This is a genomic window from Citrobacter sp. Cb080, from assembly GCF_030334745.1.
Taxonomy (GTDB): domain Bacteria; phylum Pseudomonadota; class Gammaproteobacteria; order Enterobacterales; family Enterobacteriaceae; genus Citrobacter; species Citrobacter braakii.
Genome location: NZ_JAOWDG010000082.1, coordinates 114,232 through 171,902, shown reverse-complemented (window position 1 = coordinate 171,902; position 57,671 = coordinate 114,232). Strand labels below are relative to the sequence as shown.

Sequence of the window (57,671 nt, the reverse complement as noted above, 5' to 3'; positions counted from 1 at the left end):
GTCACCCTGCTGGAGAAGGTACCGGAAGGTGTGCTGGCGGCGGTGGAAGTGGCGGCCCCAGGACAGGTGGTGCGAGTGCTGTCGAATCCTTACGGCATCGCGACCTTCTTTACACTGACGCCCGAGGAAACGCAAACTATCGTCCCCATCGCCAGGGCGCTAATTGGCAACCGTTCCGCCGTGGTGCTGAAAACCCCGCAGGGTGATGTGCGCTCAAGGGTGATCCCGGCGGGTAAGATCTTTATCCGCGGCGAAAAGCGTGGCGGTGAAGCCGACGTAGCGCAAGGCGCACAGGCCATTATGCAGGCGATGAGCACCTGTGCGCCCGTGTGCGATATTCGTGGTGAAGCAGGTACGCATGCAGGCGGCATGCTGGAGCGGGTGCGTAAGGTGATGGCCTCGCTGACCGGTCACGACATGAACGCGGTGTATATTCAGGATCTGTTGGCGGTGGATACGTTTATTCCCTGCAAGGTGCAGGGCGGTATTGCCGGGGAGTGTTCAATGGAGAACGCCGTTGGCATTGCGGCGATGGTGAAATCCGATCGCTTACAGATGCAGGCCATCGCCAGTGAGCTGAGCGCCCGGTTAAACATCCCGGTTGAAGTCGGCGGCGTGGAGGCCAACATGGCTGTCGCCGGTGCGTTAACAACGCCCGGATGTGCTGCACCGCTGGCGATCCTCGATTTAGGCGCAGGCTCCACCGATGCCGCCATTATCAATAGCGATGGCGTAGTGAAAGCGGTCCATCTGGCTGGCGCGGGGAATATGGTCAGCCTGTTGATTCAAACCGAGCTGGGCTTAAGCGATCCGTTTCTGGCGGAGGAAATTAAAAAATACCCGCTGGCAAAAGTGGAGAGCCTGTTCAGCATTCGCCACGAGAACGGCGCGGTGGAGTTTTTTCGCGAACCGCTCAGTCCGTCAGTGTTTGCCAAAGTCGTTTATCTGAAAAACGGCGAGCTGATCCCCGTAGATAACCAGACCTCGCTGGAAAAAATTCGGTTGGTGCGCCGACAGGCCAAAGAGAAAGTTTTTGTGACCAACTGCCTGCGCGCTTTACGCCAGGTGTCACCCGGCGGCTCTATTCGTGATATGACTTTTGTGGTGCTGGTGGGCGGCTCCTCGCTGGATTTCGAAATCCCGCAGATGATCACCGACGCGCTGGCGCATTACGGCGTGGTTGCCGGACAGGGCAACATCCGTGGTACCGAAGGGCCGCGTAATGCGGTAGCGACTGGGCTGGTTTTGGCTGGGATAGCGAATTAATCGTGCAGAAAACAGCCGCCGCAAGCGTTTAGCTGCGGGGTAAATCAAATAAAGGTGATGTTCTCTTTGATATCCCGGCGGAGTTGGGTACATAGTATAAATGTGTCTCTCACGTGGTTAATTTTAAGGATAAGAGCATGCCAACAGCAATTGAGAAAGCATTGGATTTTATTGGTGGTATGAACACTTCGGCGTCAGTACCCCATTCAATGGATGAAAGTACCGCTAAGGGAATCTTAAAGTATTTGCATGACTTAGGTGTGCCAGCAAGTCCAGAAGCTGTGATGGCACGGGGTGAGCAGGAGGGATGGAATCCCGAGTTCACGAAAAAAGTGGCCGGATGGGCAGAAAAAGTGGCCTCCGGTAACCGCATCCTTATCAAGAACCCAGAGTATTTTTCAACTTATATGCAGGAGCAGCTCAAAGAGCTAGTTTGAGCTGACTATCGAATCAAACTCTAACGGACGTTTCCATCTCTGGATGGCGACGTCCAGAGGGGGTTGCCTTTCGCATGTTCTCGCCTTATCACGTGAAACACTTTCCGTCCCTGCCTGACTTGTTTTTCTTGTTACTCATTTCACATTTCGGTGCAAACAGGTAGAGCGCTATCAGTCTGGTTCAGTTGATTTGGTCTTAGCGAACAAGCTGGACATTATCGACGTGGCTGAAGTGGATGTTAACCACTTAATTTCATGATAAATATAATAAAAATCAAAAAGGTGAACAGGTGGACACTTTTTTATATACAGTAATTTTTGTGATTTTTGAGTGTGGATTGTGGAGCGTTAAAAGTTACAGGTAATAAAAACGCGCCCAATAACTTCGGCGCGTTTGTGGTGTATTTCCGCTGTAGCAACCTGTCAGGTGGTCATGTTCGAATCACAAGGTAATACGTTGGCAGAGCCTGGACACGTAAACGTCATGTGTTTTCACCCTGTGATTTTTTCCACTTCCTTTGTCTGGCAGCAGCAATAAACCAGATCGCAAACGTAGTGATGGCTATAGCCAGAAAATACAGAATCAGTGAAAATCCGTCATTCCAGTGCGCTTCCTGTATGAATCCGTAGTTTTCCTCATACCACGCCATAAACTCTTCATCAGGGATGAAGTAACAAAGCAGGGTGTAAACCACTGTCAGGGCGAGCAGTTCAGAAAGCCATAAAAAAACATGTGTGGCCGGTTTCATCAGTACACCTGTATTGTGCCGAACGCTTTTAATTGAGCCGTAACCATAACTGATGGTGTGCTTAATAAAGCCTCAAGTAAGATCGCGTAATCTGAATGGCTGGGTAGCGTAATGCAGCCATCACTAATGCCCGATTTACCCGCAGGATGTAAACGGAAGTTACCCCGCTCAACACCGTCTATGAATGAGATATCATCAATTTGGCTATCCTGGCGATAAAGCGCAAACCATAGATCGCGATCTGAGCCGCTCTCTAAGCCGTGCACCATATCCCGCCAGCGGGAGTGAAGTCCGCCTCTTTGGCGCGTCACAATGTAGTAAAGACCGGGCGGCAATGGCCCTTTTTTTACTACTGTAATCGAGGCAGGGTTATTCCTGTGTGGCCCTGCATTTCCTGAGTACGCCGGGAAGAAACCCACGCCCGGGCAACTTAATGTAGATAGCTGCCCGCCATTAAGATGGAAGGTGCACCGGATCATCTTTCATTCCACGCATCAGAAAACTGAATGTTGCCATCACAGTATTTCCAGGTAATCCGCTCATACCGCATGGCTACGTTTTCAAGATGATTATGTTTTTCGGTCGCCGGGTTTTTGATATCGAGCATATGCGGCGCGGAGCTGACGATCTTCACGTTCTCAAGCAACATGTTGAAGTATTCAACTTCTTGCCCGGCGTCGTTAATTCTGTACCATTTAAATTCTGCGCTTTTAAGTGTCTGCCCGGTGGCAATAGCCTTGTAAAGATACGGGCTGGAAGAGTCGAACTCTTTTTGAAAGTTAAGGGGGGCATGTTGCCTGGTGCCGGTGAGTTTTCCGGTTCTGCTGTCTGTCGGAATATGCAGACTATGACCAAAAGATAGAATCTCTATGCTTCCCTCTCTATCCTGGACATCAACTGAACCTTTGATATCCGCGCCGCCGTCGTCTTTTAAAAATAAATATGCAGGAATAGCCATTATATAAACGCCTTTTAGTTAATGAGGTGACTAAATCCTATAACCTAAGCCGCTAGTATGTCTAAAATAATTTTATTGTAAGCTGGTAAATAACATATATGTGAATGTGTTATTTGGATTTATATAAAAAATAAATGAAAGGAAAGTATAATGGAGAATATTGAAATCGAGAAACATAAAAAATTCATAAATGCGATAATTTGGAATTTAAAAAACTGGAAGAATATAAGTGATCTTTAAATTCTGAAGCATTTTTCTTTGTCCATTATCATGGATTTTTATGTGGTTCACTTTCTGGTGAGATGCTGGCCGCCAATCGGGAACAGCTCAATGTAATGATAGAATATTTGAATGGATTGCGCACCGAGATAAACCGATGAAATCATTCAGGGTAATGTAAATTATTTGTTCGATATTGTTTGTTATCTATCGGATATTGATTATCTGCATTTTAGGTTATTTTAATAATTATTAACCTGTTTTATTAATTAACGTGGCACTCAGACGTGAGCCGCCACTGATCGCCCGGTTTCCTTTTCCGCTCCTGCGGTTTTCCTTCTCCCGGCGGCGGGTAATCTTCAATTTTTCGGAAGTGGCCCAACGACGCAGACGTGTGTTTGTTGTCGCAAGTGCTCGAGATGATTTCTATCCCGCAGCGGTACTTTTTGAGTTCGACGGCGTGCGCCGGGATATTGCGCCGGGTACTGAGCAAAATATTTTGCCGACGTTACCCGGAGCAGGTAAGTTAAGACGGCACGGAGAAAAGAAAGACGATGCCAAAGATAAACAAACTGCGAATTCGCAAAAAAAAACTACGCAAAACTGCGCAAAAAAAACTGCGAATTCGGAGTCGGTAAAACGCGAAAAACTGATCGACGCATACCGCCTGGCGGGTGCAAATGCAAAGGGTTTGCGGCGTTTGTGACCGCCAGCCAGCCCCTAAGAATTCCTAAGGTTTTACGAGCCATTAGCTTGCGCCGGGGCAAGCCAGATGTTAAGAAATGTTAAGGTTCAAAGAGCCATTCTCATGCTTAGAAATGCCAGGGTTACACGGGCCATTCGCTGGCAGCGCGACAAACATCAGAAACGCTATTCATCAGATTGCGCAGTGAAAAACTGGGTACGCAAGGTACGCAAAAAGACGTGCCAGCCTTTTTTATATGATGCGGGCGGGCTTATGCGTGGAGTTCGTCCACCAGCTTCACACATCGTCAATGTATGCAAATGTTAACGTTTTGCGAATGGCACTAAGCAAGAAATGCTGTAGATATGGTGGGCGGTCATAAAATAACCATAAATCACCATGGTTACCTTTCTGGAATATCCCCAGCATATCCCCGGAAAAAACAAAAGGGCCGACGATTACTCGCCAGCCCTTGCTGTGTTTGGTGGCCCCTGCTGGACTTGAACCAGCGACCAAGCGATTATGAGTCATAAAATTGGCATGTTTTTAATTGTTCGCTATTGTCTCTGTTTGTGTTTTTAATTGTCTATAATCAATCAGTTATAAAGTTGTTTTTGTTTCTGATTGGTTCTCTCATTTCCCCATTGTACTATCCTTACCTGACCCGTTACCTGACCCGAAATGGGCATCGGGTCAGGTAACGCTTATCCTCAGAAAGGTAAACTCATGGCCGCTAATCTTACCGAGACTGCTATACGTGGATTGAAGACAAAAAGCACTGCGTATTACGTGTGGAGCAACAGCGCTCAACGTGGTACCGGCAGGCTTGGTGTTAAGGTTCAGCCTTCAGGCAGCAAAGTTTTTTATTTCCGTTATTACGTTGAGAAAGGGAAGAAAGAGAAGTTCATCCAGTTGGGTATCTGGCCTGAGATGAAACTGGTGACGGCCAATGAGCTGGCGAAAAAGTATGGTGCCTGGCTTGTTGAAGGAAAAGAGCCCCAGCAAGAGCTTGAGCAACAGCGCTTGGCCGAACAGCACATCATGCAGATCCATCGTTCTCAAGGATCGTTTGAAGAACTGGTGCATGGCTACGTTAACAAGATGAAGCTCGACAACAAGCGGACGTGGGCCGATGTCCTGAAGCGTCTTGAAAAAGAGTGCTATTCAGTTATTCCTCGCGAAACCAAAGCGAAGGATGTCACGCCCTTACAGATCAAAACGATCTTGTCTGGCATTATCCAACGTGATGCGGTGGTCCATGCAAACCGAGTCCGTTCTTACCTGATGGCGGCATTCAACTACGGTCTGAAAGCTGATAATGATCCGATGAATACCAGTGTGGGTATTACGTTCGGCCTTGAGGTTAACCCGGTCTCGGCCATACCGAAGCAGTCTTCGGCAGAAAAGGTGGGGGATACATGGTTAACGTTGGAAGAGCTGCGTGTTGTCATGGAGCAGTTCGCAGAAGCCACTAATGTTGGGCCGCTGATGCAGCATTTAATCCGCTTTTGCGTTTATGTTGGCGGGCAGCGTCCATTTGAAATGATTGCCAGCCAATGGAGTGCAATTGACTGGCAGCAAAAGACATTACTGGTCATAGCCGATGTATCGAAAAACAAGCGTGAGCACCTGATCCCGCTGACTGAATCGGCATTACAGGAATTAGCCTCAGTGAAAGAGCTGACTAAGGAAAGTAACAGTCCCTATATTTTCCCGCTATCAACCAACGGTGAGCGCCCGGTACGTACCGATAGCCTGGCCCGTTCCATCATGTATTTCCGTGCTTTTAATCCTGAGTTTAAAGTTTTCACGGCGCGAGATTTACGCCGGACCTGTAAAACGCTGATGGGGGAGGCGGGGATCAGTAAAGAGATCCGTGACCGTATTCAGAATCACGCTTTAAATGACGTCAGCTCGAAACACTATGACCGCTATGATTATCTGACTGAAAAGCGCAGGGCGCTTGAGATCTGGGAAGATCGGGTTAATAACTATCAACGGCAGCAGGAAAACAACGTTGTTAACTTGTTTGGGCGGAGGTAAGAGCTTGTCAAAATATGAGCTTAATTCAGCGGAAGAACGGTATCAGCCGGGCTCTGGAGACTTAGTGCTGGCTAATAAGCTAGGGATTACAGATGAAGAGGAAATGGAGGCGCTGGAGTCTGGCTTGCTGCTGATGCTGTATGAGCAGTTATTTATTGAGGGCCAGCCGCCTGAGATGCTGGCTTTTGAGCACATCAGCAGGTGGCATCGCCAATGGCTGGGGAATGTGTACGACTGGGCGGGGAGGCTGCGTAATGCCAACCTGACAAAAGACGGCTTCCAGTTTGCCGCTGCCGACAGAATTCCGCTACTTCTTGATGGTTTCGAGAAGCAGTTTCTCGCTCGGTCTGGCGAGCTTAAATCTCTGGCTCGTTCGGAGCTGGTCACTTATCTGGCTGAATGCCATGTGGAATTTATTTTGATCCACCCATTCAGAGAAGGTAACGGGCGTCTGTCGCGGCTACTTTGCGATGTGCTATCGGTTCTGGCAGGGAAGGGCTTACTTGATTACAGCCTGTGGGATGAGCACAAGGCGTTTTACTTCAAGGCAATACAGGCAGGCGTATCAGGGAACTACAGCCCTATGATGCAACTGGTGAACGACATCTTGCCAGATTAACGGGCGAGGCCAACGGCTTTCGCCTGTGCTTGGTTTTGTTTCAGTTGCTGCTCAATTTTTTGCACAGAAACACCAGTTTCTATTGCGGTTGAGCTGGCAACGGAACGGTAGATTTGAGTTTTAGTGATCTGGCTGTGTGCTGATTTTTTTGTCATGGTGATAACCTTGTTTTGTTGCACTGATTCTAGTGTGGATAGGGACAGCCCGCAAGGCTGACATCAATTGGGATTGCACGGTGAAAGCCTGTATCGTTCACAGAGTAGCGCTGTACATCTCTTGATTTGAGATGATGAAAATACTTACTTGTCATTAAATAGCTTTTAGACTCATCGCTTTACCTTGATATAATCCTTTGTAATTTATAAGGTCAATGCATTGGTGGCGATAAATGACAAGTAACTCCGATTTTTTTGATGCTTCTGAGCTTTTTAATATTCCTGAACAATTTGATATCCCCGATACTTTTTGTCGTGCTGACGAGTTCTCGAAAGAATTTAAAGTGAGCCTGAAGGATATTATATCCACATGGCTGGATGATAAAATCAGTCTCTATGTTAACCTTCGTTCAGAATACTGCCGAATAATTCGTTATGCGAATAAAAAAGAACATCGTTATGATACTTTTGATATCAGAGCAGGAGGAGACTTTTATCAACATAAGGATAGCTCTCAGTTTGCAGTAAGAACATTCATACCTTGTGACCAATCTGAAATAAATGAGTATCCGGTTTTTAGCGGCAGTTCTTTTTTTAAATATGTCTACAATGGATATGCCAGTGGTTTTTGGCGGCTGCAACCTACAAGCACCACTCGATTAGCAAGGGAGAATTACAATCTTAAAAATGCAAATGAATTATGGAATGAAACTCCAGGAGAAGTTAGAGTTCTTGGTAGGGATGATAAGGATTATTTGATTTTTGATAAAAATATCTTTGTCTACCATGAATTGTTATACATTGATAACCATGGGTGTCAAGAGTTATTTCGATTTTTTAATAATGAAGAAAATAAAATTCATGAAGTAGAGATCTCTCATATACAGACTTTCATCGCATTAATTTTACTCAAAATAAATTTCGCAAAAGAAAATGACGAAATAAATTGTTTAAAAACAACAAATATATTGAATGCAGTCCGGGATAATCACAAATTATCTATAAAAAACGTTAGTAACAAAACAATATCGAAATGGGTTAAAAGCTCTTTAATCGAAGAAGGTAAGTTATCTTTAGATATTGAGGATGGTCGTCATTCTCAAATAAAAGATAATGTAATATATTTAATAATTAAACTCGGGCATGCAAACCTTACATCGGGAGAGTTAGCAAATCTATTGTTCAAAGAAGGCAGTAATTATCAGCTACAACAGAATATTACTTCCTCGGTGTTAGAGACCTACCTTGATGCTCTTCTTATTAAATACACTTAATTTCAAGTAAATATCTCAATAAGGTTCTCATTAGACATTAGCGTAATGGGAACCTCTCTTCTTTAAATTTTCATCTGAATCGTAGAAACTGGCTCTATCAAAACAAAGGAGGCAGTATGAATACAACATTTACCCCCCCCACCCGCTGAAAAACGACTACAGATCTTGCGTGATTACGGTGAGAAAGGCGACCGCCTAGTACGGGAAAAGGAGCGCCAGTATATCACGTCCATTTCTCGGTCAACAGCCTGGAAACTGGAACGGTCAGGTAAGTTTCCTAAACGCAAGTCAATTGGTCTGAAATCCTGTGGTTGGTTATTAAGCGACCTACTCTGTTGGATCAATGAACGCTAAGAGTCTGAAATTTTTTTATCATTTCTTTTGTTTTTTTATCTAATGGTCGGAAATGCATCTTGCTATTTCCACTATTAATAGCGGAATAGCAACTTAAGCGGAGGTATTTTCGACACGAATTGATCATGAGGTGTTTTATGTCAGGAAACCAAAAATTTCCTATACATCTGTTTCCAGCAAGAATCGGGCATGCAATTTATGAGGCAGAGCAACAAACTCAGGCTCCACTTCCCTTAATTGCAGCAGAGATGCTTGGTGTGATTTCTCTGGTTTGTCAGAACCAGATTGATGTCTGCAGGCTGAATAATCTGCGTAGCCCTGTATCACTGTTTATAGTGACAATTGCGGAGTCAGGGGAAAGGAAAAGTACAGTGAGTAAGCTTTTAATGAAGCCGCTGTATCAACGAGAAGAGCAACTTTTTGAGCAATATAAGCAGGAGTTCATTAACTGGCAAAATAACGTAAAGATCTTCACGGCTGAAGAAAAGGCCTTGATGTCAAAACTGAAATCAGAGATTCGCCGTGGTAAAGACCCATCAGATACACGTGAGTCTTTGAAAATACTGCAAGCCAGTTGTCCTGTAGAACCCGTTAGGCACAAGTGGATATTTAACGATGTGACACCTGCGGCGCTAAAAGAGCATCTCTGTGGGCATAAAAGATCAGTTGGCATGATGTCAGATGAGGCAGGGAGTATTTTTAATGGTTATACATTAAATGAGCTACCACTCATTAATAAAATGTGGGATGGATCAACTTACTCAGTAGAAAGGAAAAATGAACCAGAGAGATTAATAAAAGATGCTCGACTGACACTATCTCTGATGGTTCAGCCTATAGTCATGGATGGGTATATCGAGAAGAAAGGTGAGATAGCAAAAGGGATAGGATTTTTTGCTCGTACCCTGATTAGTCATCCCTACTCAACACAAGGGCAGAGGAAAATAACTAACCCGACTGTTTCAAGTGAGCATTTACCGGTGTTCCACAAACGATTAATGGAGATCGTTGATGAAGGTATGATTAGTCAGGGAGAACGAATTTGTTTGCATTTTTCTTCTGAAGCAGAACTGGCATGGATTGAATTTTATAATCGAATTGAATCAGAAATGGGGATTATCGGCAATCTTTCAGAATTTAAAGATTATGCATCCAAGGTAGCTGAAAATATGGCAAGAATCGCCGCTTTGTTGCACTACTTCAACGAAGATAAAGGAGATATATCCCTTGTTGCCGTGGAAGCTGCCATAGCGATCAGCCTGTGGTATGCAAATGAACACATTAATCTTTTTTCTAAACCTAAGGAATCGATGATGGTAAATACAGATGTTGATGAAATGTACTGGTGGGTGAAAAATTACTGCAGCCAAAATCTTTTGCCATACATCAGGAAAAACACCATACAGCAATATGGTCCCAATCGCTTCAGGGATAACAAAAAAACGACAGAGTTATTAGGTATGCTTTATTCTCAAGGTAGAATAAAGACCTATAAAAAAGGAAAAACTATTTTTATTCAGCCTGTTGATTTATTAGATGTGACTTAATGAGGTTATAAGATGTAGAAAGCAGATAGTCCCCACCACTCAATTATATTATTGCAGAGTTATTTTCAATCAGTCTTTACTGGTTGTGGGGTACTTTTGCCTTAATTTAAATGTAGGAAAGGTATTATATTTATCTCTGTTAAGTAGAACACCAATCGACGGTCACTAATATAGTCCTGTGGTAACACAGGACTATTAAAAAGGAATATTTTATGCATTTATATAATGGCACTCATGGTGAACATATTTTTGATTATAAAATTAAAATTGAGCAGACCTTAAATAATGCCATCAGGCAATATCCTCGAACAATGGCATTGCGGGTAGATCTTCATTACCCACCGATTCTGGATAGAGGTGATACCATCTCCTGCTTTCATAATCAGGAACCAGGCGCGATCTCCCGCTTCCTGAATGCACTGAAAGCAACCCTCAGCGCCAGTGAGGATCGCAGAATGCGTGACGGTACCAGAATACACCCGAATACATTACGTAATATTTGGGTCAGAGAATTTACGCTGCTGGGTAAGTGCCACTTTCATATCTGTCTGTTGTTCAATAAACATGCCTATTACCATTTAGGTGATTTTAAATACGAAGACAGCCTGGGAGTGATGATCATGAAAGCCTGGTACAGCGCTCTGGGTTTGACGTTTGAAGATTGCCCACAACTCGTCCATTTTCCTGACAACTGCAGGTATATGCTGGAGGTCAATGGTCCTGATTATGTTGAGGTTTACTATGATCTTCTTAACCGACTGGATTACATGACAAAACTCGATACCAAAGTCTTTGGTGAGGGTGAAAGGAACTTCGGTTGTAGTAGAGGATAATTTATTTTTACAGTTCAGGCCTTTTATATGGTGAAAGGGCCTGATTTTTTTTATTCAAAAAAAGGAAGTTTTTAATACTTTGAACATCGCGCCGGTATAAATTTTAACCGACCAAGAATTCGAAAGTGTTGAGATTAACCCGTAGCGTCTCAGGGTAGGGCTCATCACTCTCCCCAGTCCTACTGAATATTCTCTTTGTGACCCAGCAGAGTAGGTTGCAGAGTCAGGAATGTTGCTTTAGCGAGCTTGGTATAGATACGAACTATATAGGACGAAAGCCTGACCGAAGAGGCTATTTCGCGACAATCAGCAAGTCGGGATGGTGGTGTTTGATCCTCCAAGTAGGCTTGACATGAGTGATTCGCTGAAATCTTTCCGCATGCCGATACGGATCTTAGTGGTTAATAATTATTCCCTCAGAGCACACATAATCTCATTCTTAAGCGCCAGCATGTCGTATGGCAATATGTCAGCCAGATACGTGCTTAATGGCCAATCCCCTCATCGTATCTTTCCACTGTTTTTTTATTACTGCGACATAGTCTGTCGCATGCATCTGGCAGACTCAGCTCACTGTCTGTTGGTGATAAACCAGTTAAGTATTGAAGGCTATTGCCGATAAATCTGATATGCATAAATGCGTTACGCATTCAGGGTGCTGCTACAGGAGCCGTAATGCCAAAGCGAACAAACAGCGTTGATACCACATTTTTTTCTCTTGAGCTGTTGCGTCGTATACCGCGCAGTCAGCGCATTACCGCCCAAGAGTTGCATCAGCAACTTACGGATGCGGGAATTGATCGCAATGTGCGTACCATTCAGCGCCAGCTTGAACGCCTTAGCCAGCACTTCGATCTAGAGTGTGACGATCGCTGCCGCCCCTATGGCTGGCGATGGCGGGCAGGCTCGCGAGGACTGAGCTTGGCGCAACTATCGCCAGCAGAATCGCTGCTGATGCAGATGGCACAGGCGCAGTTAAAGCATCTGTTACCCGCGCATCTGATGGCTTCATTTTCGCCGTTTTTTAGCCAAGCGGGACACACTCTTAGCCACAGCGAACAGGCGCAGCGAGAGCGGGAATGGTCGCAGAAGGTGCGGGTAGTCGCTGCCAGCCAGCCACTCCTACCGCCAGTGATCCAGGAAGGCGTGTTTGACGCGGTTAGTGAAGCGCTTTACTACAACCGCTGGCTGAATATTGATTACAGCAATGCGCACGGTACTCGCCGTCAGGTCGAGGTGATGCCCCTAGGGCTGGCTCAACAGGGCTCGCGACTGTATCTGGTCTGCCGCTTTAAAGGCTACGATAACGAGCGCAGCCTAGCTCTGAACCGCATTATCTCGGCGGTCTGCAGTACCTTTCACTTTTCCCGCCCCACGGATTTTAACCTCAAACGTTACGACGACGACGGGCGTTTCGGATTCGGCGAAGGGCGACATATCCGAATTCATTTCACGCTTGAAACCGCGCGGGCGCAACTTTTGCTGGAATCGCCACTTTCATCCGACCAACAGGTCAGCGAGCTTGACGACGGGCGGATGCGCTTTAGCGCCACGGTTGTTGACAGTCCGATGCTCGATGGCTTTCTTGCAACTTTTGGTAACACCATCAGTAACATTAAACGCGACATAGACGATGTTAGTACAGAACAGGAAAATAATGATGAGTACAGGTGATAGTCAACTGCTGCCAGTATTAAGCAACGCATCGGATAGCGAATTGGCCCCGCTGGTGGAATACATCACGAAGGCGTTCAGCAGCGGCATTGAGAGTAAAGCAAGTTATAAAACCCATTGCCCGGCACACAGTCAGTATGTCGATCTGATTGCCCACGAGCTGTGCGAGTTTGGCGGAAATACCGTCGTCAATCTGTTTCGCGGCGGTGGCCCTGAGTGGAAAACAGTGGTGATCGATGTGGCGGACAAGCTTGACGCGACGTACGAGAAGGACTGGGGCGTTGACCTTATCGAACTGGCTGTGCTGGCGGCGATTACTCGCAAGGCTTGGTCGGATATGGACCAAGCTCAACGCAAAAATCTGCTTGAAAAAATGGATCTTACTCAGGGTAGTACGATGCTTTTCCCTGAAGCAAAATTAATGACGCAGTTGCAGTCTAGCCGCTTCTCAAGCTTACTCTTGGCATCGTTAATTGCCAACGTCTTTGCCAGCCAACTGCTCGGACGGACGGTGGTGATGTCCGCAGCCTCGTTTGTGGCTGCGCGAGGGGCAGCTTCTTTCTTGGGGCCGATTGGCTGGGTGATTACTGGGCTATGGACCGCCCTAGACCTGGCGGGACCAGCGTTTCGCGTTACGATTCCTGCAGTGGTTCAGGTAGCACTACTTCGCCAACGGATTCATGCTACGGCGGAAGCCGATAAAGTTTGGTGGGAGTATCATCGCTGGCAGGATGAGAAAGATGCTGACAGCTGGGTGGCGAACATGTTTCGTATGGTAGGACTTTCTAATGCAGCCAGTGTAAGGCGTGAGCGCAATACGGCGTTTGAGCAGGGTGTGGTGGCCGGGCAACAGCAGACGACGGAAGAGTATGCAGATAAGGTCCTCAAAAAAATGGATGAAGTTCAGCGTTTTGAAAAACGTTGTGAGGCAATGCTGGCTGTTGCCTTTGCTTGTGCTAAAGAGGAAGGTATCGCGCCGTCTGACGTGCGCAGCGATATCGAAACCTGCTGCCTGGGGATGATGAGCGGGCATCTTTCCTCGATATTACAAGCCACAATTAATCGTCTTATTGTCAACCCGCCTGATATCCACACTGCGCTTGAACAGGCGTTCGAGTTAGGTATTCAGGAAACTGAGGCTGCTGAGCTAATGGCGGTGCTTCGTGAGGCATTTAGCCAGCGTGCAGGTGCGTTTTAAGGGGAGATTATGGACAGAAAAACACTTTTATTGCGTCTGAACCAGCAGCGTCAACGACAGACAAGAGAGCTCATACCATCAACAAAAGAGGTCGTTACAGTATCCGATGTCAGTGTTTGGCAGGCACATCAGCAAGTTCGGCAGTATCAACAGAAGTGGCGCACGGAACAAACCACATTGATGCTGGCTGAGTGCCGACAGCGTCTTCTGCATAGCATTATTGGTCCGTTTGGGCTGGGGAGTATTGTCTCTGCATGGGACAAGGTGGGGGGGAATGTCGATACCATTCATAATGTTCGCTCCGGGGTGTATGCCACGGAAGAGGAGCAAGTGCGTTATGAAAGCCGCGGTAAGTACAACAGTGATCCATATCATAAGCACGACAACTACAAGAAGACCAACGCCGAAAACAGTAAAAAACAGGATTCAGGAAAAGCTGTTGATGCCTATACCGGGCAGACACTGAGCAGAAATACCAAAGCGCAGCAGGATCACCTAGTTTCTGCCAATTCTATCCATAACGATCCTGCGGTCTGGCTGGCGGAGGCTAATGGTGCGGATCTGGCGAACCACAAAACCAACCTGCATCAAACGCACCACTCGATCAATGAGTCGAAACAGCAAAAGAGCGCAGAGGAGTACATCGCCTGGTTGAACAAAAACCGCGCCGATCGCGATTCCCAAATTGCCCGGTTGGAAGAGAAAGCCAAAAATGAGCCTCTGAGCAAAAAAGATCAGAATGCACTGGAGAAGTACAAACAGCAGAACGCCGTCGATCAGGAAAAATTGCGCGAGCTGGATGAAGTGGCACGCAAGCAGTATGAAAGCAGTCTTCGTTGGGGCTACTACGGTAGTGCGAAATTCGGTACATATTTACTGAAAACCAGCGCTGTCGAAGCGGGGAAAATGGGCCTACAGCAGGCGATTGGCTTAGTGTTGACGGATTTTGTCGACGGCCTGTTGTTGGAAGTTCATGACAGCTGGCATAACGGGTTTTGTGATGGGGTGGATCAGGAGCATGTCTGGGAGGCATTAAAAATCCGTGCTGGGCGGGTGGCAAAGAGCTGTCTCGATAACTGGCGCAACGTGCTAACGGCTTTTCGTGACGGGGCCATTAGCGGAATCATTAGTAACTTGATGACAACGCTGATCAACACCTTCTTCACAACTGCCCGCAACCTGGTGAGAATGATCCGCGAAGGCGTTTTTTCGCTGTTCCGCGCAGCCAAAATCGTACTGATGCGACCAGAAGGTACAAGCCGTGCCGAAGCACTAGATGCAGGGCTGAAGATCGCCGTCAGCGGCGCATTCGTCATTGGTGGCGTACTGCTTGAAGAGTACCTCAGCAAAACTCTCGGTGCACTGTTTACTGTTCTGCCCGGTGGGCTGATCACTACCCTAGTGGCTGTGCTGACGGGGTGCGTCACCGGCCTTGGTACCGTATTAACGGTCTATATGCTCGATCGATTAGATCTGTTTGGCGCGCAGCACCAGCAGGAAGACAATGCCGTACTAACGATGTTACAGGACGGTAGGGCGCAGGCCGATGCGCGTTTACAGGCTTTGTTGGGATCGGACCCGGAACCTGTCTAAATACATCAAAGACACCGAGGAGTTATACGCAGAGAATTGGTGTTTTAAACATACACTGCAAAAGAGTTTGATTTGTACCAAATTGAATTTTTTTTCAAAAATATGACGGAATATTATATATGGATTTACATGGTCATTTGCTTTATGTGGATATCACCCAGATCTGCGGCATCGGCTGTGCGTTCTGCATGTATGCAGATAAGCACGTAACGGGTAAGAGTATGGTGCTGTCAACGCAGGCACGTGACAACCTGTCGGCGCTCATTAATGATCCCTCCGTAAAGCGTATTTCCGTGAGTGGCGAAGGTGAACCGCTCAATAACATTCATACCTTTTATGACTTACTGGCGTTGTCCCGAGGGGGCAACAGCTTTGAGTTTATTACCAGTGGTTTTTTTCGCCATGAGAAGATGGAAAAGATCTTTGATGAGATTAATCGTCTTGTCTCCGCCAATGGTGATACCTGTAATATTCGCCTGAGTTCAGATAGCCACCATATTGAAAAAGTAAAATGGCGTGCACATGGATTTAGCCTGGATTATGTTCAGCGCAAAAAACCGTCATCGCTCAGTTTTTCATTTCGCTCAATTGATATCGATCGGGCCTTCACTCGCGAATATCTGGTGAGTGAACTGGCCTCATGGGGAATTAACGCCAGCATAAAGCCAGTCAGCGTACTGGAAGACAAATTATTAATAGGTGCGGACACGTTTAACATCGACTACAAAAATCTGGTTCATCCGGCAAGAGATACGCCGGAGGGTTATCTGGACTTACAGGGATATATTGCCGCGATTGAGTCCAAAGTGGATAAACCTTTTACCTTTGGCAGCCTGAACCGTGCACCCCAGCCCAATGGCATGGACGTGACAATTAAACCCAACGGCGATGTGTTTCTGTACGGTATTGAGACCGAGCGTGTTGCAAATATCCATTCTGATGCGATCGACTGGCATCATCTGGCGAGCCATGTGCGGGAGAATCCCTTGTCGCGCGCGTTATATACCCAGCCGTTAACCGAACTGCTGGCGCGGCTGGAAGACACCCCGCAGCTTCGCGCGATCATCGCGACCGCCAATAATCCTTACTGGCTGGTCAAAGAGATGGGGAAGCATTCCGGGTTGCTTGAACAATGGAAGGCAGCATGATTGATTCGCACTGCCACTCGTTCTACTCGAAACATGCTGTAGGTACCATCGACGAACTTGTTTGTGCCTCGATTGCTGCGGGGGTGACGGTACTCACCATCACTGATCATGCTCCGTTCCCGGTGGATGCGCAGAACCGTTTGCTGGAATCGGAACTGGAGAGCTATTTCACCGATATTGATAAGGCGCAGCAGGCCTATAAAGGAGAGATCACGCTGCTACGCGGTCTGGAACTCGATTATATGCCGGGTACTGAGCGTTATAACCGGCAATTACTTGCCCGCTATCCAATGGATTTTGTCATCGGTTCAATTCACTACGTCACTGTTGCCGATGAGCCGATGGTGAAGGTCTGGGAACTGCCCCGGTTAGCGGCAGACTCCTTTCTGGATAAGTACTTTGCTCAGCTTGAAGCGTTGCTGGAAAGCTGGTTGTTTGATGCGGTTGGGCACGCTGACACGCTACTGCGCGCAATCCCAGAGGATGTGTTTTTGCGTCGCTTTGAACCGTTGATTGCGCCGCTCGTACGCAGCGGTATTGCATATGAACTGAATGCTTCGGGCCTGCGAAAATCCAGCCTTGATCCTACGACGGGTAAAGAAATTGCAGGAAGATGGTCCTATCCTTCCCGAGCTTTGCTGGAGAAATTACTGAGGAACAATGTTCCATTGACCATCGGATCCGATGCGCATGATCCTCGTGATGCCGGAGCGGGGATCGCCGAGTTGGTGGAGGTCCTCAGGCCATTAGGGCTTCAATCCATCAGCTATTATCAGCAGCGTCAACGCATTGATGTTCTGCTGGATGACCTTCAATTTCACACTGTGCCAGCGTCTCGCTAAGGAGCTTCACCATGAATGGACTAAAAACCCCGCATTCACTTGCGTGGAACACGTTGCACAACGAACCGCTCGCAACCCAGTTGGCAATGTTTCGCCAGGCCAGTGCACAGATCAATGCGCAGGATGTTAAATCCGGTTTTCGCGCGTTCGCGACCGATTTGCTGGCACGCGGTTTGATCGACATGTCCGATTACGTCGCTATTTTTGGTGGTAAGGCGCTGCATTATCTGACGCCGAATGCGACTGGATCATTTTGCGATATGCGCACCGGTGCTGACGCTACAACATTGGCGGGCATTTATAGCCGTGCGAAATATGGCGGAGTGAGCGAGATACGCTATCTGGCACGGTGCGTTATCGACTATCTTGCCGCAGAACTGGATGACACCTCTTCTTCATGGTCAGGGTTGTTTTGCCAGGCCAAAGAGGAGGGAGAGAGTGTTGTGATGATGACCACGGGCTGGCGTAATGTGCCTTCCACGGCCAATGTGCTCTACGATATCGTGGTTGAGGAAATTAATCTCACGTTGGCGCATAAAGGATTGCCCACCATTATCAACGTTAAACTGCCCAGGATTGCGCCGCCGTGTGAAAATTACGCTAGCCTTAGTCAGGCCGAGCGCGATCGGGTCAATCTTGTGCAGGATCATGTGATTCCAGCGGAGAATTTTTACCGCTGGAGCGGCGTGCATGTCATTTTCGGAGATGACGTGCTGGTGACTGGGGCAACGGCGGACAAAGTGTTGTATGAATCGCTGTGTAACGGCGCCCGGTCATTTCGTGCCATTTACCCAGTGGCGCTAGATCCCCGGGTGGCATTAACTGATGCGTCGGTGGAGGATCGGTTGAACAGTGTGAGCGTAAAGCAGCATTTGGATGAAAACGTCGCGCAACTGCTCTCTGCTCCGGGCTATCAGCCCATTCTGCGTGCGTTGCGTCTGCTATTTGGCGAAGACAACCGGGGTAGTTTACCGGCTTTCCTGCCAAATGTGCCGGTGCTTACCTGGCTTAATCTTTATAAATCAGCGTTAAATAATGAGTTTTTGGCTCAGCCTGCATGCGCGCCATCACTGGTGATGCTCAGAACATATCTGATGCAAAATGGGCTGTTGTGTGCGAAAGGTAAGGTGCTGGTGAAATGACGTCCGACACTATCCATTACGTCAGTTACTGGGAAAACGCACCGGGTCAGACCATGCCGGCTTATGTTGCCCTAGCACTGGTTTCTATGCGCAGAGCTCTGGGCGATCGTTTTCTTCTGCTTACGCCGCGAACGGTAAGCGAGCACATCGATGCTGACATCATGAATAAAGCTTGGGCTTTTGAACCGCTGAGCTTTACGCTGGCGAACGGCATTGAAGCTATTGTGGCGAAGAGCGATTTCATTCGCATGGCGTTTGTACATCGCTGGGGCGGGGCATGGTTGGATGCGGATACGTTGCTGTTTAGAGATCCGAGTGTTGAGTTATTTCCGACAGGGCTGAGCCATAAATTGCACTGGCATAGCGAGTGTATTTTCGCGTCCCTGCCGGGAAACCCCATACTTGCGCAAGCCTTAGCTATAGGGCTTGAGAGCGAGAATCACGCTTGGGGTAATCCTGGGAGAATCAAAAATATCATTGCCCAGGCTGCCGATGCTGCCATCCCGATTGGCGGGGAGGTCATCGATCCCGGATACCGTCCTCTTTACAACTTTGCTGGTTGCGAGGTGATGCGTCGCACCGATATTGCCGTCGGGGCATTTTTGATTAACGACGTGGCCATTCTCAAACTTTACAACACCTATTTCCGGCGTACCGAAGCCCGGAGAGAAACCGTGGCTGAATTCCTGGCGGGTGGCTCGCTGCTGGCAAAACTGTTTTTGCATATTGAGGCGAATGCGGATTACTGGGTTGATGAAAGTGACAAATTGATAGCTTCCGTTGCCTGAGTACCGCTTTCGCCTAGTACGATAGCCTCAGCGGGTAAGTGGAGTCGACAGTGCGTGGCGCCATTGAGGTTAATACGCGGCGCGATTGCTTCGTGAATGGTCGGCGTCCGGCGGTGTGGCGAGCTGTGGGCAATATACAGCCATGCGGGGATGCGTTCAGTTAAATGGCTGAATTCAAGTTCAATGCGCAGTAGATCGAATATCTCGGTGGTGCGTCCACTGGGAGTCCAGGCCAGCGGTGCGGTACGGTGATCGGGCCGCACGACTGCGACAGGAACGCTGAATTCAAGGTTGATGGTCCCGGCATAACAGCCTGCAACTTCAGGAAATTTTTCACAGATTAAGGGCAGTTGTCGCGCCAGCGTGCCCGTCGCTACCCCTAGCCCTGGGATGATTCTGGCGTTAAGCGACATGCTGTTTTTCGCTTCTGCTGGCAGCGTTAAGAGAGTCTGCAATGCGTTCATTAATGACGTTAGCGAAAAAGCATCCATATTTTTTTTGCCCGTACGACGGAGTGTGTCTGGCTGTTGTTCGCTGTAGATCACTTGTGTAAAAGGTGAGCGAGGCGGCAGCCATGGGTTGTGTTGACCTGCAATCAACGGGTAGATCGCCACCAGCTTCGCTTTCAGGCCAACAGCCATATGCACAATGGCAGTATCCACACTAACAACTGCCTGCGCGCGGCGAATATAGCCTGCAACCTTTTCGGGCGTTAGCCCGTCGTGCAAGACTGCCACATTATCGCGTGCAACTGCGTTTTCCAGATGCTGTGCGCTGTGCAGCGTTGAAGGGCTGCAAAGAATTCCCACGGAATGACCGGGAAACTCGTCGGTGATAGCTTGTAGAGCTGCGGTTGCACGGGAAGGGGATAGCCCCTTGTCTCTTCGGCTGGCATAAGGATTAAAAAGTATTTGGGGGGAAAGTGCTGCAGGCGGGAGCTCGGCAGGCAACGGCACAATGTACTGGGTGTCGATCACTTTCGCGCCCAGATCCTGCAGAATATATTTGTACTGCTCCACGATATTGAGCGTGTTTGCAGCAAAACCCATTTTACGATTCACACAGCGCAGTGAATCATCAAGGGAATAGAGACTCGCCGGGCGGAGTAACCGCATAAAAACGATTTCTGCAGGTTGCAGTCGTCCAACCAGATGAACAACGACATCGACATTACTTAGTTGGTTCACCAATCTGCGTAGTTCACCAAGCCCTGGATGCGGATTCGTAACGATGACTTCATCCACACCGAAGGTGTTGGTATGCATTTCAGCTAACTCGTTAACCGTAAGTACAGTCAATCGTGCATTGAGCTTACGTGATTCGCGAAAAAAGAAAGAAGATACGATGGAGTCGCCCAATTTTGCATCCCAGCGAAGCAGAAGAATATGCAGTTTTTCGCCGGGGGTTTTCGTGGGCAGAGGTTTGTCCGCCAGCAGGCGAAATATCAGCCTGGAAACTGCTTTGCGTAAAATCTTTAAACTTAACAATGTGCTCACCAGTCCTTTGCTCAGAGGGCCGATCCCGGCCACACGGTTTTTTCAGGGTGATGTGGCGTATTCTAATCGTGAATTAACATCACATTGCATCACTATTATCTCCCGGTCGGCTTTTTCCTGTTTTCCTTGGTGTTCATTGCGTCACAGGCACTGCTGCCGGATGTAACCAGCCCCTGAATCACGTTATAGTGGTGGAGGGCATTCAATGTCTCCTGAGCAACGTCAGCATCGCGTATTCATGGCTTGCTATGTTTTTAAAGCCTTGTCCCTCCGGCCCCCACTCCTCATAGCTCATCATGATTGCTTGTTTTAAGCTCTCTGCTCGCTCTGTTTCGACGTAGAATTTTTTCTTGTCTGCCGGCGAATAATTACTAAGTCTCGAGTTGCTGCTTGGTGAGATCAGGCAGAGGTTACCGAAACGATGGACATCATCCCCCATTTGGTTTGCGCCAGAAGGATCGGTTTGAGGAAAGTAGTGTTCAACCGACGTTCGACTCGGTGAAAACTGGAAGCCGTCAAAATGCTTTTTAATCTCGGGATTATTAAGCCCTTTACCATCAAATGATTGGCCAGCATTAAGATCACGCCACAAACGATAATCGAGCAAATTGAACACAAAGTTCTGCACACCGGTACCACGGTGCAGAGCCTCTGCATCGAATTGCTCCTTTTCACCACAAATCTCAGCCAAAAACTCATGGCTGAGTTGCTCAAGCTCTCTGAGGTAAGCCGCTCCGTCAACGTTCAGTTGACCCAAAGCCAGAGTATTCAAAATGGCCAGCGAGCGATTGAGCCATCGCTTGTAAACATAGGCAGGGTGGGAGACATGGAACATCGACAAGATCATCGCTAGTTGTTTATTTACACCAGACAGTTCATCTTGATCGAAAGAGTTGTTGTAGCTAAAGCTCGAATTCCTGTCTCTGGCATAGTACTCAAGTGTCAGCAGGCTCCACTTCTCAGCCTGATCGCGCTTAATGATATAGCGGTCAAACAAGACTCTAAACTTCAGCAAGTTAAAAGCAAACTGGGTGATTTTTTTTCGGTCATTTTTTATGATTTCAAATGCCTGAAGTAGCTTTTTATCGTCCAAAGACACGGCATTATCCACTGTCACTTTTAGCACATGCAGTAGGAAGTTGGAGAAATCGATAATCGAATCAAAACGCTGCTCTTTTGCTTTTTCATCGTTGTCATCAGTGTGATGAAAGCGTCGTCTTTCGATAATATCTCGTATAGTCAGCTTTTCGTCTGTATCACGATCAGTTTCTATCGCGCATTTTATCACCTCAAAACTCGCCGGGAATCCTAGCCACTGCTCACCAAATAATGCTTTGCGAGCCTCTGAGCTAAAGCCCAATTGCACATATCGATTCATGTCAGCGCAGGCATCCCATATGGCAGAAAAGCCGTTTCTTGCGGCAGTTTCACCGTTGTAAACTGACATCAAATTCGCTTTCAACACTTCGTGTTTTTCTAGCTGTTCACCTCGGTTATTCATGATCTCAAAGTAGTGGTTGAGATCAGTCTCTGTTGGCACCGGAACCCGCAAAATAGTGACGCGCTGGAGTAGATATCGGCAAAAGTTGTTGGTGTCTATGTTCTCTTTCTCAAAGTAGCGTTCAATAATAGTAAACGCCGCTCGGATTGAGGGTTCTTCAGGATCATTGCTCTGAGCCTGTTGAAACAGGTTATTTAGCGTTCGGGCTGATTTAGGGCGGCTGTCAAAGTCGAGATTTAGGTGAAGCGGGGATAAATCTTGTTCGCTGCAGTAAGCAACTTTTTTTAAATATGCGAGCAAAATCGACAGTGTTGTGTACCTTTGCTGTCCATCAATCGTTTCATAGACTATTACGCCTTGGTGTGCGCTATTGGCGCCATCTCGGACATATACCACCAAGCTGCCCAGATAGTATTTCGGGTCTTCCTGTTGCTCTGCATTTTTAAGGGCTTCAGCAGCATCGGCAATATCCCGAATAAGCTGTTCAATCTCCTGCGCGCCCCAGGCGTAGTTACGCTGATAAATAGGGATAACATAATGGCTATTAGCGCTGAATAACTGTTCGATGGTCAGCAAGGCTAAATCGTTACTCAGTGGCATGTACATCTCCCTGCATCTGAGCGATTGAATCTTCTACGGGTTTGGCATTTTGAAAACGAATGTTTATACAACGCTTTGGCTGAAAGCGTAGGACTTGTTGTGGGTGGATCGCTTTATCGAGCACTCTCAATAGTCCTCGGGGCTCACGCGCATAACCATCAACACTGTCCATGCCGATTTTTTGATATTGCAAGCGCAAGTAGTAACTCCAACAAAAACAGACTGTTGCGGCTTGAATTAATTCTTTGTCGCCAAACTTATCGTAATAGGCCATCACTGCACACATAAAGAGATTTTTAATATACATATCCCCTTTGCGTGAACTGCCAGCGTAACGGGTATGTTTTTTTAAGAAATTGCCAAGCAGCGCGTTGTCACCTTCAAATAGGGTGTGATGCAGGGATTTGTAGTGCTGGATATACTCAAAAAAGCGCTTTCCGTTAATTATTAACTGATTAACCTGAAACGGATAAGGTTTATTCTGCTTGTCCCACTTCCTGATAGGGTCGTTATTGTAGTGCTCAACCGCAAAATCCAGGGCGAGCAGAGACTGCAGATAGTGGTAATCAGAGGTGGAGAGGTTTACGCCTTTGAACACCTCAAGATTGTGGCGGCTGAACTGCACGCCATAATCGCCATCCAGCCATCGGCGCAGGCGGAACAAATACTCGCCCATAATGAGGTGAAGGTTAGCGGATTCATCATCCGGACTGACTCCTTGCTCCCATAGGCTAACGTGGTGTAGTCGTTCCGCTTGCTCTGTATCATCCATCATTTCGCGCAAATGGTATGCCTTTAGCAAGTCATGGGGCGCGAGGGCCTTACCCCTGGCATTTTGCGAGTCGAAAAACTGAAAGGCTTCGCTCAAATCATCGAGCGTCACTTCGATCAGTTCACACTTGTTACACACGAAGTGAAGTAGTGATTTGCGCTCGTTATCATTTAGTCCCACGAGGCGGTTCTCAATGACTTTGGCATTGTGCTCAAGGTTATTGATGCTAACCCTTGAAGCAAAAGATTGTTCCAACAGGGGCGTTGAAAACTCGCCACTCTGATCGAGCACTGAGCAAAGCAAGGTTAAGGTCAGAAGGCGCTGCTGACCATCAACGATATCGAGCTCACCTTCATAAGCAGGTTTTAACTTATCCCGGTGCAACACCACAGTCCCAAGGCGGTAGCTCTGTTTATTTTGGTGGGTTAACACATCATCAATTAGTTGATTGACGTGTTTTTGTTGCCATTTGTAGGGGCGCTGGTATGACGGAATAGCGAGGCGCTGCTCTAGCAGCATCCCGATTTTTTTTACCTGATAGGATACAGTTCCCATGACTACAATGCCTGCTCAACAATCATAACTGTCAGTTGGGGTTGGTTTTGCTGGCTGTTTTCCAGATGTATTTTTAGTTTATCGCAGAAGGTCATTAACTCATTTCCTTATTGTGATAGATGGAGCCATGTCCGAAGTGCTGCGCTCACAGACAGGTTATCAGTGCCAATATCCTTCAAACCCCCACGCTTAAATCTGCCCACCCACCCCTTTAAATTTCTCAATGAATGCGACGATTTTCTGGAACACTGACTGCTTTTTCGTTTTATATTGCGGGTTTAACGGGCTGAGTTTTGGTAACGTCTCGTTTAGCTCAGTACCATTTTCGGTGGCATACTCTCGTTTCAGGGACGTACGGATATAGCGTTTGGTCGCCTCTTCATTCAGGTTTTCTTCTTTTATCAATGCGTCTGCCTCACGCTGCTGTTCGCGCTGAGCAAAAGCGAAGAACGCATCAATAATCCCGGCCTTATCTGGCAGTTCATCCAGGTTCGTCTGCTGAATAAAATCAATGACCAGCCCTTCTTTGGCTCGGTTGCCCAGGCTTGAGCGGATAAGACGTCTGACTTCTTCGGTCAGCCCGTCTTTGCTCTTGTTCTGTTTGTTATGCTCGAATATCAGACCGAGGATATAATCCAGGTTAATCTCCTGAGACTTCAACAAATCCACCTCAAACACCACATCATCCCAGTCGGTGGTTGAGTTATCCTTATCATTCGCTGCCTTTTCGCGTCGTTGCCAGTCGCGGATGTCATTGTAGGCTGAACGGTAGTCCTGAAGCTTGCGTTCGGCAGGAAGGCGAATGGTCTGTAATTCAGCGAGCTTCTCATCATCGAGATAATGCTCGGCCTTGAAGGCTTCGAGTGCCTCCAGGTTGCTGGTATCGATCTTCTGGAGCGCTTTTAGCGTGGCAAATTCGTCATAGTTTTGCAGAATGTTTTCGGCTCTCAGATACTCACCAAACAGCTTCACGAAGGATTTTCTCTCTTTCTCGCTGTCAATATTCGCCGGGTCTGGGAACCGGTGCTCTAGCTCTGAGACTACAGCCATAAAACCACGTTTCGCTTCACCGGTGACGATGTCGTTAAAGCCTTCCATGTACTCTGTGTAGCTCTTTTCCAGCACCACGTTTTTGGTATTCTTATCACCAAATAGCGTGATAGCGTCAATCGTCGCATGTTCCAGATTACGGAAAGTCACGATATTGCCGAAGGTTTTGGTGGCATCATAAATGCGGTTGGTGCGTGAGAATGCCTGCATCAGGCCGTGATAGCGCAGATTCTTATCCACAAACAGGGTATTCAGAGTTGGGGCATCGAAGCCGGTTAAGAACATGCCCACGACAATTAACAGGTCAATATCCTGATTCTTAACGCGCTGTGCTAAATCACGATAATAATTCTGGAAGCCATTGCTGTCGGTACTGAAATTGGTTTTGAAATGACGGTTATAGTCGTCAATGGCCGCATCAAGAAATTCTTTGGCACTGCTGTTCATGGCACTGACATCGAAACTTTCATCGGTAATGTCACCGACCGCATTCTGTTCTTCATTCGCTGCGAATGAATAGATAGTCGCTACCCTAAGTGGCTTACGGGCGTCAGTATGATTGTCTGGCCCCTGCTGTAATTGCTTAAAAGCCTCGTAATAGGCTTTAGCCGCATCCACACTGCTGACCGCAAACATGGCATTGAACCCTCTCGCCCCAGGGAAAGTTCGATGGGTTTTCTGACGGTAATTAGCAAGAATATAGCGGGTAATTTCCTCAATACGGCGCGGATGTAAAAAAGCCTGATTGTTTTCAGCTGACGTGAGTTTCTTGTCGTCGGTTTCATTTTCAAGCGCCTTAAACTGCGGGCGGACATCGTTATAATCCACCTTGAACTTCAGCACCTTCTCATCACGAATTGCATCGGTAATTACGTAAGAATGCAGTTCGCGGCCAAACACGCTGGCGGTGGTTTCTGCGCCTAATGCGTTTTGTGGGAAAATGGGGGTACCGGTGAAGCCAAACTGATAGAAGCGTTTGAATTTCTTCTTCAGATTCTTTTGGGCCTCACCGAACTGGCTGCGGTGGCACTCATCGAAAATGAAGACGACCTGCTGCTGATAGACCGGTAAGTCAGCTTCCGCTTTCATCAGGTTATTCAGCTTCTGAATGGTGGTGACGATAATTTTGTTATCGTCTTTATCCAGATTCCTTTTAAGGCCTGCAGTATTGTCAGAACCATTGACGCTGTCCGGGGAGAAGCGCTGATACTCCTTCATGGTCTGGAAATCGAGGTCTTTACGGTCGACCACAAAGAAGACTTTATCAATGAAGTCCAGTTCGGTCGCCAGACGTGCGGCTTTAAAGCTGGTCAGGGTTTTACCTGAGCCGGTGGTGTGCCAGATAAAACCGCCACTTTCTGGGGTTGACCAGTTTTTGGCTTTATAGGAGCTGTTAATTTTCCATAAAATCCGTTCGGTGGCGGCAATCTGATATGGGCGCATCACCAGCAGCGTCTGGCTGCTGTCAAACACGCTGTAGTCAAACAATACATTGAGCAAAGTGTGCTTCTGGAAAAAAGTGGCAGTAAAGTCCTTTAGATCTTTAATCAGCGTGTTATCGGACTTCGCCCAGTTCATGGTGAAGTCGAAACTGTTCTTATCCCGCTTTGTGGTATTGGCAAAGTAGCGGGTATCGGTGCCGTTGGAAATGACAAACAGTTGCAGGTATTTAAACAGTGAGTTGTCACCGTTAAAGCTTTCCTTGCTGTAACGGTGTATCTGGTTAAAGGCTTCACGTATAGCTACGCCGCGTTTTTTCAGCTCAATTTGAACCAGTGGCAGACCATTGACCAGGATGGTGATATCGTAGCGATTGGCATGAGTCCCGGCTTGCTCGAACTGTTTGATCACCTGCATTTTATTACGCATGAGATTCTTTTTATCGATCAGGTAGATATTTTCCAGACGCCCATCATCGAACGTGAAGTCGCAGATATAGTCGATATGAATTTTGCGAGTCTTATCGAGGGGGCTGTCACTAGGACTGTCCAGATACTGCTCACTGAAGCGTCGCCACTCGCTTTCGTTGAATAACACACCATTGAGGCTCTGAAGCCGTTCCCGCACATTGGTCAGCATCGCGGTCTGTGATTTAATGGAAAGGAATTCATAGCCCTGATTGCGAAGATCCTGAATCACTTCACGCTCCAGGTCTGCTTCACTCTGATAGCTGTCGCCAGTTTCCTGTGCTTTGGAGTATTTATCGAGGACGATAAAGTTGTTGGATTCAGCAATGGTATTATATTCAGTCATTTATTGCTTCCTGCTTTCTGAAACCATAAGTTTGAGTCAAAAAGTTAACTAGCGCTTCCAATTTCTCCTTGTCTATATCCTCAACGACCGCAGTTTCTTCACCCGCATGAGCCGAATGACTTGATAAGTTGAGTATTCTGTTGACAAAGGAGTCTGGCTTACCATCAGCTGTTTTAGGTAATAACGCAGGCCAATAATTATAACCCAGAAAAGTTGCCATCTTTTCCAGTACATTCCGTATAAAACTAAAATGATATTTTCTAATTTGGTTATTTTTTATTGCACTTTGAATTTCAGATAAAAGATATAGGTGGTAAGAAAACGGTGAGTCGGTTCCTTGCTCTAATATCTGATACAGGCCATCTGCCTGCTTTTCTAGGCGGTATTTCTTAAATGCTTTGTTTGCGTTATAAGTTAGATTGTACGTCCCATCAGCTTGTTTTTCGTAAGCTTTGTTACCTAGTTCATTATACAGGACATTATAAAACAATGGATTGTGTGTTGTAATGATAAATTTAAGATCGGACTTGCTCGACTTTATTAAATCTGCCAAGTTGACGGCTAACTCAATTAGATGACTGTCATCCAAAGAGCTAACAGGGTCATCAATAAATACATACTCCAACTTATCAAATTCATTTGTTATACGGTTGGTGGCATCAGTTTCGTTTAGAGTGGATACTACCTGCTCCAATAAAGTATATATAATGCTCCAAACAAAATTGCTCTCTTCACCTTTAGATATTTTTATCTTTTCGTATTGTCCCTGAACTGAAGTTAGAGTATCTTCCGTTATTTCACTTGGGATTTCAGGTGTTGTAGGATTGCTTTTAGTTACTTGAAAAGTAACCTCGGAATAAGCTGGGATAGTGACAGTAATATCATTGTTATTATGATCCTTGCTGTTACTTTCATATTCCGGATTAAATGTCGGCGTGGCTTTACTACTCGTATAACGCTGAAAATTGGTAATGATATTACCATCTTCTCCCAATTCTTCTAGTAATGTAATTAACCACCCAGTAAATGTATTAGGTTGGATTTTTAGTTTGGGATCAGCGTCAGCATTTAAATCGTTATCCCAATAAAATAAATCTTCGGTAAAAGCACTGTAATAAAGAATTTTACTTCGAGAAGGTTCAGCCTCAGCACCATCCTGATCATCAATGTTTTTAGGGGCAACAAGCTGTTTGAACTCACGTGATAAACGCGTTTTTCCTGTGCCATTAAAAGCATATATTAGTTGCACTTTTTTATTGGCATCAATTAGCTCTTGGGCTATCTCCGTTAGTGTCTGGCTCATCTCAAACTTCTACCTGTACATTTAATTTCGGGAAAGTGAACAGTAAATCGCGATAATATTCATACTGCTTCTGGCGTAGCTCGATTTCGCGTGGAAGGCCTTCGCTGATCGAGTTAGTTAACGTGTCGAATTTACCCAAAATAGAAGCAATCCTGAATTGTTCTTTTTCACTTACAAGTGGAATCGGTATTGCTTTTATAGATTTCAGACTTAGCGTTTTTTGACTCCCACCACCGACATTTCTTTCAATAAAATTTTGCCCAATATTGGAGGACAGTATGTAAAAAAGGTAACTGCTATTTATTCGGGGGTGAATGACTACCGTATTTTGGCCCATGCAGGCTGAATTATCTAAAGGGATAATGCCCACATTCCCATATGAGCCAACTCTTGACATTACTAAGTCATTTTTTTGTGGAGAGTATTTTTTTGTAAATGTTGCAAATACTTCATTATTGACTTTCAATGTCTTACTTAAATCAACATATCCATTCTTTATGTCTGTAACGCGTATCATGCTCAAGCCATTCTCAGCATATTGGGGGGTTTGATGCAGAGAATCATAAATGTCAGATACTTCTTCCAACATCTTCCATTCAATCTCACCCTCGTCAAAACTCAGCAACTGGTCGCGATAGTAGGCATACTGTTTTTTACGTACGGTAAGCTCAGCGGTAAGCTCAGCGGTAAGCTCAGCGGTAAGGGCAGAAAATTTATCCAAAATCCGGACTATTTCAGACTGGATAGCAAGGGATTTTTCTAGGTTATCCGGGCATGGAATTGGGATCTCAGCCCTCCCAAGACCTTTTGCATTAATTGATGAAATTTTGCCGGATGAAACGCCTCTTTTTATTTGCTCTTTAAATAATTTCGTTCTCAGGAAGTAAGATACATACTTTGAATTTAATTCGCTTTTGAATGAAAAGCATGCATCGTGAAAGACCACATCATTTTTCCCAAGCCATGCAGTACCGTTTCCAATATCCTCAATTGTTTCGCCTGCAGCGACAATAATTACGTCTCCATGATTAGCAACACGTAATTTTTCGGCGACCCCTTCGTCTAGGAATGACTTGGTTTCTTCTGCCGATATTCCATAATGTGTGTACATTTCTCCATAGTGGATGCATGGAACACCTTCCGAAATAAGGTCTGATTTGACGAACCTCTTGCCGCGAAGAAACTGGCCAACACCATCTAGCGTCCTCCACTGAACCTCAGCCCCATCTAGCAGCTTTTCAAGATAATTCAGCTCACTCATGCCTGCACCTCACTACCTTCGATTTGAGCCACAATTGAATCAATATCCTTGCGTAACTGGTCGATTTTGCTGACGGTATTTTTCAATTCGGCATTTAGTTCCGTGATATCGACGATTTCACGGGTATCAAAGGCTTCGACATAACTACTGACTGACAGGTTATAGTCATTGGCGGCAACAGACTCAAACGGCACAGATTTCGCCAAATGGTCGGTGTCAGCCTTGCTTTCAAAGGCCTGCATAATCTGTTTGATATGTTTATCGGTGAGGATGTTGTTATTAGTTTCTTTTTTAAACAACCCGCTGGCATCAATAAATTGAACTCTGGTATCTGTTTTGTGTTTTGACAACACCAGAATGTTAACGGCTATAGTGGTGCCGAAGAACAGGTTAGGCGCGAGTGAAATCACCGTCTCAACATAATTGTTATCGACCAAATACTGCCGGATTTTTTGCTCTGCACCGCCACGGTAGAAAATCCCTGGGAAGCAGACAATCGCCGCGCGTCCTTTCGCAGAGAGATAGTTCAATGCATGCAGCACAAAGGCAAAGTCAGCTTTGGATTTCGGAGCCAGCACACCTGCCGGAGCAAAACGTTCATCGTTAATCAGTGTCGGATCATCACTACCAATCCATTTCACTGAATAAGGCGGGTTGGAGACAATCGCATCAAAGGGTTTCTCATCGCTAAAATGCGGCTCAGTCAGTGTATTTCCCAGCTTGATGTTAAATTTGTCGTAGTTGATGTTGTGCAGGAACATGTTCATACGCGCAAGGTTAAAGGTCGTATGGTTAATCTCCTGACCAAAGAAGCCTTCTTCGATGATGTGATTATCGAAATGTTTTTTCGCCTGTAACAGCAGCGAGCCGGAACCTGCCGCCGGGTCGTAGATTTTGTTGACGTGGCTCTGACCATGCATTGCCAGTTGGGCAATCAGTTTTGAAACGTGCTGTGGCGTGAAGAATTCGCCACCTGACTTACCGGCATTAGCAGCATAGTTAGAAATCAGGAATTCATACGCGTCACCGAAAAGATCTATCTGATGGTCGTTAAAGTCACCGAGCTTTAACTCTTCAACGCCTTTTAGCACGGCGGCAAGGCGGGTGTTTTTATCTTTGACGGTGTTACCTAAGCGGTTGCTGGTGGTATCGAAATCGGCAAACAGACCTTTGATGTCTGCTTCAGACGGATAACCGTATGCTGAGCTTTCAATGGCGACGAAGATGCTGTTTAAATCGGCGTTCAACCTGTCGTTGGTATTCGCTTTAGCGGCAACATTGCAGAACAGCTGGCTTGGGTAAATGAAATAGCCTTTGGTTTTGATGGCATCGTCTTTAATGTCATCGGTAATGATACTGTCATCCAGCGCAGCATAGTGGATGCTATCATCACCGGCCTCAATGTAGCTGGAAAAGTTTTCACTGATAAAGCGATAGAAGAGCGCACCAAGGACGTATTGTTTGAAATCCCAACCATCGACCGACCCCCGGACATCATTGGCAATTGCCCAGATTTGACGGTGTAGTTCTGCTCGTTGTTGAAGACTAGTCATTTTTATCCTGTTATTGATTTTTGGTTACGGCTATTGATGCGATTTTATCGCAATTTGTTCTTATCGACTGTATCTATAATCAAGTTAGATAATGCCTTTTTCCGGTAAGCAGCTTCGCAGGCTCCAAAAGGTTCTACCAATTCCTACACCTGAGTGCATTAAAAAAATCTTCGGATATATATCATTTCTCTGAACATACCCGATTAACGGCAGAACCTCACGGTTCTGCCGTTTTTGTTTTATTTTTCATAGGAGTAGTGATGAACAATTCTGAAGGTCTGCAGCCGCTGCAGAACTCACTTTCTGGCTTGCCTCAATGGATGTCTGAACGCATTCTGCACCAGGTAAGCCAGCTAACCAGCTATGAACCGGTGATCGGCATTATGGGCAAAACCGGAGCGGGAAAATCGTCATTATGTAATGCCCTATTTGCCGGTGAGGTATCGCCGGTCAGCAATGTAGCAGCCTGCACCCGTGAACCACTGCATTTTCGTTTTCAGGTTGGAGGACGGTTTATGACGCTGGTGGATTTGCCTGGAGTCGGGGAAAGCGGTGCACGTGATACCGAATATGCTGCTCTTTACCATGAACAACTTCCTCGCCTCGACCTGGTGCTGTGGTTGATTAAGGCTGATGACCGGGCGCTGGCAGTGGATGAGCACTTTTATCACAAGGTGATTGGCGAGGCATACCGGCATAAGGTGCTGTTTGTTATCAGCCAGTCGGACAAGGCTGAGCCCACCAGCAGAGGAGAACGATTATCCACAGAACAGAAACAAAACATCAGCCGTAAAATCTGCCTATTGCATGAGTTGTTCCAGCCCGTGCATCCGGTGTGTGCTGTGTCGGTCCGTCTGCAGTGGGGGCTACGGGTGATGGCTGAGCGGATGATTCGCAGCCTTCCCCGTGAGGCCAGTAGCCCCGTTGCGGTACAACTCTATACGCCGCTTCGTACCGATGCCGTTAATAAAAAAGCCCGCGATGATTTTGGTGAGACGGTAGGTACATTACTGGATACGGTAAGTTCCATGCCGCTAATACCGCCCCCGGTTCGGACCATCATTCAGACTGTACGCGATACGGTAGTATCTGTCGCCCGTGCCGTCTGGAGTTTCTTCTTCTGAATTTTCTTCAACTCTTTGCTATTCCATGAGCCCTGTCGCCTGTGCGACAGAGCTTTCTTTTATTTAATTTTCGTAAGGAGTCTGTTTATGACCCGTCTGGCTTCGCGCTTTGGCGCAGCTAATGTTATCCGTCGTGATCGCCCTTTAACCCGTGAAGAGCTGTTCCGCGCGGTACCGAGTGTTTTCAGCGAAGATAAACACGCTTCACGCAGCGCACGGTATACCTACATTCCCACAATTTCCCTGCTCGACAGCCTACAGCGCGAAGGCTTTCAACCATTCTTTGCCTGTCAGACCCGTGTTCGTGATCCTGAGCGTCGTGAGCACACAAAGCACATGTTGCGCCTGCGCCGTGAGGGCCAGATCACCGGTAAACAGGTGCCGGAAATCATTCTGTTGAATTCCCACGATGGCTCCAGTTCCTACCAGATGCTGCCAGGGTTGTTTCGCCAGGTCTGCCAGAATGGTTTGATTTGCGGCGAGACCTTTGGCGAGGTGCGCGTTCCGCATAAAGGAGACGTAGTGAGTCAGGTGATAGAAGGGGCGTATGAGGTGCTGGGGATTTTTGACCGGGTAGAGGAAAAGCGCGATGCCATGCAGTCGCTGGTGCTGCCACCTCCGGCCCGTCAGGCACTGGCAAAAGCCGCAATCACTTATCGCTTCGGCGAGGACCACCAGCCAGTAACCGAGGCGCAGGTTCTGACTCCCCGTCGTTACGAGGATTACAGTGATGACCTGTGGACCACCTATCAGCGTATCCAGGAAAACCTGATTAAAGGCGGGTTAAGTGGTCGTAGTGCAAAAGGTGGACGAACCCATACCCGTGCGGTACGTGGCATAGATGGCGATGTGAAGCTTAATCGTGCCCTGTGGGTGATGGCGGAAACCCTGCTCGAGCAACTGTAAAGGAGCGAATTGTACTCTTCATAACCTTGGTATTGTTATCGCTGCGTTAATAATGGACACAACCTGTCCGTTACACCTCAATGGGATTGTTTGCAAAACAGACTAATACTTCTGTAGACCGCGTCCGTTCTCGCATAATGCGGATGCAAAAAATAGTTCCCGCAGTGTCCATTCCCTGTCCACCCCCCTCTGTAAAGTAATCACATTAATTTCAGTCAGTTAATCCTTCACGGAGAATGTTCCATGACACAGGCAGAACGTCGCCATGACCGGCTGGCGGTCAGATTGTCACTCATCATCGGTCGCCTGGTGGCGGGCGAAACTCTGAGCGTGACGAAGCTTGCCGCCGAGTTCGGGGTGTCGGTTCGCACTCTGCGGCGGGATTTTCGTGAGCGGCTCATGTACCTGGACCTGGAGTATCGTCAGGGGCTCTGTCGCCTGCGCACTGGAGGTAACGGTGCGCAGGGTGAACTGGATGTGCTGACCTTTGCTCACCGCACCGGTCTCGCTGATGTATTTCCGGGCTTTGACCGCAGACTGGTCAGTGCCCTGCTGGCGTCGGATGATGCACCCTGTCTGGTGTGGCAACTGCCACACGGGGTGAGTCCTTCCGGCTCACTGGTGTTTTACCGACTGGTAACCGCCATTACCTCCCGCCAGCGGGTGACGCTGCTGGCCGAGGGGCAACGCTGTGAGAGCCTGGCCCCGTACCGTCTGATTTCGCAGTCAGGTTGCTGGTATCTGGCCGGTGAGTTTCGGGGGCATATCACGGTCCATCCGCTGACAGATATTCACGCCGTCACAGTGCTGAACACCACTTTTATACCCAGAAAAACCATCAGCCAGTTGACCAGTCAGCCTGCTTTCATCCACGCACTTCCTCACTTTAGTTTCATTCGCGAAGCCCTGTTACTGACCTCTCCTGACAGAAGCTCAGCGGGCAGTGCTGCTTAATCAACCTCCGGCCTGTGCCGGTATTTCAGAGATAAGGAGAATCATGAACTGGCATTACGAGAAAAATGGCATCCGCCACGACGGTATCACCGAAGAGGAAATGACGGAGCGTGTTAAACGCGGCGAACTTACCGCATCCACACTGGTGTGGCAGCCGGGAATGACAGACTGGCAACCCTTATCCACCACCTCGCTGACGGCCGCGCTGGCGCATTGCATCACACCACCGGCACTGCCGGGGCACAGCATTCCGGGTGGTGTCGTCTGGACACTGGCTTTTGCCCCGTCCATTGGCTACGCGCTTGAACTGTGGACGGCGGGACTGAGCGGTATGGGTTTTGAGGAGGCCTATGACGCCGTATCGGGTGGACAGTACTGGTTTATTACATTGCTGCTCAATATCTCTCTGGGCTACCTGGATGAAAGACGTCTGCGTAAGGCCGGGGTGGATACGACAGCCTTCGGCAAGCTGGCGTGGCTGGTGCCGTTCTATCTCTGGCGACGGGCTAAATCACTGGGGCAGAAATCAGCTTATTTCTGGGTCTGGCTGGTGATGCTGTTCCTGACGCTGGTGGCCTAATGTATTCCCATCGGCCTTCAACCGATGGCTTCTCTTTAAAGGAGATTATCATGAAACCAATGTTCAGAACGCTGCTGATAGCAGTCAGTCTGCTGACTTGCGCCACGGTGCAGGGGGGGGGCCTTACAACCGGGTATTACCTGCTGCGGTAAACAATAAAAGCGGCAATATTTTCTGGTGTGATGCACACCGTCAGGTTACCGGGAAATGCGAAGCTATGTTTGCTGATCGCAGTGGTGGAATGGTGACCGTACGTTCCGCACCGCTTAAAGACTGCGAGGGTGGGTTATGGGGCTGGATAAGCATCCGGCGCGATGAAGCGTCAAAAGGTTTCACCATTACTCCAGATCGGAAATTTGGTGTCACCGTAAAAGACCTGTGCCGTCCCGGGACGATTGCCACCTTTATGCCCAATCACAAAAAGCCAGATTACGACGACTTGGTAGTGTTGTACCAAAGCAAAGAGCTGTTCCGTTATAAACGCTTTTAATCATGCCATGACTGGCACAGAAGAAATCTGCGCAGCCATGCGCCACTGATGATTCAGGGAGTAAACCATGTTCAAGATGTTTACTGCAGTATCCGCCGTTGTATTGTCTTTTACCGCCAGTGCAGCGCAGTTACCCGAACAACTGATGGATAAAGGCAATCCGGGCGAGTCGTACTGGTGTCAGGGGAACGATATCAATAGCTCTGTCTGCTCGCTGAGCGGTGTCAGTGACGACCATAAATTTGCTTTGATTCAGGACTGGCCGGGCACTGCCTGTGCTGATAATAATTTTGGTGTTATCGACCTGGTACATGAGACTGGCATTAATGTGCCCTACGATGGCGGTGATTGTCAGGGTGATGTGAAGGCCAGTTTCGTGCGTGGCACGAAGGATAACGGCCTGTATGTGAAGATTGCCAGGGGAAGCAAAACGTTGCTGATGTATAAAGTTAAAACCGGATACTGATACCGTCATCGACACAAAATAAATCCAGCCCCTGTTGCTAACGCAACAGGGGCTTTTGCATTTAAGGCGTGCGTGATGTCTGAGCCAGTTTCGTCGCCAACGATGACTGAGTCAGCAAAAGAAAACACCCTAACTCTCATTAAGGAAGAATATGAAATTCAATCAATACATTTACATGCTACTGGTAGCAGGTTCCGCACTGGTGGCATTAATAGCCCTGATTGCCTCCGGCAGTCGAGGTTTTCTTTTTTTGTCGCTTAGTATCCACCGACATCCTTGGCCAAATTCAGTGTGCCACTACATTCCGAACCACGAGCGCAGTTGTCACTTTCTTTATTCAGGTAAATGTATCCGCTTCTGGTTTTAAAGTCTGCTCAGAGCGAGATGCAGACAGTAGTAGCGTTAAGCACTTTCAACATCATTACGATTTTCAATCCAATATTGCCGATGATTTATCAGATGAGTTGTTAACGGCCAGTTTTGCTTATCTTTAGGTAACCTGAGATATCGGCCATCTAACTCTGCATATTCTGTCCCGAACAACTGTTCTGATATCCTTATTTTCAACTCGGTATCAATCCAGAGCAAACCACGGTCAAATAGAGTATGGATATCTGTTTTCAGTAACAGGCCATGCTGAGCACGGGTATGCCACGCTCCTGCGTAGGGGGTGATATGTGCAGCTTCAAGCAACACTTGGATTGAACAGCCCGTTACTGCGCATTTACCCTCATAAGCTTCAATGAGCTTTCGTCTAAATACTGGTTGCCCTTCTCGAATAATGACCTCACGTAGTGCTTTGAGGCGAAAGTCACCTTCATCGTCAGGCAATTCATTGAATAATTCACCTCTCGCTTCAACTACCATCCGATCGCCTGGCCTTGGGGCGGCAATCTGAATTGGCGTCCTGCCATCATCGCCAATGTCCCATATGCCGTGCAGCTCCTGCACATACTGTTCATACCGTGTATTTCGTAGGTTTCCGCTACGAAATAACAAGTCGTATGGGCTACCCAGGTCAGTCCGGGCGCTTTTTCGGCTACCAAGATATCGATATCGGGAGTTGCTATTAACGGTTAATGCATCCAGTTGAATACGAATCTCGCTCTCTTTCAGGGGGGCGTTGCTGTTACGGATCCACTGAACAATATTTTTAGCAGAAGCGGAATTGAGTTGTGTCACGGCATACCATACGCGGAGATATTGCGGATAATGCATTTCTTCAGGAATTATACCGGGAATATCAACAATATACGTTGAGAAATTATGATGACGCATCCATTCTCCCCACTGGCGGGAATGGGTGCTAATACCTATGCGATGAGGTTCGCGTTTGCCAATTTCATCATTGAATTCCTGTCGCGAGGGTGCTCGACCGAGTTTCTGATAAAGCTCATCACAGCAGTCCCACACAGCTCGTACTAACGGGCCCTGTGGGTATCCATCTTTGCTCTGGTTCAAAGTGTTCTCCGTCAACGAGCATATCATGAGAATAGCAATATCCAATTCTGACACTAAATCCCCCGTATAGCATCAGTTGAACTCACAGCGAGAAACGGAAGTTGGTTTGCCGGAAGATCTCTAAAAGTGAATGGTCCGGTTAAGCGGGCTGTTTACAGCTGAACTGTATAGATTTTTTTTCAATTCGTATTGATTTCGCTAAAAAAACTTTTATATTTCCCCTCACTACTTTTATCCAAGATAATGAGGTTCTCAATAGATCGCGTGATCGATGTATAGATAATCTCAGGAGTATCTTTGTCATCCATAATATAAAACACGGTTTTAGACTCCAGACCTTTAAAACTATGTATCGTGGATAGTTTGATCAATCCACTATTCGGATAAAAATGATTTTTCTTTGTCCTTCTTACCCGCTCAATATCAGATTTAATACCAGTATGTCGCTTAATAAAATCACGTAACTCCTCTTTTGTGAGCAATTTTAAGCTATTGATATCGTAATGCTTCTTTCCTTCCGGTAGGAGTTCAATTAGTTCTTCATATGTTTCAAACATACAGGTGGTATTTTCAAATTCATTCAACTTTTCATTTAATCGACGAACAAGAAAAATATTAGACGACAAAATAACAATGTCATTTGGATTGAAACTATAATTTTTGATGTAACTTTGAATTTTTTCAAAGCATTTGTTTTCCCAGTCGGATGGAAAGAAATGATATTTGATAATATCAAAATTCATTCCTGACTGGATGTTTTGTTGTTCAAATAAGTCTATGTCTGCATGTTTTTCGACCAGATACTTCAATTGATAATCTTTAAAAATTCGATTCAAAGGCGAGTCACTGCTTGTACGATAGGAACGACTTAATTTCTTCCATTCACCAAATCCCTGCGCGATGACGGCTGCTCTTTTGTTATCTCTTTCATAAATATTTTGTGATTCGTCACCAAACAGAATCATTTCACCCTCGTGATTGAGGAAGTTGTCACGAATAATTTTTACCCATTCATTTTCAAAGTCCTGAACTTCATCAATCAAAATTGTCCGATACTTACTAACAGAAAAACCGCTGAATAAATCACGGTTAAATAATTCATTAAATCCATATTTTTCAATTAATTCACTGACATCCTGTTCTGTCTCAATCAATTGAGACATAAAAAACTGATGATAATTTGTCACTGCGAAATGTTGATCGTCTCGATAACCAAGAACATCGCTGATTCGGTCTTTAATGAGGTTTTTTAGTGTTATATTGAAAGTCAGAATCAATACAATATCATCATGCCGATGAAATGCATTTACCGCTCGATTTGCAATGATGGTAGTTTTGCCACAGCCTGCTACACCCTTAATCTTTTCTTTTCCAGACACGCTTATTGCCAACTTACTCTGACGCTTATCTAAGAAGATTTTTTTTCCCTGTTTTAAAGTATGGTCGCTTGGCATCAAGCGTCTTTTAAAATCGTCATACACACGATCGTCGAACAGGACATGTGGCTTAAAGCTTTTAATTTTATTAACGAGTTCTTTTATTCGATCAGCGCCGTAAGCCATGGACTTATCTCTAGTTGACTTTCTTTTTAGCCGCGAGATTTTGTCTGCCTGTTGATTGTATTGCTCTACAGAAATTTCTTTATTCCTGTATTGTGCATCAATATGCCTAGATCGCGCCATCAATTCACTCTGGGCGTGGGAATATAACGAATCTATATTGGCTTTATTACCTTTGTGTAAGTAAACAAACGGCTGGACAATGTTAAAAAAATTGCGGTTTTTTAGATAAGACAGACCTAATACTGGTAAATGTAGATTATATAAATTTGACTTGTACCTGAAAGCTTGTGATTGAGGTGATGAAATCTTCGACACCCCTTTTTCAGAACTAACTTGCCATTTATTAAAAGCATCCACACTATAATTAACTAGGTTATAGTCCTTCACTTCAATAATAAAAATTGCCGTGTGTTTTTTAAGAATGATAAAATCAGGGCGATCCCCATCAATAAATGGATTAAAGAAAATTTCGTAGCTATCATCCAAGCTCTCCGTAAGGTGATTTAACAAGTGAAGCTCACCGGGAGTGGGCGCAACCTTTAAACGGAGTATGTTTTCCAAAGTTGGATGAAGGATAGACACGCTAACACTCTCTTTATAATGAATAACCATCTATAATTTACTACATGATCTAAAAGAAACAAGGATGATATAACAGATTGACCTATTCCCTTTAAATTTACACAGATAACAATGTTGGCTACTTCCGCTCCTGGCACTCAGCAGACGATCATATCCGAGAAGTATCTGAACGAAAAAATCATTTTTCTAAATTATTTCAGATAGATATTATCCACAAGCATCCTCCCGCATCCTCATTGGATTGCGGGATTTTTTATTTTTAACACTGTGAATGAGTGTGAGTCACTGGGTCATTGCTGGTTTTCGTTTCCTCATGCATTCGCAATCATATTGCTATCTTCCTCCTCGAATACGGCCATCACGCCTGTCGTGCCGAATCCAGTGCCATCCTTACCACCTTTAATTAAGGAGATTTGCTGTGGATAAACAAATCACTCTTTTTACACCTGAACTGCCGTTGACCTCACTGCGTACCATTAAGCGAGCCTTGGTTCTGCTTGAACAACACCTGCGTGAACCGGGTGTGGCATTCACCTCTACACAGGCAACTCGCGACTGGCTCAGGCTGAAAATGGGAACTCTTGAGCGTGAAGAATTTGTCGTGCTGTACCTCAATAACCAGAATCAGTTGCTTGCCCACGAAACGCTATTCACTGGCACTATCAGTCACACCGAAGTCCATCCCCGCGAGGTGGTGAAACGCGCCCTGTACTTTAACGCGGCAGCAGTGATATTTGCCCATAACCACCCATCCGGGGAAGTTGCTCCGAGCCAGGCAGACAAAGCCATCACCCAGCGTCTGGTACAGGCGCTGATGCTGGTGGAAATCCGCGTTCCCGACCATCTGATTGTCGGCGGTAGGCAAATAGTAAGCGTTAAGTGAGCGCCGTATTGACGGTTATTTATCGGTAAGAACCACGTTCCATGGCAGCAGTTCGGCCACTTTGTTGCTGGGCCACTCCGGCAGTACGCTCAGGATATGGCGAAGGTAGGCTTCCGGATCGATACCATTCAGCCTGCACGTCCCGATCAGTCCGTACAGCAGGGCTCCGCGCTCACCACCGTGGTCGCTGCCGAAGAAGATAAAATTCTTTTTCCCAAGACAGACGGCACGAAGGGCTCGTTCGGCAGCGTTGTTATCAGGCTCTGCCAGGCCATCTTCACAGTAGTAGCACAGCGCATCCCACTGGTTCAGGACATAAGCGAACGCTTCGCCCAGACGGGACTTTTTCGACAGCGTCTCATTTTTTTCTACCAGCCATTCATGCAGCGATGCCAGCAGTGGTTTGCTTTGCGATTGTCTGGCTGCCAGACGCTCTTCTGTCGTTAGGCCGCGTATTTCTTCTTCTATCGCGTACAGCTCACCGATACGTTTCAGGGCTTCTTCCGCTGTCGCTGTGTGAGTGCTTATATAGACATCATGGATTTTTCGGCGGGCATGGGCCCAACATGCGGCTTCTGTCAGCGGCCCTCCTTCACGTTCCGGACTGAACAACCGATCGTAGCCTGCGAAGGCATCCGCCTGCAGCACACCATGATAGTGGCGAAGGTGTTGCTGAGGATGTTTTCCCTGCCGGTCTGGCGAGAAGGCGAACCATGCCGCTGGCGGATCTGATGAACCTGCGCTTCTGTCGTCACGTACATACGTCCAGATACGCCCGGTTTTCGTCTTCTTTCTGCCCGGTGCAAGCACCAGAACCGGAGTGTCATCCGTATGCAGTTTGTGGCAGTCCATCACGTAGTGGTAAAGGGCCTCATCCAGCGGGGCCATTAACCGGCAACATGCATCCACCCAGTTGGAGAGCAGAGCCCGGCTCAGATCCACGCCCTGACGGGCAAAGATTTCGCACTGGCGATACAGCGGCAGGTGTTCGCAGTATTTGGCCGTTAACACGCGGGCCAGCAGACCCGGCCCGGCGATACCCCGATCGATGGGACGTGATGGCGCAGGTGCTTCAACGATACAGTCACATCGGGTGCAGGCCTTTTTCACCCTGACCGTGCGGATCACTTTCAGGGCGCTGGAGACCAGTTCCAGCTGCTCCACGCTGACTTCGCTGAGGTACGCCATACCGCTGCCGCATTCCGGACAGCTGGTTTCCGCAGGATCCAGCCGATGTATCTCGCGGGGAAGATGTGCTGGTAACGGGCGACGATGGCGGGACTGACGCAACTGGCGAGGTACCTGCGGATCGTCTTCCCGTCCGTTGTAGCGATCGCTTTGCTGCTCCTGCTGTTTCAGCAGGGCTTCGGCTTCTTCAACCTGTCGGCGAAGTTTTTCGGAGCGGGTACCGAACAACATTCGACGCAGTTTTTCTATCTGTGCCCGCAGATGCTCTATCTCGCGCTCTTCGTTCTCTATTTTCTCTTCTGCGCGGGCCAGTGCAGAACGCAGGAACGACTCAGTCTCTGCAACGAGACTGAGCTGACTGTCTTTCTGGCGAAGCGCGTCTTCCAGCGCAGCGATACGGGCGAGATAGTCGTGATTCATAACCGCTTTTATAATGCGGTTATGATTTTTTTACAACATTGTCAGTGAGTTAAGGCGGGATATTTTTGGCTGGCGCCAGTCCAGCTTATCAAGGAGCATGGCAAGTTGTGAGCGGGTGATCGCGATTTTGCCGTCGCGTACAGCAGGCCAGACGAACTGTCCCTCTTCCAGGCGTTTGATAAACAGGCACAGACCATCAGCATCAGCCCAAAGTATTTTCACGGTATCGCCACGGCGTCCCCGGAAGATAAACAGATGGCCGGAGAAGGGATCCTCATCCAGAACGTGGTGTATCTGTTCGCCCAGCCCGTTGAAGGATTTACGCATATCCGTGGCCCCGGCGACCAGCCAGATGCGGGTGCCTGACGGGAGGGATATCATGGTGTCCTCCCGGTCAATTCGCGGATCAGCACAGTCAGCAACTCTGACGACGGGTTCTCCAGCGTCATTTTGCCGTGGCGGAACTCAACATGACAGGAAGTGGCGCTGGCGTGAGCGGAGGAGAACGTACACAGAGTGTCATTCTCTGCTGCGGGCAACGGGTCGTTGATAACGTCGACGGACAACAGAGTCGGAGAAGCCGGAAGAGATTGAGGTACCACCGGCCCCACGATAGTTGCAGGCATTCGACGAGAGATTCGCCCCTCTCTCTGCCAGAGGCGTATCCACTTAAAAATGAGATTATTATCAACGCCATGTTCCCGCGCCAGTTGTGCGACGTTGGCATCTGGTCGTGAAGCCAGTTCGACCATCCGAAGTTTGAAGTCACTGGAATAGACGGTACGCGATTCAGTTCGCCAGTTGGCAGCATTTTCCATAAACAGAGCTCCTTCTAAATTAGACGGAGCTCTAAGCTAGCGATCCCGGGACTGGAATCACAGGCGGCAGTGACTTGACGCTTACAGTCGTTGGAGTCCGAATGATTGATGTTTTAGGTCCAGAGAAGCGCAGACGGCGAAGTGTTCAGGAAAAAATCGCCATTGTTCAGCAGAGTTTTGAGTCCGGAATGACCGTGTCGCTGGTCGCCCGTCAGCATGGCGTTGCTGCCAGTCAGCTGTTCCTGTGGCGTAAGCAGTATCAGGAAGGCAGCCTTACAGCCGTTGCCGCAGGAGAACAGGTTGTGCCCGCGTCGGAGCTGGCATCTGCGATGAAGCAAATTAAAGAGCTGCAACGCCTGTTGGGCAAGAAAACCATGGAAAACGAGCTGCTAAAAGAAGCCGTTGAATATGGCCGACAAAAAAAGTGGATAGCGCACGTGCCCTTGTTGCCGGAGGATGGCGAATAAGCCTTGTCAGTCGTTGCCTCCGGGTCTCACGTGCGCAACTGCATGCCATGGCCCGTCGGTCGAAGGACTGGCAGGATCGTCGGTGCAAGCGCAAGCCTGATGATACTGACGCGCTGGCCCGTATCCATACCGTTATCGGCGATCTGCCCACCTATGGTTATCGTCGGGTATGGGCACTGCTGCGCAGACAATCAGAAACTGACGACATGGCGGTGATCAATGCCAAACGCGTATACCGCATCATGCGTCAGAATGCGCTGCTGCTTGAGCGTAAACCGGAAATACCGCCATCGAAGCGGGCGCATACAGGGAAAGTGGCCGTTGGAGAAAGTAACCAGCGGTGGTGCTCTGACGGCTTCGAGTTCAGCTGTGATAACGGTGAAAAACTGCGGGTCACGTTCGCTCTGGACTGTTGCGATCGCGAGGCACTTTACTGGGCGGCCAGTAACGGTGGATATGACAGTGAAACCGTGCAGGACGTCATGCTGGGTGCCGTGGAGCGTCGTTTCGGTAACAGCCTGCCGACATCCCCAGTTGAGTGGCTGACAGACAACGGTTCAGCCTACCGTTCTTATCAGACGCGTCAGTTCGCCAGAATGGTAGGACTGGAGCCTAAACATACGGCGGTACGTAGCCCGGAAAGCAACGGGATGGCAGAGAGCTTCGTGAAAACGATGAAGCGCGATTACATCAGCATCATGCCGAAACCCGACGGGTTAACAGCGGTAAAGAACCTTGCGGAGGCCTTCGAACATTACAACGAATGGCATCCGCATAGTGCACTGGGGTATCGTTCGCCACGGGAATATCTGCGGCGGCGAACCAGTAATGGGTTAAGTGATAAAAAGTGTATGGAAATATAGGGGCCAATCCACGCCCCAAATCTGGGGTCTTAAACGAGATATCACACCATGCTTCGGAGCCCGACTGGTGCAGGAAGGCAACCGTCTGCATTTTCTGGCAGACCGGGCAGGATTCACCGGCTCATTCAGCGAGATGCTTGCCCTACAACTGGATGAAGCCTTCGCGCATTTTGTCGCACATCTGGAGCTGATGCTGCTCTCCGGCGAGTTGAATCCCCGGTGCGCACACTGTGCCACGTTGTACCGTAACGGGCTGACTTGTGAAGCCGATACGCTGGGCAGTCATGGGTACGTGTATATCGCAATTTATCCATCAAATCAGGTTAAAGACTGATCCTCTGCATCATCTTAGCTTTGTAAGCCATCAAATCTTCCGTTCCTTTCTTTAAGAGACTCAACTCATGCAAATCTCAACTGTACCGGCCACGTTGCCGGTTTCGTCACGCCTGTCACCTGTGCAGGTCTGGCAGCAACTTTTAACGTATCTGCTGGAGCAGCATTACGGCCTGACACTCAACGACACGCCATTCCACGATGATTCAGCTATTCATGAGCACATCGAAGCGGGAATAACGCTTGCTGATGCGGTGAATTTCCTGGTGGAACGCTATGAACTGATACGTACTGACCGCAAAGGATTCACTTGGCAGGAGCAAACGCCGTTCCTGACCGCTACCGATATTCTCAGAGCAAGGCGAGCTACCGGATTAATGAATACTTAAATTCTTCGAGCATCATTCCTGATTTTTACCTCTGCGCTTTCCACCCTTTTTATTCCTCGCATAATGCGCCTGCCAATTCCGGCAGGCGTGTTTGCTTTTACGGACGATTAACGATGCAAACAGAACCCGACGTGTTAACAGATCACAACGAACTTATCCTTTCGACCAATATCGAACGTGTGGTCACTGGCCGCGATACCGCACTGAAACAGATAGAACAACTCATTCAGCAGCTTGATTCGATTTCACGGCTAACCTCAGAAATTGGCGGTGGCACAGCGCAAGACTGGGCGATGAAGGCCGGGCACCGTTACGATAGCTGGATGACCGAAAAGGTAGACAAAGCGCTGCCTGCCGTTACCCGCAATATTGACCGTAGTATCTGGCGAGACTTGATGTTGAAGTCTGGCATGATGGCCTTGATGGATGCTCAGGCCCGTGACCAGTGGCATAAGAACCTGGAGGAGGGGGATCTGCCCGCCATCAGCGAGGCAAATATCCTCAGTACTTTTGAGCAGCTACATCTGAACAAAATGGATGTGTTTGAGCGTGGCATTATCAATGTCTTCAAAGGGTTGTCATGGGATTACAAAACCAATAGTCCCTGCAGCTTTGGTAAAAAGATCATCGTCAACAATCTGGTGACGCATAGCCGCTGGGGATTTAGTTTGAACTGGGGATGGCGGCGGGATCAATTAGCGGACCTGGAACGAATGCTGTTTCTGCTGGATGGTAAACCGATACCCGACAACCGTGGCGATGTTACTACTCGATTGATGGAGCATATTCGGGACAACCCTTCGAAGGATGTTTATGAAGATTATTTCTTCAGTATCAGTTACTTTCAGAAGGGAACAGCGCACATCACTTTTAAGCGGTACGATCTTACAGAAAAGATGAATGATATCGTGGCGAAGCACTATCCAGGGATGCTGGCAGCGAGATGAAGAGGGTAGGGAGGCAATTCCTTACCTGACCCATTACCTGACCCGATTCGTATAAAACGAAAAAGGAGTTAGACGATTTCTCATCTAACTCCTTGTTTTGTCTGGTGGCCCCTGCTGGACTTGAACCAGCGACCAAGCGATTATGAGTCGCCTGCTCTAACCACTGAGCTAAGGGGCCGTGGCGGTGGATTATAAAGTAACTCCGCGTTGCAATCCAGACATAAGCGTACGGATGCTGTTTTTATAAACAATGTATTTTCAGTCCGTTATACTTGTTCCTCTGATGTATTGATGGGAGTAATTATGGTTAAGGACATACTGGCGCCGGGGCTGCGGGTGGTGTTTTGCGGCATCAATCCGGGGTTATCTTCCGCAGGTACAGGATTCCCCTTTGCACATCCCGCTAATCGCTTCTGGAAGGTCATCCATCAGGCGGGATTTACCGATCGCCAGCTCAAACCCGAAGAGGCACAACACCTGCTGGACTTCCGTTGCGGCGTGACTAAATTTGTCGACAGACCGACGGTGCAAGCCAATGAAGTGAAGTTACAGGAGATGCACAACGGCGGTCGTAAGCTCATTGAGAAAATAGAAGAGTATCAGCCCGCCGCACTCGCAATCCTTGGGAAGCAGGCATTTGAGCAGGGCCTCAGCCAGCGAGGGGCGCAGTGGGGAAAACAAACGCTGACTATTGGCGCGACGCAAATATGGGTTTTGCCGAATCCCAGCGGGTTAAGCCGGATTACGTTGGATAAACTGGTGGAGGCGTATCAGGAAGTGAATGACGCCCTGGCCAGGCGGGGACTATAAAGAAAAACGCCACCTTGCGGTGGCGTTTATGCTTATGCGGCGAGATTAATCGTCGAGGAAGCTACGCAGCACTTCAGAGCGGCTCGGGTGGCGCAGTTTACGCAGCGCTTTCGCTTCGATCTGACGGATACGTTCGCGGGTAACGTCGAACTGTTTACCGACTTCTTCCAGCGTGTGGTCGGTGTTCATATCGATACCGAAACGCATACGCAGAACTTTCGCTTCACGGGCGGTCAGGCCAGCCAGAACGTCGTGCGTTGCGGCACGCAGGCTCTCGGTGGTAGCAGAATCCAGCGGCAGCTCGAGGGTGGTATCCTCGATGAAATCACCCAGATGCGAATCTTCATCGTCGCCGATCGGCGTTTCCATGGAGATAGGCTCTTTAGCGATCTTCAGCACTTTACGGATCTTGTCTTCCGGCATCAGCATGCGTTCAGCCAGCTCTTCCGGCGTCGGCTCGCGGCCCATCTCTTGCAGCATCTGACGGGAGATACGGTTGAGCTTGTTGATGGTCTCAATCATATGTACCGGGATACGGATGGTACGTGCCTGATCCGCGATCGAGCGGGTGATCGCCTGACGGATCCACCAGGTTGCATAGGTAGAGAACTTGTAACCACGACGGTATTCAAACTTATCAACCGCTTTCATCAGACCGATGTTACCTTCCTGAATCAAATCCAGGAACTGCAGACCACGGTTGGTGTATTTCTTGGCGATAGAGATAACCAGACGTAAGTTCGCTTCAACCATCTCTTTTTTCGCACGGCGGGCTTTCGCTTCACCGATGGACATGCGACGGTTGATGTCTTTAACCTGCTCGATGGTCAGGCCGGTTTCTTCTTCAATCTGCTGCAGTTTCTGCAGTCCGCGGTGAACATCATCTGCCACGTCGTGCAGTTTTTCAGACCACGGTTTGTTCATCGCGATTGCCGCGTTGAACCAGGTTTCGCTGGTTTCGTTGCCAGTGAACAGGGTGATGAAATTTTTCTTCGGCATTTTGCACTGCTCAACGCAGAGCTTCATGATCAGACGTTCCTGAGTACGCACGCGGTCCATCATGACGCGCATGCTGTTTACCAGGTAGTCGAACTGCTTCGGCACCAGGCGGAACTGTTTGAACACTTCAGACAGCTTCTGAATTTCTTCCTGCGCGGCAGCATGGCTGCGGCCTTTCGCTTTGATGGTGTCGCGAGTGATTTCGTACTGAGTACGCAGTTCACCGAATTTTTCACGCGCTAATTCAGGGTCGATGCTGTTGTCGTCATCGCTGCTGTCGTCGTCATCTTCTTCATCTTCGTCTGCATCGTCATCCATCTCTTCCTGAGAGAGCTCAGAACCGACGTGTGTCGCCGTTGGCGCCATGTCTTCTTCCGCGTTCGGATCGACAAAGCCGGTGATCAGATCGGAAAGACGCGCTTCTTCAGCTTCTACACGATCGTATTGCTCAAGCAGGTAGGTGATGGCTTCCGGGTATTCGGCAACGGAGCATTGAACCTGGTTAATCCCGTCTTCGATGCGTTTAGCGATGTCGATTTCGCCTTCACGGGTTAACAGTTCAACGGTACCCATTTCACGCATGTACATGCGGACCGGGTCAGTTGTACGACCGATTTCGGACTCAACGCTGGACAGAACCTGGGCAGCCGCTTCTTCCGCGTCTTCATCGGTGCTGTTGGAGGTTTCAGCAAGCAGCAGATCATCGGCATCAGGTGCTTCTTCCATCACCTGAATACCCATGTCATTGATCATTTGGATGATGTCTTCGATTTGATCTGAATCGACGATATCTTCCGGCAGATGGTCATTGACCTCGGCATAGGTCAGATAGTCTTGCTCCTTACCACGTTGGACAAGTAGCTTCAGCTGTGACTGCGGGTTTTGCTCCATAAGACGGTATCCACACTTAATTCGTTTGATTGGTGTTGGGCGGTAAAACCGCCAACGGCAAAACGAGGGCATACTTATATTTTGCCGCTGCCTCTCCGTGCGGCTGTCGGGGGCTTCCCGAGCGATATTCGGCAGTTAAGCCGTTAAATACTTTTGTCTTTCTGTTATTTCTTGGCCAGTTCCTGGTTCAGCGTCCAGAGTTCCCGGCGTTCTTCGCTGCTTAAACCGTGTGTGCGCTCACGAGCTATCAACTCTTCCTGGCGCAGCTCAAGCATCGAATCAAACATATGGTTGAGTGAGTCGGTGAAGGTTTTCTCTGCGATATCTTTATCTGCTATATCGTCCCACATCGACAGTTTTTCAAGGGTCGCAGCATCATTTGTGCCACGATAGTGTTCTAAAAGTTGTCCGGTGGTCAGACCTGGCTGAGCCAGACAAGTGTTGACCAGTTCTCTGAATAAGCCAAGTCCAGGCAGCTTATTGCTATCCAGTGCGCCTAACGGCGGAACCAGCGGGGCGAGACCCGGGTTCTGTACCAGCAACCCTATAAGTATACGCATGGTCGTACGTTTTAGCTGTGGAACAGGGCGGGATGCCCCATTTTCTGCCAGTTTTGGCATTAAACGTTCAAGCTGACTGTCATCGAGAATGCCAAGCTTGTTTCCCAACTCCTGTCGCAGATAAATGCGCAACGTTTCGCCTGGTACCTGAGTAATCAGCGGTAATGCCAGCGTGCTGAGCTGTGCGCGTCCGTCCGGGGTACTCAAATCCACCTGCGGCAACAGGCTGTTAAATAAAAACGCGGAGAGTGGCAGCGCCTTCTCCATCCGGGCTTCAAAGGCCTCTTTCCCTTCTTTACGCACCAGCGTATCGGGGTCTTCGCCGTCAGGTAAAAACATAAAGCGTAGCTGGCGTCCGTCTGTCATATAGGGCAGTGCGGTTTCCAGCGCGCGCCATGCTGCGTCGCGTCCGGCACGGTCACCGTCGTAACAGCAAATTACGTTGTTCGTCGCGCGGAACAACAACTGGATGTGATCGGCGGTGGTTGACGTCCCAAGGGATGCCACAGCGTAGTTAATGCCGTATTGCGCCAGCGCCACTACATCCATATAGCCTTCTACCACTAACAGGCGCTGCGGATCGGCGTTATCCTGCTGGGCTTCATAAAGGCCATACAGCTGGCGACCTTTATGGAAAATATCGGTTTCCGGGGAGTTGAGATACTTCGGCAGGGCATCGCCCAGCACGCGTCCACCAAAACCAATGACTCGACCACGTTTGTCGCGGATGGGGAACATCACCCGTTCGCGGAAGCGATCGTAACTGCGTCCCTGATCGTTGGTGACCAACATTCCCGCATCGACCAGCGATTTACGATTCTCAGCATTGCCGCCAAACCGTTTCAGGACGTTGTCCCAGCCGGGGGGCGCAAAACCAATAGCAAAACGGGTGATAACGTCGCTACTTAATCCTCGCTTTTCCAGGTACTGGCGCGCGGGGGTAGCGGCGGGTTGCATCAAAGACTGTTGATAAAAAGTGTTCAGGCCGTCCATCAATTGATAAAGGCTTTGCCGTTGATGGCGCTCTATCTGACTAGGGCCACTGCCTGCTTCATAGGGCACTTCAAGGTTGTGCATTGCGGCCAGTTCTTCGACGGTTTCCACAAACTCGAGCTTGTCGTAGTTCATGAGAAAGTCGACGGCGTTGCCATGTGCGCCACACCCAAAGCAGTGATAAAACTGTTTCTCACCGTTTACGGTGAAAGAGGGGGTTTTTTCGTTATGGAACGGACAGCACGCGTGATAATTTTTGCCCTGCTTCTTCAGCTTTACCCGCGCGTCGATGAGATCGACAATGTCGGTTCTTGCCAGCAGGTCATTTATAAATACGCGTGGAATTCGTCCAGCCATATGCCCCGTTTATTTTTTTATGACTTATATACACAAAATCATTCAAGATGCTTCAAGACGGCAAGGGAGCGAATCCTCAGGAGCGTACATCAGTACGTGACTGGAGGGAACGACTGCAGCCAACGCAGAGGCAGCTTGAATGATGACGCGTATAAACGAAAACAAGCCGCGCATTCCTTCCGGAAGCACGGCCTTACAACTACAACTCTGTCTGAATTGAGAGCCTTGGCTCTCAATGGATTAGTACAGACGAGTACGGCGTGCGTTTTCGCGAGCCAGTTTCTTCGCGTGACGTTTCACAGCAGAAGCTTTAGCGCGCTTACGTTCAGTAGTCGGTTTTTCATAGAACTCACGACGACGAACTTCCGCCAGAACACCTGCTTTTTCGCATGAACGCTTGAAGCGACGCAGTGCTACGTCGAACGGCTCGTTTTCACGTACTTTAATTACCGGCATGTAACTCTCACCTTTATAAATTCGGTTTGCCGCTGGCATCAACGCCAGCTTATTTCAAAATGGTGCGGAATTTTACTGCAATTGCTGCTGCTTTGTAAAGCACCGACGCGATTTTGAAAGGGACTTTTATAAGGATAAGGAGTATACACGAGCGGAACTCCTGGGGCGAACAAAGTTTTACATCAACCCGCATTGGTCCTACACTGCGCGGTAATAGAGCGAGGTAAAACAAGTCATGCGTGTACTGGGTATTGAAACATCCTGCGATGAAACCGGCATCGCCATTTACGACGATGAAAAAGGTCTTTTAGCCAACCAATTGTATAGTCAGGTGAAATTACACGCTGACTACGGCGGCGTAGTGCCAGAACTGGCCTCGCGCGATCACGTACGTAAAACCGTACCGCTGATCCAGGCCGCGCTGAAAGAAGCGGGACTGACGGCAAAAGAGATTGATGCGGTGGCGTATACCGCAGGTCCTGGTCTGGTTGGCGCGCTGCTGGTCGGCGCAACCGTAGGACGTTCGCTGGCGTTCGCCTGGGGCGTACCGGCAATTCCTGTGCACCATATGGAAGGGCATCTGCTGGCGCCGATGCTGGAAGATAATCCCCCTGCTTTCCCGTTCGTTGCGCTGCTGGTTTCCGGCGGTCACACGCAACTGATCAGCGTCACCGGTATTGGGCAGTATGAATTGCTGGGTGAATCGATAGATGATGCCGCCGGTGAAGCGTTCGATAAAACGGCCAAGCTGCTGGGGCTGGATTATCCTGGCGGCCCAATGTTGTCAAAGCTTGCATCGCAAGGCGTTGAAAAACGCTTTGTCTTCCCGCGCCCGATGACCGACCGTCCGGGTCTGGATTTCAGCTTCTCCGGCCTGAAAACCTTCGCCGCGAATACCATTCGTAATAATGAAAATGACGATCAGACGCGTGCAGATATCGCCCGTGCGTTTGAAGATGCTGTGGTTGATACGCTGATGATCAAGTGTAAACGCGCGCTGGATCAAACCGGTTTTAAACGTCTGGTGATGGCGGGGGGCGTGAGCGCTAACCGTACGCTGCGTGCAAAACTGGCCGAGATGATGCAAAAGCGTCGTGGCGAAGTGTTTTACGCGCGTCCGGAATTTTGCACCGATAACGGGGCGATGATCGCCTACGCGGGCATGGTGCGTTTTAAAGCGGGTGCAACGGCGGATCTTGGCGTGACCGTGCGTCCTCGCTGGCCGCTGGCGGAATTACCGGCGGCATAAGCACATAATATTGTAGGCCCGGTAAGCGTAGCGCCACCGGGCAATACTCTACTCCCGCAGCATCCCTTTCTCTTCCAGAAACGCGATAATTTTTTCCAGACCCTCTCCGGATTTTAAATTACTAAACGTCCACGGACGCTCGCCGCGCATGCGTAGGGTATCGCGCTCCATCACCTCCAGCGAGGCGCCCACGTAAGGGGCCAGATCGGTTTTATTGATCACCAGAAAATCAGATTTGGTGATCCCCGGGCCACCCTTACGCGGGATCTTCTCACCTTCGGCAACGTCGATCACATAGATCGTCAGATCCGCTAATTCCGGGCTGAAGGTGGCGCTCAGGTTATCGCCGCCGCTTTCCACAAAAATCAGATCCAGATTGCCGAATTTCTCGCTCAGCGCCTCAACAGCGGCCAGATTCATCGACGCATCTTCACGGATAGCGGTGTGCGGGCAACCGCCGGTTTCCACGCCGACGATCCTGTCTGGCTCCAGTGCGCCTGCTTCGGTGAGAATGCGCTGATCTTCTTTGGTATAGATATCGTTGGTTACCACCGCCAGTTGATAGCTGCTGCGCATGGATTTGCATAACGCTTCCAGCAGCGCCGTTTTGCCGGAGCCAACCGGGCCACCAACGCCCACGCGCAGGGGATGCTTGTTGTTACTCATTTTTTCTCCTCAGGAGCGGAATAATCGGGAATATTGGGTTTCATGCCGGGCAGATGCGATGGCCGCCAACGGCGTTGCGGAGCCGAGGCTGGCGTCAGGACACGCCAGCGCCTGTGCCAGACCTTGCGCATACCGATTGCAGAGCGCAATGATCAAACGCTGGGCCGCCTGCTGCCCAAATGGAACCAGTTTGACGCCAGCCATCACTGCGCTTTCAATCCAGCTGTAGCCGAGGCTTAATGCCAGCTCCGTCAGGGGGATTTTCCAGCGCACGCCCAGCCAGGCCATACCGCAGAGTTGGCTGTCGACAAAGAGCGCGCGCCACTCCCGCGAGCAATCTGCTTCCCAGTCGGTGACCAGCCGCGTAAACGCCGCGCCCCGACTGCGTTCTTCATCCCGTAGTTCGCGGGTTTCCCGACAGGCCAACAGGTAAGCGCTCCAGCGGCGTGCTGCAGCGAGATCGTCCTGCTCGCAGGCGCGATACAGTCTCGCCAGTAGCGGTAGGTCGACGGTAAAGAAGTTCTGCTCCATCTGCTGGATTTGCCAGTTAGAGAAGTCATCGGCGCTTTTCACCCAGCCGATTTCAACCGCCCACTCCAGACCCTGGGACCAGGTAAACGACCCCACCGGGAGAGCGCTGCTGGCGAGCTGCATCAGACGCAGCTGTTGGATGTTATGCATCAGTGCGCATGGGCGTGATGATGCCCGTGTGATTCACTGGCATAAGCGCCTGCTTCCGGTTCAAACGGTAGTTGAGCGAACGTCACCTCCAGGCTGAACTGGCGCAACATGGCGTCCAGCACATGATCGTGATGGTAGCGCAACTCATCCGGCAGAATTTGCAGCGGAACGTGGCGATTGCCGAGGTGATAACAGGCTTTGGCGAGCAGGAAAGGATCGGCGCAGCGCACCACGGAAACCGACTCCGGCGCGGCGATCACTTCGATCACCTCGCTGCCATCTTCGGTGGTCAGCAGATCACCACTGCGTAACAGCAAACCGCGCGGAAGCATTAGCCCGGCTTCGCGACCGTCGTTCAGCGTCACTCTGGCACGGCTTTTTACTCGAATATCAATGGGTAGCGTGACGCTTGCGGTGACGCGGTGGGCGTGGTCAAGGCGTTGGGTCAGGTAGATCATCGTCACTCCTCAAAACAGGAAATAGCGTTGCGCCATCGGCAAAACGTCTGCCGGTTCGCTGGTGATAAGTTCGCCATCAATGCGCACCTCATAAGTCTGAGCATCGACGGTGATATTGGGTTGCAGGCCGTTGTGGATCATGTCGGCCTTTTTCACCGTCCGACAGCCTTTGACGACGGCGATGGCGCTTTGCAAATTGAGCTGCTGCGGGATGTTTTGCGCGTTAGCGGCCTGCGAAATAAAGGTCAGCCGAGTACGATGCCGCGCCGCGCCAAGTGCGCCGAACATCATGCGGTAATGCACCGGCTGCGGGGTGGGGATCGAGGCGTTGATATCGCCCATCGGCGCACACGCGATCATCCCGCCCTTTACGATCGTCGCTGGTTTTACGCCAAAAAAGGCTGGGGACCACAGCACCAGATCGGCCAGTTTGCCAGGCTCAACGGAGCCAACTTCGTGGGCGATGCCGTGGGTTAGCGCCGGGTTGATGGTGTATTTGGCGACGTAGCGTTTAACGCGCTGGTTGTCGTTGTCGCCTGTTTCTTCTGCCAGCGGACCACGCTGAACCTTCATGCGGTGCGCCACCTGCCAGGTGCGCAGGATCACTTCGCCCACGCGCCCCATCGCCTGTGAATCGGACGAGGTCAGGGAAAACGCGCCAATGTCATGCAGCACATCTTCGGCAGCGATCGTTTCCCGGCGAATGCGTGATTCGGCAAAGGCCACGTCTTCGGCGATATCCGGATCGAGGTGGTGGCAAACCATCAGCATGTCGAGATGCTCGTCGATGGTGTTGACGGTATAGGGCAGCGTCGGGTTAGTGGAGGAGGGCAGAATATTTGGATGCGCGCAGGCGGTGATGATATCTGGCGCATGGCCGCCGCCCGCGCCTTCGGTGTGGAAAGTATGAATGGTGCGATCGCCAATCGCCGCCAGCGTATCTTCAACGAAACCGGACTCATTGAGCGTATCGCTGTGCAGCGTCACCTGGATATCCATCTCCTCTGCCACTTCCAGGGAACAGTTGATGGCGGCTGGCGTAGCGCCCCAATCTTCATGGATTTTCAGGCCAATGGCGCCCGCGGTGATTTGCTCGCGCAGGGCGTCAGGGTTTGAGCCGTTGCCTTTGCCGAGCAAACCGATGTTAACCGGCAAGGCGTCTGCCGCCTGCAGCATGCGCGCGATGTACCACGGACCCGGCGTGCAGGTGGTGGCGTTAGTTCCTGCTGCCGGGCCGGTGCCTCCGCCGATCATCGTCGTTACGCCGGAAACCAGCGCCTCCTGTGCCTGCTGTGGGCAGATCCAGTGAATATGCGTATCCACGCCGCCCGCGGTGACGATCTTGCCTTCCCCGGCGATGACTTCAGTTCCCACGCCTATCGGGATCGTGACGTCGGGCTGAATATCAGGATTACCCGCTTTGCCGATGGCGAAGATCCTGGCGTCCTTGATGCCGATATCCGCTTTCACGATCCCCCAGTGATCGACGATCAGCGCGTTGGTTATCACCAGATCCACACACGCTTGCGCGCGCATTTGTCCCTGACCCATGCCGTCGCGGATCACTTTCCCTCCGCCGAATTTGACCTCTTCGCCGTAGGTGGTGAAGTCTTTTTCCACCTCAATCCACAGGTCGGTATCCGCCAGACGTACCTTATCGCCGGTGGTTGGGCCAAACATGTCGGCGTACGCCTGCCGTGAAATTTCACTCATCATTTGCCTCCAGCGCGCCCATCACTTCGTTGCGAAAACCCACGATCCTTTGTGCGCCAGCGACGCGCACCAGTTCGACTTCGCGTTTTTGTCCCGGCTCAAAACGTACCGCCGTGCCCGCAGGAATGTTTAGACGAAAGCCGCGTGCAGCCCGCCTGTCAAAGCGCAGCGCCGGGTTCACCTCGGAAAAGTGATAGTGCGATCCCACCTGGATGGGTCTGTCGCCATGATTTTCCACCACGATCGTACAGGTTTCCCGCCCCTGATTGAGCGCGATATTGCCTTTGGCTATCTGATATTCACCTGGGATCATTGCCGCTCCTTAAACGATCGGGTTGTGGACGGTGACCAGCTTTGATCCGTCCGGAAACGTCGCTTCAACCTGAATATCTGGGATCATCTCCGGTACGCCTTCCATCACCTGATCGCGGCGCAGGATGTGACGCCCGTCTTCCATCAGCGAGGCCACAGTTTGACCATCGCGTGCCCCTTCCATGATGAAAGCGCTAATTAGCGCCACCGATTCCGGATAGTTCAGCTTCAGCCCGCGGGCCAGGCGACGTTCTGCCACCAGCGCGGCGGTAAACAGCAACAGCTTGTCTTTTTCTCTGGGGGTCAGTTCCATACGGGGTCTCTTAGGTTTGCCAGATTCGCGGTAGTACGGGTGGTTTGTGTGTCAAAAGCGGGCGCAGAAATTGCCAAATGCCACGCATAACGCGCTGAACAATCAGGTTGTCGTCGGCAAGAAAGCGGATCGTCAGCAGTGAGTCGTTAAGCGTTGCCCCGGCGTAATCGCCAAGCGGCGTCAGCCGCTCGCGCGTGCCTTCCAGCATGTTTTCAGTGGCCGGATAACACAGCAACGTGCCTACCCAGGGATGGTGCGCGACGCCGCTCAGCTCCCCCTTCTGCAACTGCAAGCGCTCTATCAGCAGCGGCTGCCCATTTCGCCACACTTCCAGACGGTTTTGCAGCGTGCCGTGGCTGAAGGACTCCTGCATAACCGGTCGCCCGAGGCACAGCAGATCCCAGGCCAGCAGTCGACTCTCCGACGCGATGTGAAAGACGGACTGGATAGTGGCGTTGGCGCCAGGAAAGAGGATCGTATCCTGGGGGAGCCACTCCAGCGTGGCGTGCGGGGCGAGCGTGAAATGTTGGCGCAGCAACGCCTGCGGCCCACCGCTGCGATAAAACTTTCCCGCGCCGGGCTGGGTGATTAACGCATGACTGTTTTCGTTGAGAGTTACGGCAATGTGTAGTTCATCCCCGCCGACGATCCCCGCGGGTGGATGAAGCAAATAGAGGTGGCAGACGTCCTCTTCCGGGTAAAACGGACGCTGAACCGTCAATGGACCATGATGACGCGCCGAGGCGAGCACCGTGTTGTGCCCAGTGCGGGTGAAATGCAGATCCAGTTCGGCCTGCCAGCCCCGTGTGAGTGTCTCGTGCGCAACCGTGTCCAGAGCGTTTCCCTTATCAGCATGAGGGTGTTTGCATACAAAAAAGTATGCCTCAGCGCATCGGGAAATCGATCATATGA

At 49.0% G+C, this 57,671-nt stretch carries 55 protein-coding genes, 1 tRNA gene and 1 pseudogene (1 of these 57 running past the window's edge); 29 read left to right on the top strand and 28 right to left on the bottom strand.

From position 1 onward, the window contains the following. Both OGV38_RS21850 and OGV38_RS21845 read left to right on the top strand, forming a co-directional pair. Window positions 1-1,266: the 3' portion of a diol dehydratase reactivase subunit alpha gene (locus OGV38_RS21850; protein WP_286474979.1), read on the top strand. 546 nt of this gene lie to the left of the window's left edge; the window shows 1,266 of its 1,812 coding nt (coding positions 547-1,812); its start codon lies off the left edge, out of view; its stop codon occupies window positions 1,264-1,266. Window positions 1,267-1,379: 113 nt separating this feature from the next. Next, window positions 1,380-1,703 carry a DUF1889 family protein gene (locus OGV38_RS21845; RefSeq protein WP_071524484.1) on the top strand — a complete coding sequence of 108 codons (324 nt, stop codon included), beginning with the start codon at window positions 1,380-1,382 and terminating at the stop codon, window positions 1,701-1,703. Between the two features lie 482 nt (window positions 1,704-2,185). On the opposite strand, the gene OGV38_RS21840 is transcribed toward OGV38_RS21845, so the two are convergent. The 3 genes from OGV38_RS21840 to OGV38_RS21830 are packed head-to-tail and all read right to left on the bottom strand — an operon-like array spanning window position 2,186 to window position 3,410. Continuing rightward, on the bottom strand, window positions 2,186-2,452 hold the full coding sequence (locus OGV38_RS21840) for a hypothetical protein (RefSeq protein ID WP_016154576.1): 267 nt from the start codon (window positions 2,450-2,452) through the stop codon (window positions 2,186-2,188). Then, window positions 2,452-2,931, bottom strand: coding sequence for a DUF2778 domain-containing protein (locus OGV38_RS21835; RefSeq protein ID WP_269518947.1), 480 nt, complete (start codon window positions 2,929-2,931; stop codon window positions 2,452-2,454). The genes OGV38_RS21840 and OGV38_RS21835 overlap by 1 nt, the downstream gene beginning before the upstream one ends. After that, window positions 2,928-3,410: an Hcp family type VI secretion system effector gene (locus OGV38_RS21830; protein WP_101701232.1), complete on the bottom strand. Its 483-nt coding sequence runs from the start codon at window positions 3,408-3,410 to the stop codon at window positions 2,928-2,930. Before OGV38_RS21830 ends, OGV38_RS21835 begins: the two co-directional genes overlap by 4 nt. Window positions 3,411-3,903: 493 nt before the next feature. Here OGV38_RS21830 and OGV38_RS21825 point away from each other — a divergent pair, with 493 nt between their 5' ends. Next, window positions 3,904-4,335, top strand: coding sequence for a hypothetical protein (locus tag OGV38_RS21825; protein ID WP_181627500.1), 432 nt, complete (start codon window positions 3,904-3,906; stop codon window positions 4,333-4,335). Between the two features lie 276 nt (window positions 4,336-4,611). On the opposite strand, the gene OGV38_RS21820 is transcribed toward OGV38_RS21825, so the two are convergent. Further along, complete coding sequence (locus OGV38_RS21820; protein ID WP_286474969.1) at window positions 4,612-4,845, bottom strand: hypothetical protein; 234 nt, start codon at window positions 4,843-4,845, stop codon at window positions 4,612-4,614. A gap of 195 nt (window positions 4,846-5,040) precedes the next feature. Here OGV38_RS21820 and OGV38_RS21815 point away from each other — a divergent pair, with 195 nt between their 5' ends. Then, on the top strand, window positions 5,041-6,357 hold the full coding sequence (locus OGV38_RS21815; protein WP_213748761.1) for a tyrosine-type recombinase/integrase: 1,317 nt from the start codon (window positions 5,041-5,043) through the stop codon (window positions 6,355-6,357). A 4-nt stretch (window positions 6,358-6,361) separates the two neighbouring features. Further along, window positions 6,362-6,976, top strand: a complete 615-nt coding sequence (locus tag OGV38_RS21810; RefSeq protein WP_275145898.1) for a Fic/DOC family protein — start codon at window positions 6,362-6,364, stop codon at window positions 6,974-6,976. Here the strand turns inward: OGV38_RS21810 and OGV38_RS21805 are convergent. Further along, complete coding sequence (locus OGV38_RS21805) at window positions 6,973-7,155, bottom strand: hypothetical protein (RefSeq protein ID WP_286475060.1); 183 nt, start codon at window positions 7,153-7,155, stop codon at window positions 6,973-6,975. The two genes, OGV38_RS21810 and OGV38_RS21805, sit on opposite strands and share 4 nt — an antisense overlap. Window positions 7,156-7,364: 209 nt before the next feature. On the opposite strand from OGV38_RS21805, the gene OGV38_RS21800 reads away from it, so the two are divergent. From OGV38_RS21800 to OGV38_RS21750, 11 genes are all read left to right on the top strand, one after another. Continuing rightward, entirely contained in the window at window positions 7,365-8,405 is a 1,041-nt protein-coding gene (locus OGV38_RS21800) for a hypothetical protein (RefSeq protein ID WP_275145899.1), read from the top strand. A gap of 165 nt (window positions 8,406-8,570) precedes the next feature. Continuing rightward, the gene (locus OGV38_RS21795) at window positions 8,571-8,759 is read left to right on the top strand and encodes a helix-turn-helix transcriptional regulator (RefSeq protein ID WP_502874076.1); all 189 of its coding nucleotides are present in this window, start codon (window positions 8,571-8,573) and stop codon (window positions 8,757-8,759) included. Window positions 8,760-8,896: 137 nt separating this feature from the next. Continuing rightward, window positions 8,897-10,306, top strand: a complete 1,410-nt coding sequence (locus OGV38_RS21790; protein ID WP_213748757.1) for a YfjI family protein — start codon at window positions 8,897-8,899, stop codon at window positions 10,304-10,306. Window positions 10,307-10,518: 212 nt separating this feature from the next. Next, window positions 10,519-11,139: an inovirus Gp2 family protein gene (locus OGV38_RS21785; protein ID WP_286474958.1), complete on the top strand. Its 621-nt coding sequence runs from the start codon at window positions 10,519-10,521 to the stop codon at window positions 11,137-11,139. Window positions 11,140-11,814: 675 nt separating this feature from the next. Beyond that, window positions 11,815-12,813 carry a helix-turn-helix transcriptional regulator gene (locus tag OGV38_RS21780; protein WP_213748755.1) on the top strand — a complete coding sequence of 333 codons (999 nt, stop codon included), beginning with the start codon at window positions 11,815-11,817 and terminating at the stop codon, window positions 12,811-12,813. Next, a complete protein-coding gene (locus tag OGV38_RS21775) occupies window positions 12,800-14,011 on the top strand; it encodes a YaaW family protein (RefSeq protein ID WP_286474953.1) in 1,212 nt (403 codons plus the stop codon). Before OGV38_RS21780 ends, OGV38_RS21775 begins: the two co-directional genes overlap by 14 nt. 9 nt (window positions 14,012-14,020) lie before the next feature. Then, window positions 14,021-15,604, top strand: a complete 1,584-nt coding sequence (locus OGV38_RS21770) for a hypothetical protein (RefSeq protein ID WP_275145902.1) — start codon at window positions 14,021-14,023, stop codon at window positions 15,602-15,604. A 119-nt stretch (window positions 15,605-15,723) separates the two neighbouring features. Then, on the top strand, window positions 15,724-16,752 hold the full coding sequence (locus OGV38_RS21765) for a radical SAM family protein (RefSeq protein ID WP_213748752.1): 1,029 nt from the start codon (window positions 15,724-15,726) through the stop codon (window positions 16,750-16,752). Beyond that, on the top strand, window positions 16,749-17,594 hold the full coding sequence (locus OGV38_RS21760; protein WP_213748751.1) for a histidinol-phosphatase: 846 nt from the start codon (window positions 16,749-16,751) through the stop codon (window positions 17,592-17,594). Before OGV38_RS21765 ends, OGV38_RS21760 begins: the two co-directional genes overlap by 4 nt. An 11-nt stretch (window positions 17,595-17,605) precedes the next feature. Continuing rightward, window positions 17,606-18,736 (top strand): phosphoribosyltransferase family protein, encoded by a 1,131-nt coding sequence (locus tag OGV38_RS21755; RefSeq protein WP_213748750.1) that lies wholly within the window; start codon window positions 17,606-17,608, stop codon window positions 18,734-18,736. Beyond that, window positions 18,733-19,524, top strand: a complete 792-nt coding sequence (locus tag OGV38_RS21750; protein WP_213748749.1) for a glycosyltransferase family 32 protein — start codon at window positions 18,733-18,735, stop codon at window positions 19,522-19,524. Before OGV38_RS21755 ends, OGV38_RS21750 begins: the two co-directional genes overlap by 4 nt. Here the strand turns inward: OGV38_RS21750 and OGV38_RS21745 are convergent. The 7 genes from OGV38_RS21745 to OGV38_RS21715 all read right to left on the bottom strand — a co-directional run bounded on the left by OGV38_RS21745 (window position 19,479) and on the right by OGV38_RS21715 (window position 31,868). Next, window positions 19,479-21,020 (bottom strand): glycosyltransferase family 9 protein, encoded by a 1,542-nt coding sequence (locus OGV38_RS21745; protein ID WP_286475054.1) that lies wholly within the window; start codon window positions 21,018-21,020, stop codon window positions 19,479-19,481. The two genes, OGV38_RS21750 and OGV38_RS21745, sit on opposite strands and share 46 nt — an antisense overlap. A gap of 202 nt (window positions 21,021-21,222) precedes the next feature. Continuing rightward, window positions 21,223-23,121, bottom strand: coding sequence for a GmrSD restriction endonuclease domain-containing protein (locus OGV38_RS21740; RefSeq protein WP_213748747.1), 1,899 nt, complete (start codon window positions 23,119-23,121; stop codon window positions 21,223-21,225). Then, window positions 23,108-24,448, bottom strand: a complete 1,341-nt coding sequence (locus OGV38_RS21735) for a DUF262 domain-containing protein (protein WP_286474937.1) — start codon at window positions 24,446-24,448, stop codon at window positions 23,108-23,110. Before OGV38_RS21735 ends, OGV38_RS21740 begins: the two co-directional genes overlap by 14 nt. Window positions 24,449-24,637: 189 nt before the next feature. Continuing rightward, entirely contained in the window at window positions 24,638-27,751 is a 3,114-nt protein-coding gene (locus tag OGV38_RS21730) for an HsdR family type I site-specific deoxyribonuclease (protein WP_286474934.1), read from the bottom strand. Beyond that, window positions 27,744-29,054 (bottom strand): AAA family ATPase, encoded by a 1,311-nt coding sequence (locus OGV38_RS21725; RefSeq protein ID WP_213748687.1) that lies wholly within the window; start codon window positions 29,052-29,054, stop codon window positions 27,744-27,746. Before OGV38_RS21725 ends, OGV38_RS21730 begins: the two co-directional genes overlap by 8 nt. A gap of 1 nt (window position 29,055) precedes the next feature. After that, a complete protein-coding gene (locus tag OGV38_RS21720; protein ID WP_286474929.1) occupies window positions 29,056-30,315 on the bottom strand; it encodes a restriction endonuclease subunit S in 1,260 nt (419 codons plus the stop codon). Beyond that, entirely contained in the window at window positions 30,312-31,868 is a 1,557-nt protein-coding gene (locus OGV38_RS21715) for a type I restriction-modification system subunit M (protein WP_213748686.1), read from the bottom strand. The genes OGV38_RS21720 and OGV38_RS21715 overlap by 4 nt, the downstream gene beginning before the upstream one ends. 260 nt (window positions 31,869-32,128) lie before the next feature. Here OGV38_RS21715 and OGV38_RS21710 point away from each other — a divergent pair, with 260 nt between their 5' ends. The 6 genes and pseudogenes from OGV38_RS21710 to OGV38_RS21685 all read left to right on the top strand — a co-directional run bounded on the left by OGV38_RS21710 (window position 32,129) and on the right by OGV38_RS21685 (window position 36,388). Further along, entirely contained in the window at window positions 32,129-32,992 is an 864-nt protein-coding gene (locus OGV38_RS21710; RefSeq protein ID WP_213748685.1) for a GTPase family protein, read from the top strand. Window positions 32,993-33,079: 87 nt separating this feature from the next. Further along, window positions 33,080-33,898, top strand: a complete 819-nt coding sequence (locus OGV38_RS21705) for a DUF932 domain-containing protein (protein WP_116691699.1) — start codon at window positions 33,080-33,082, stop codon at window positions 33,896-33,898. A 243-nt stretch (window positions 33,899-34,141) separates the two neighbouring features. Continuing rightward, window positions 34,142-34,852, top strand: a complete 711-nt coding sequence (locus OGV38_RS21700) for a DeoR family transcriptional regulator (protein ID WP_213748684.1) — start codon at window positions 34,142-34,144, stop codon at window positions 34,850-34,852. A gap of 43 nt (window positions 34,853-34,895) precedes the next feature. Then, on the top strand, window positions 34,896-35,432 hold the full coding sequence (locus OGV38_RS21695; protein WP_213748683.1) for a DUF4339 domain-containing protein: 537 nt from the start codon (window positions 34,896-34,898) through the stop codon (window positions 35,430-35,432). Window positions 35,433-35,482: 50 nt separating this feature from the next. After that, window positions 35,483-35,922 (top strand): annotated as a pseudogene (locus OGV38_RS25195) (hypothetical protein). 76 nt (window positions 35,923-35,998) lie between these two features. Next, window positions 35,999-36,388, top strand: a complete 390-nt coding sequence (locus OGV38_RS21685; RefSeq protein ID WP_434083091.1) for a hypothetical protein — start codon at window positions 35,999-36,001, stop codon at window positions 36,386-36,388. Window positions 36,389-36,790: 402 nt separating this feature from the next. Here OGV38_RS21685 and OGV38_RS21680 read toward each other — a convergent pair whose 3' ends face one another. Together OGV38_RS21680 and OGV38_RS21675 are read right to left on the bottom strand one after the other, a co-directional pair. Then, the gene (locus OGV38_RS21680) at window positions 36,791-37,903 is read right to left on the bottom strand and encodes an HNH endonuclease (RefSeq protein ID WP_286474911.1); all 1,113 of its coding nucleotides are present in this window, start codon (window positions 37,901-37,903) and stop codon (window positions 36,791-36,793) included. 125 nt (window positions 37,904-38,028) lie between these two features. Beyond that, on the bottom strand, window positions 38,029-39,993 hold the full coding sequence (locus tag OGV38_RS21675) for a nuclease-related domain-containing DEAD/DEAH box helicase (protein WP_286474909.1): 1,965 nt from the start codon (window positions 39,991-39,993) through the stop codon (window positions 38,029-38,031). A gap of 430 nt (window positions 39,994-40,423) precedes the next feature. On the opposite strand from OGV38_RS21675, the gene radC reads away from it, so the two are divergent. Beyond that, complete coding sequence (gene radC, locus OGV38_RS21670) at window positions 40,424-40,876, top strand: RadC family protein (RefSeq protein ID WP_502874078.1); 453 nt, start codon at window positions 40,424-40,426, stop codon at window positions 40,874-40,876. A gap of 15 nt (window positions 40,877-40,891) precedes the next feature. Here radC and OGV38_RS21665 read toward each other — a convergent pair whose 3' ends face one another. Genes OGV38_RS21665 through OGV38_RS21655 form a run of 3 tightly spaced genes read right to left on the bottom strand, consistent with a single transcriptional unit; the run spans window position 40,892 to window position 43,302 of the window. Continuing rightward, the gene (locus tag OGV38_RS21665; protein WP_023307215.1) at window positions 40,892-42,484 is read right to left on the bottom strand and encodes an IS66-like element ISKox1 family transposase; all 1,593 of its coding nucleotides are present in this window, start codon (window positions 42,482-42,484) and stop codon (window positions 40,892-40,894) included. A gap of 30 nt (window positions 42,485-42,514) precedes the next feature. After that, the gene (tnpB, locus tag OGV38_RS21660; RefSeq protein ID WP_004189161.1) at window positions 42,515-42,865 is read right to left on the bottom strand and encodes an IS66 family insertion sequence element accessory protein TnpB; all 351 of its coding nucleotides are present in this window, start codon (window positions 42,863-42,865) and stop codon (window positions 42,515-42,517) included. After that, the gene (locus tag OGV38_RS21655; RefSeq protein WP_023307217.1) at window positions 42,862-43,302 is read right to left on the bottom strand and encodes a transposase; all 441 of its coding nucleotides are present in this window, start codon (window positions 43,300-43,302) and stop codon (window positions 42,862-42,864) included. Before OGV38_RS21655 ends, tnpB begins: the two co-directional genes overlap by 4 nt. A gap of 101 nt (window positions 43,303-43,403) precedes the next feature. Between OGV38_RS21655 and OGV38_RS21650 the strand changes: the two genes are divergently transcribed. The 4 genes from OGV38_RS21650 to OGV38_RS21635 all read left to right on the top strand — a co-directional run bounded on the left by OGV38_RS21650 (window position 43,404) and on the right by OGV38_RS21635 (window position 46,301). After that, window positions 43,404-44,632, top strand: a protein-coding gene (locus OGV38_RS21650; protein ID WP_286474896.1) for an IS3-like element ISEc36 family transposase whose coding sequence is annotated in 2 segments (ribosomal slippage) — window positions 43,404-43,719 and window positions 43,719-44,632 — 1,230 coding nt in all. Because the reading frame shifts where the segments join, the coding sequence is not laid out codon by codon here. Then, on the top strand, window positions 44,610-44,966 hold the full coding sequence (locus tag OGV38_RS21645; protein WP_502874077.1) for a type IV toxin-antitoxin system YeeU family antitoxin: 357 nt from the start codon (window positions 44,610-44,612) through the stop codon (window positions 44,964-44,966). Before OGV38_RS21650 ends, OGV38_RS21645 begins: the two co-directional genes overlap by 23 nt. A 67-nt stretch (window positions 44,967-45,033) precedes the next feature. After that, the gene (locus OGV38_RS21640; RefSeq protein WP_063941845.1) at window positions 45,034-45,354 is read left to right on the top strand and encodes a TA system toxin CbtA family protein; all 321 of its coding nucleotides are present in this window, start codon (window positions 45,034-45,036) and stop codon (window positions 45,352-45,354) included. Window positions 45,355-45,467: 113 nt separating this feature from the next. Next, complete coding sequence (locus OGV38_RS21635; protein WP_213748678.1) at window positions 45,468-46,301, top strand: DUF4942 domain-containing protein; 834 nt, start codon at window positions 45,468-45,470, stop codon at window positions 46,299-46,301. Between the two features lie 102 nt (window positions 46,302-46,403). Here the strand turns inward: OGV38_RS21635 and OGV38_RS21630 are convergent. Then, window positions 46,404-46,479: transfer RNA gene (locus OGV38_RS21630), tRNA-Ile, on the bottom strand. Between the two features lie 125 nt (window positions 46,480-46,604). Here OGV38_RS21630 and mug point away from each other — a divergent pair. After that, window positions 46,605-47,111, top strand: a complete 507-nt coding sequence (gene mug, locus OGV38_RS21625; protein ID WP_286474890.1) for a G/U mismatch-specific DNA glycosylase — start codon at window positions 46,605-46,607, stop codon at window positions 47,109-47,111. A gap of 45 nt (window positions 47,112-47,156) precedes the next feature. On the opposite strand, the gene rpoD is transcribed toward mug, so the two are convergent. From rpoD to rpsU, 3 genes are all read right to left on the bottom strand, one after another. Then, window positions 47,157-49,001, bottom strand: a complete 1,845-nt coding sequence (gene rpoD, locus OGV38_RS21620; RefSeq protein WP_278085743.1) for an RNA polymerase sigma factor RpoD — start codon at window positions 48,999-49,001, stop codon at window positions 47,157-47,159. Between the two features lie 164 nt (window positions 49,002-49,165). Continuing rightward, window positions 49,166-50,911, bottom strand: a complete 1,746-nt coding sequence (gene dnaG / locus OGV38_RS21615) for a DNA primase (protein ID WP_046276250.1) — start codon at window positions 50,909-50,911, stop codon at window positions 49,166-49,168. A gap of 240 nt (window positions 50,912-51,151) precedes the next feature. After that, window positions 51,152-51,367 carry a 30S ribosomal protein S21 gene (gene rpsU / locus OGV38_RS21610; RefSeq protein ID WP_001144069.1) on the bottom strand — a complete coding sequence of 72 codons (216 nt, stop codon included), beginning with the start codon at window positions 51,365-51,367 and terminating at the stop codon, window positions 51,152-51,154. 235 nt (window positions 51,368-51,602) lie between these two features. Between rpsU and tsaD the strand changes: the two genes are divergently transcribed. Continuing rightward, window positions 51,603-52,616: a tRNA (adenosine(37)-N6)-threonylcarbamoyltransferase complex transferase subunit TsaD gene (gene tsaD, locus OGV38_RS21605; RefSeq protein ID WP_003024694.1), complete on the top strand. Its 1,014-nt coding sequence runs from the start codon at window positions 51,603-51,605 to the stop codon at window positions 52,614-52,616. 48 nt (window positions 52,617-52,664) lie between these two features. Here the strand turns inward: tsaD and ureG are convergent, their stop codons facing one another. The 7 genes from ureG to OGV38_RS21570 are packed head-to-tail and all read right to left on the bottom strand — an operon-like array spanning window position 52,665 to window position 57,594. Next, a complete protein-coding gene (gene ureG / locus OGV38_RS21600; protein WP_016154547.1) occupies window positions 52,665-53,282 on the bottom strand; it encodes an urease accessory protein UreG in 618 nt (205 codons plus the stop codon). A gap of 9 nt (window positions 53,283-53,291) precedes the next feature. Continuing rightward, the gene (locus OGV38_RS21595; RefSeq protein ID WP_269518938.1) at window positions 53,292-53,963 is read right to left on the bottom strand and encodes an urease accessory protein UreF; all 672 of its coding nucleotides are present in this window, start codon (window positions 53,961-53,963) and stop codon (window positions 53,292-53,294) included. Next, window positions 53,963-54,421, bottom strand: a complete 459-nt coding sequence (ureE, locus tag OGV38_RS21590) for an urease accessory protein UreE (RefSeq protein ID WP_016157501.1) — start codon at window positions 54,419-54,421, stop codon at window positions 53,963-53,965. Before ureE ends, OGV38_RS21595 begins: the two co-directional genes overlap by 1 nt. 9 nt (window positions 54,422-54,430) lie before the next feature. After that, entirely contained in the window at window positions 54,431-56,134 is a 1,704-nt protein-coding gene (ureC, locus tag OGV38_RS21585) for an urease subunit alpha (RefSeq protein WP_286475048.1), read from the bottom strand. Then, window positions 56,127-56,447, bottom strand: a complete 321-nt coding sequence (locus tag OGV38_RS21580; protein ID WP_080859507.1) for an urease subunit beta — start codon at window positions 56,445-56,447, stop codon at window positions 56,127-56,129. The genes ureC and OGV38_RS21580 overlap by 8 nt, the downstream gene beginning before the upstream one ends. 9 nt (window positions 56,448-56,456) lie before the next feature. Next, the gene (locus OGV38_RS21575) at window positions 56,457-56,759 is read right to left on the bottom strand and encodes an urease subunit gamma (RefSeq protein WP_019077709.1); all 303 of its coding nucleotides are present in this window, start codon (window positions 56,757-56,759) and stop codon (window positions 56,457-56,459) included. A 10-nt stretch (window positions 56,760-56,769) separates the two neighbouring features. Beyond that, on the bottom strand, window positions 56,770-57,594 hold the full coding sequence (locus OGV38_RS21570; RefSeq protein WP_210592015.1) for an urease accessory protein UreD: 825 nt from the start codon (window positions 57,592-57,594) through the stop codon (window positions 56,770-56,772). Window positions 57,595-57,671 lie beyond the last annotated feature (77 nt).

Excerpts from the sequence above, each read along its gene's own strand:
- mug (WP_286474890.1), top strand. The coding sequence starts at position 46,605 with ATGGTTAAGGACATACTGGCGCCGGGGCTGCGGGTGGTGTTTTGCGGC.
- tsaD (WP_003024694.1), top strand. The coding sequence starts at position 51,603 with ATGCGTGTACTGGGTATTGAAACATCCTGCGATGAAACCGGCATCGCC.
- OGV38_RS21695 (WP_213748683.1), top strand. The coding sequence starts at position 34,896 with ATGAACTGGCATTACGAGAAAAATGGCATCCGCCACGACGGTATCACC.
- dnaG (WP_046276250.1), bottom strand. The coding sequence starts at position 50,911 with ATGGCTGGACGAATTCCACGCGTATTTATAAATGACCTGCTGGCAAGA.
- OGV38_RS21665 (WP_023307215.1), bottom strand. The coding sequence starts at position 42,484 with ATGAATCACGACTATCTCGCCCGTATCGCTGCGCTGGAAGACGCGCTT.
- OGV38_RS21790 (WP_213748757.1), top strand. The coding sequence starts at position 8,897 with ATGTCAGGAAACCAAAAATTTCCTATACATCTGTTTCCAGCAAGAATC.
- OGV38_RS21685 (WP_434083091.1), top strand. The coding sequence starts at position 35,999 with ATGTTTACTGCAGTATCCGCCGTTGTATTGTCTTTTACCGCCAGTGCA.
- OGV38_RS21735 (WP_286474937.1), bottom strand. The coding sequence starts at position 24,448 with ATGGGAACTGTATCCTATCAGGTAAAAAAAATCGGGATGCTGCTAGAG.
- OGV38_RS21755 (WP_213748750.1), top strand. The coding sequence starts at position 17,606 with ATGAATGGACTAAAAACCCCGCATTCACTTGCGTGGAACACGTTGCAC.
- OGV38_RS21815 (WP_213748761.1), top strand. The coding sequence starts at position 5,041 with ATGGCCGCTAATCTTACCGAGACTGCTATACGTGGATTGAAGACAAAA.
- OGV38_RS21840 (WP_016154576.1), bottom strand. The coding sequence starts at position 2,452 with ATGAAACCGGCCACACATGTTTTTTTATGGCTTTCTGAACTGCTCGCC.
- OGV38_RS21785 (WP_286474958.1), top strand. The coding sequence starts at position 10,519 with ATGCATTTATATAATGGCACTCATGGTGAACATATTTTTGATTATAAA.
- OGV38_RS21715 (WP_213748686.1), bottom strand. The coding sequence starts at position 31,868 with ATGACTAGTCTTCAACAACGAGCAGAACTACACCGTCAAATCTGGGCA.
- OGV38_RS21760 (WP_213748751.1), top strand. The coding sequence starts at position 16,749 with ATGATTGATTCGCACTGCCACTCGTTCTACTCGAAACATGCTGTAGGT.
- OGV38_RS21750 (WP_213748749.1), top strand. The coding sequence starts at position 18,733 with ATGACGTCCGACACTATCCATTACGTCAGTTACTGGGAAAACGCACCG.
- OGV38_RS21780 (WP_213748755.1), top strand. The coding sequence starts at position 11,815 with ATGCCAAAGCGAACAAACAGCGTTGATACCACATTTTTTTCTCTTGAG.
- OGV38_RS21765 (WP_213748752.1), top strand. The coding sequence starts at position 15,724 with ATGGATTTACATGGTCATTTGCTTTATGTGGATATCACCCAGATCTGC.
- rpsU (WP_001144069.1), bottom strand. The coding sequence starts at position 51,367 with ATGCCGGTAATTAAAGTACGTGAAAACGAGCCGTTCGACGTAGCACTG.
- OGV38_RS21710 (WP_213748685.1), top strand. The coding sequence starts at position 32,129 with ATGAACAATTCTGAAGGTCTGCAGCCGCTGCAGAACTCACTTTCTGGC.
- ureE (WP_016157501.1), bottom strand. The coding sequence starts at position 54,421 with ATGATCTACCTGACCCAACGCCTTGACCACGCCCACCGCGTCACCGCA.
- rpoD (WP_278085743.1), bottom strand. The coding sequence starts at position 49,001 with ATGGAGCAAAACCCGCAGTCACAGCTGAAGCTACTTGTCCAACGTGGT.
- OGV38_RS21830 (WP_101701232.1), bottom strand. The coding sequence starts at position 3,410 with ATGGCTATTCCTGCATATTTATTTTTAAAAGACGACGGCGGCGCGGAT.
- OGV38_RS21835 (WP_269518947.1), bottom strand. The coding sequence starts at position 2,931 with ATGATCCGGTGCACCTTCCATCTTAATGGCGGGCAGCTATCTACATTA.
- OGV38_RS21705 (WP_116691699.1), top strand. The coding sequence starts at position 33,080 with ATGACCCGTCTGGCTTCGCGCTTTGGCGCAGCTAATGTTATCCGTCGT.
- ureG (WP_016154547.1), bottom strand. The coding sequence starts at position 53,282 with ATGAGTAACAACAAGCATCCCCTGCGCGTGGGCGTTGGTGGCCCGGTT.
- OGV38_RS21740 (WP_213748747.1), bottom strand. The coding sequence starts at position 23,121 with ATGCCACTGAGTAACGATTTAGCCTTGCTGACCATCGAACAGTTATTC.
- OGV38_RS21775 (WP_286474953.1), top strand. The coding sequence starts at position 12,800 with ATGAGTACAGGTGATAGTCAACTGCTGCCAGTATTAAGCAACGCATCG.
- OGV38_RS21720 (WP_286474929.1), bottom strand. The coding sequence starts at position 30,315 with ATGAGTGAGCTGAATTATCTTGAAAAGCTGCTAGATGGGGCTGAGGTT.
- OGV38_RS21770 (WP_275145902.1), top strand. The coding sequence starts at position 14,021 with ATGGACAGAAAAACACTTTTATTGCGTCTGAACCAGCAGCGTCAACGA.
- tnpB (WP_004189161.1), bottom strand. The coding sequence starts at position 42,865 with ATGATATCCCTCCCGTCAGGCACCCGCATCTGGCTGGTCGCCGGGGCC.
- OGV38_RS21800 (WP_275145899.1), top strand. The coding sequence starts at position 7,365 with ATGACAAGTAACTCCGATTTTTTTGATGCTTCTGAGCTTTTTAATATT.
- OGV38_RS21730 (WP_286474934.1), bottom strand. The coding sequence starts at position 27,751 with ATGACTGAATATAATACCATTGCTGAATCCAACAACTTTATCGTCCTC.
- OGV38_RS21635 (WP_213748678.1), top strand. The coding sequence starts at position 45,468 with ATGCAAACAGAACCCGACGTGTTAACAGATCACAACGAACTTATCCTT.
- OGV38_RS21640 (WP_063941845.1), top strand. The coding sequence starts at position 45,034 with ATGCAAATCTCAACTGTACCGGCCACGTTGCCGGTTTCGTCACGCCTG.
- OGV38_RS21575 (WP_019077709.1), bottom strand. The coding sequence starts at position 56,759 with ATGGAACTGACCCCCAGAGAAAAAGACAAGCTGTTGCTGTTTACCGCC.
- ureC (WP_286475048.1), bottom strand. The coding sequence starts at position 56,134 with ATGAGTGAAATTTCACGGCAGGCGTACGCCGACATGTTTGGCCCAACC.
- OGV38_RS21580 (WP_080859507.1), bottom strand. The coding sequence starts at position 56,447 with ATGATCCCAGGTGAATATCAGATAGCCAAAGGCAATATCGCGCTCAAT.
- OGV38_RS21725 (WP_213748687.1), bottom strand. The coding sequence starts at position 29,054 with ATGAGCCAGACACTAACGGAGATAGCCCAAGAGCTAATTGATGCCAAT.
- OGV38_RS21820 (WP_286474969.1), bottom strand. The coding sequence starts at position 4,845 with ATGACTCATAATCGCTTGGTCGCTGGTTCAAGTCCAGCAGGGGCCACC.
- OGV38_RS21595 (WP_269518938.1), bottom strand. The coding sequence starts at position 53,963 with ATGCATAACATCCAACAGCTGCGTCTGATGCAGCTCGCCAGCAGCGCT.
- OGV38_RS21655 (WP_023307217.1), bottom strand. The coding sequence starts at position 43,302 with ATGGAAAATGCTGCCAACTGGCGAACTGAATCGCGTACCGTCTATTCC.
- OGV38_RS21700 (WP_213748684.1), top strand. The coding sequence starts at position 34,142 with ATGACACAGGCAGAACGTCGCCATGACCGGCTGGCGGTCAGATTGTCA.